The sequence below is a fragment of the Caulobacter sp. Root1472 genome, from assembly GCF_001426985.1.
GTDB classification, from domain to species: Bacteria; Pseudomonadota; Alphaproteobacteria; order Caulobacterales; family Caulobacteraceae; genus Caulobacter; species Caulobacter rhizosphaerae.
Genome location: NZ_LMFX01000008.1, coordinates 1 through 57,345, shown reverse-complemented (window position 1 = coordinate 57,345; position 57,345 = coordinate 1). Strand labels below are relative to the sequence as shown.

General features: G+C 68.9%; 49 protein-coding genes, 2 tRNA genes and 1 pseudogene (1 of these 52 only partly in view). 32 read left to right on the top strand and 20 right to left on the bottom strand.

All coding sequences use genetic code 11. The features are described from left to right. The 9 genes from ASD47_RS07490 to ASD47_RS07450 form a co-directional block, all read left to right on the top strand. A protein-coding gene (locus ASD47_RS07490) for a phage baseplate assembly protein V (protein WP_056753830.1) crosses the window boundary here: on the top strand, positions 1-1,435 show its 3' portion. Its footprint begins 80 nt before the window's first position; the window shows 1,435 of its 1,515 coding nt (coding positions 81-1,515); its start codon lies off the left edge, out of view; it ends in the stop codon at positions 1,433-1,435. 2 nt (positions 1,436-1,437) lie between these two features. Then, the gene (locus tag ASD47_RS07485) at positions 1,438-1,782 is read left to right on the top strand and encodes a hypothetical protein (RefSeq protein WP_056753826.1); all 345 of its coding nucleotides are present in this window, start codon (positions 1,438-1,440) and stop codon (positions 1,780-1,782) included. 2 nt (positions 1,783-1,784) lie between these two features. Next, positions 1,785-2,222, top strand: a complete 438-nt coding sequence (locus ASD47_RS07480) for a GPW/gp25 family protein (protein ID WP_082564513.1) — start codon at positions 1,785-1,787, stop codon at positions 2,220-2,222. Beyond that, positions 2,222-4,753, top strand: coding sequence for a baseplate J/gp47 family protein (locus tag ASD47_RS07475; RefSeq protein ID WP_056753824.1), 2,532 nt, complete (start codon positions 2,222-2,224; stop codon positions 4,751-4,753). The genes ASD47_RS07480 and ASD47_RS07475 overlap by 1 nt, the downstream gene beginning before the upstream one ends. Before the next feature lie 2 nt (positions 4,754-4,755). After that, a complete protein-coding gene (locus tag ASD47_RS07470; RefSeq protein WP_056753821.1) occupies positions 4,756-5,331 on the top strand; it encodes a hypothetical protein in 576 nt (191 codons plus the stop codon). Between the two features lie 24 nt (positions 5,332-5,355). Beyond that, the gene (locus ASD47_RS26040; protein ID WP_082564512.1) at positions 5,356-6,744 is read left to right on the top strand and encodes a PASTA domain-containing protein; all 1,389 of its coding nucleotides are present in this window, start codon (positions 5,356-5,358) and stop codon (positions 6,742-6,744) included. Positions 6,745-6,805: 61 nt separating this feature from the next. Beyond that, positions 6,806-7,882 carry a PASTA domain-containing protein gene (locus ASD47_RS07460; protein ID WP_056753818.1) on the top strand — a complete coding sequence of 359 codons (1,077 nt, stop codon included), beginning with the start codon at positions 6,806-6,808 and terminating at the stop codon, positions 7,880-7,882. A 52-nt stretch (positions 7,883-7,934) separates the two neighbouring features. Beyond that, positions 7,935-8,912 carry a hypothetical protein gene (locus tag ASD47_RS07455; RefSeq protein ID WP_056753815.1) on the top strand — a complete coding sequence of 326 codons (978 nt, stop codon included), beginning with the start codon at positions 7,935-7,937 and terminating at the stop codon, positions 8,910-8,912. A gap of 9 nt (positions 8,913-8,921) precedes the next feature. Further along, on the top strand, positions 8,922-9,539 hold the full coding sequence (locus ASD47_RS07450) for a hypothetical protein (protein WP_056753813.1): 618 nt from the start codon (positions 8,922-8,924) through the stop codon (positions 9,537-9,539). On the opposite strand, the gene ASD47_RS07445 is transcribed toward ASD47_RS07450, so the two are convergent. Continuing rightward, entirely contained in the window at positions 9,540-10,232 is a 693-nt protein-coding gene (locus ASD47_RS07445) for a hypothetical protein (protein ID WP_056753810.1), read from the bottom strand. 350 nt (positions 10,233-10,582) lie between these two features. Between ASD47_RS07445 and ASD47_RS07440 the strand changes: the two genes are divergently transcribed. The 12 genes from ASD47_RS07440 (at position 10,583) to egtB (ending at position 30,854) form a co-directional block, all read left to right on the top strand. Then, the gene (locus ASD47_RS07440) at positions 10,583-11,434 is read left to right on the top strand and encodes a VacJ family lipoprotein (RefSeq protein WP_369800264.1); all 852 of its coding nucleotides are present in this window, start codon (positions 10,583-10,585) and stop codon (positions 11,432-11,434) included. Beyond that, entirely contained in the window at positions 11,431-12,099 is a 669-nt protein-coding gene (locus ASD47_RS07435) for a phospholipid-binding protein MlaC (RefSeq protein ID WP_056753802.1), read from the top strand. The genes ASD47_RS07440 and ASD47_RS07435 overlap by 4 nt, the downstream gene beginning before the upstream one ends. Before the next feature lie 63 nt (positions 12,100-12,162). Next, complete coding sequence (gene mlaD / locus ASD47_RS07430; RefSeq protein WP_082564511.1) at positions 12,163-12,672, top strand: outer membrane lipid asymmetry maintenance protein MlaD; 510 nt, start codon at positions 12,163-12,165, stop codon at positions 12,670-12,672. A 1-nt stretch (position 12,673) separates the two neighbouring features. Further along, positions 12,674-13,480 (top strand): ABC transporter permease, encoded by an 807-nt coding sequence (locus ASD47_RS07425; protein ID WP_056753799.1) that lies wholly within the window; start codon positions 12,674-12,676, stop codon positions 13,478-13,480. Continuing rightward, the gene (locus ASD47_RS07420) at positions 13,477-14,241 is read left to right on the top strand and encodes an ABC transporter ATP-binding protein (RefSeq protein WP_056753795.1); all 765 of its coding nucleotides are present in this window, start codon (positions 13,477-13,479) and stop codon (positions 14,239-14,241) included. The genes ASD47_RS07425 and ASD47_RS07420 overlap by 4 nt, the downstream gene beginning before the upstream one ends. A gap of 2 nt (positions 14,242-14,243) precedes the next feature. Then, positions 14,244-14,702, top strand: coding sequence for a hypothetical protein (locus tag ASD47_RS07415; protein ID WP_056753792.1), 459 nt, complete (start codon positions 14,244-14,246; stop codon positions 14,700-14,702). Between the two features lie 199 nt (positions 14,703-14,901). Further along, positions 14,902-20,736: a HAMP domain-containing protein gene (locus tag ASD47_RS07410; protein WP_056753789.1), complete on the top strand. Its 5,835-nt coding sequence runs from the start codon at positions 14,902-14,904 to the stop codon at positions 20,734-20,736. Next, positions 20,733-22,772: a response regulator gene (locus ASD47_RS07405; RefSeq protein WP_056753785.1), complete on the top strand. Its 2,040-nt coding sequence runs from the start codon at positions 20,733-20,735 to the stop codon at positions 22,770-22,772. Before ASD47_RS07410 ends, ASD47_RS07405 begins: the two co-directional genes overlap by 4 nt. Before the next feature lie 105 nt (positions 22,773-22,877). Then, complete coding sequence (locus ASD47_RS07400; protein WP_056753782.1) at positions 22,878-23,582, top strand: glutathione S-transferase N-terminal domain-containing protein; 705 nt, start codon at positions 22,878-22,880, stop codon at positions 23,580-23,582. 145 nt (positions 23,583-23,727) lie between these two features. Continuing rightward, the gene (locus ASD47_RS07395; protein WP_056753779.1) at positions 23,728-28,077 is read left to right on the top strand and encodes a PAS domain S-box protein; all 4,350 of its coding nucleotides are present in this window, start codon (positions 23,728-23,730) and stop codon (positions 28,075-28,077) included. Position 28,078: 1 nt separating this feature from the next. Beyond that, complete coding sequence (locus ASD47_RS07390; RefSeq protein ID WP_056753776.1) at positions 28,079-28,537, top strand: response regulator transcription factor; 459 nt, start codon at positions 28,079-28,081, stop codon at positions 28,535-28,537. 145 nt (positions 28,538-28,682) lie between these two features. Then, on the top strand, positions 28,683-30,854 hold the full coding sequence (gene egtB, locus ASD47_RS07385; RefSeq protein ID WP_056753771.1) for an ergothioneine biosynthesis protein EgtB: 2,172 nt from the start codon (positions 28,683-28,685) through the stop codon (positions 30,852-30,854). 60 nt (positions 30,855-30,914) lie between these two features. Here egtB and ASD47_RS07380 read toward each other — a convergent pair whose 3' ends face one another. Next, the gene (locus tag ASD47_RS07380) at positions 30,915-31,124 is read right to left on the bottom strand and encodes a KGG domain-containing protein (RefSeq protein ID WP_056753767.1); all 210 of its coding nucleotides are present in this window, start codon (positions 31,122-31,124) and stop codon (positions 30,915-30,917) included. Positions 31,125-31,133: 9 nt separating this feature from the next. Then, positions 31,134-31,301: a hypothetical protein gene (locus ASD47_RS27120; RefSeq protein ID WP_163231767.1), complete on the bottom strand. Its 168-nt coding sequence runs from the start codon at positions 31,299-31,301 to the stop codon at positions 31,134-31,136. A gap of 114 nt (positions 31,302-31,415) precedes the next feature. On the opposite strand from ASD47_RS27120, the gene ASD47_RS07375 reads away from it, so the two are divergent. After that, on the top strand, positions 31,416-32,090 hold the full coding sequence (locus ASD47_RS07375; protein ID WP_056753922.1) for a DUF1345 domain-containing protein: 675 nt from the start codon (positions 31,416-31,418) through the stop codon (positions 32,088-32,090). On the opposite strand, the gene ASD47_RS07370 is transcribed toward ASD47_RS07375, so the two are convergent. The 3 genes from ASD47_RS07370 to ASD47_RS07360 form a co-directional block, all read right to left on the bottom strand. Continuing rightward, entirely contained in the window at positions 32,087-32,875 is a 789-nt protein-coding gene (locus ASD47_RS07370) for a hypothetical protein (RefSeq protein WP_056753764.1), read from the bottom strand. The two genes, ASD47_RS07375 and ASD47_RS07370, sit on opposite strands and share 4 nt — an antisense overlap. Before the next feature lie 106 nt (positions 32,876-32,981). Continuing rightward, positions 32,982-34,463, bottom strand: a complete 1,482-nt coding sequence (locus ASD47_RS07365) for an ATP-binding protein (protein WP_056753762.1) — start codon at positions 34,461-34,463, stop codon at positions 32,982-32,984. Next, positions 34,460-35,257, bottom strand: coding sequence for a response regulator (locus tag ASD47_RS07360; protein WP_082564510.1), 798 nt, complete (start codon positions 35,255-35,257; stop codon positions 34,460-34,462). The genes ASD47_RS07365 and ASD47_RS07360 overlap by 4 nt, the downstream gene beginning before the upstream one ends. Before the next feature lie 106 nt (positions 35,258-35,363). Here ASD47_RS07360 and ASD47_RS07355 point away from each other — a divergent pair, with 106 nt between their 5' ends. Beyond that, on the top strand, positions 35,364-35,792 hold the full coding sequence (locus tag ASD47_RS07355) for a dockerin type I domain-containing protein (RefSeq protein ID WP_056753759.1): 429 nt from the start codon (positions 35,364-35,366) through the stop codon (positions 35,790-35,792). A gap of 8 nt (positions 35,793-35,800) precedes the next feature. Here ASD47_RS07355 and ASD47_RS07350 read toward each other — a convergent pair whose 3' ends face one another. After that, on the bottom strand, positions 35,801-36,514 hold the full coding sequence (locus ASD47_RS07350; RefSeq protein WP_056753756.1) for an MBL fold metallo-hydrolase: 714 nt from the start codon (positions 36,512-36,514) through the stop codon (positions 35,801-35,803). Between the two features lie 91 nt (positions 36,515-36,605). Further along, complete coding sequence (locus ASD47_RS07345; protein ID WP_056753753.1) at positions 36,606-38,189, bottom strand: amino acid permease; 1,584 nt, start codon at positions 38,187-38,189, stop codon at positions 36,606-36,608. A 273-nt stretch (positions 38,190-38,462) separates the two neighbouring features. Here ASD47_RS07345 and hrpB point away from each other — a divergent pair, with 273 nt between their 5' ends. Together hrpB and ASD47_RS07335 are read left to right on the top strand one after the other, a co-directional pair. Beyond that, positions 38,463-40,919 carry an ATP-dependent helicase HrpB gene (gene hrpB, locus ASD47_RS07340; protein WP_056753748.1) on the top strand — a complete coding sequence of 819 codons (2,457 nt, stop codon included), beginning with the start codon at positions 38,463-38,465 and terminating at the stop codon, positions 40,917-40,919. Between the two features lie 84 nt (positions 40,920-41,003). Next, positions 41,004-41,477 carry a hypothetical protein gene (locus ASD47_RS07335; RefSeq protein ID WP_230983648.1) on the top strand — a complete coding sequence of 158 codons (474 nt, stop codon included), beginning with the start codon at positions 41,004-41,006 and terminating at the stop codon, positions 41,475-41,477. Between the two features lie 51 nt (positions 41,478-41,528). Here ASD47_RS07335 and ASD47_RS07330 read toward each other — a convergent pair whose 3' ends face one another. The 6 genes from ASD47_RS07330 to ASD47_RS07305 all read right to left on the bottom strand — a co-directional run bounded on the left by ASD47_RS07330 (position 41,529) and on the right by ASD47_RS07305 (position 47,339). After that, complete coding sequence (locus ASD47_RS07330) at positions 41,529-43,340, bottom strand: aminopeptidase P family protein (RefSeq protein ID WP_056753742.1); 1,812 nt, start codon at positions 43,338-43,340, stop codon at positions 41,529-41,531. Between the two features lie 57 nt (positions 43,341-43,397). Further along, positions 43,398-43,841: a hypothetical protein gene (locus tag ASD47_RS07325; protein WP_056753739.1), complete on the bottom strand. Its 444-nt coding sequence runs from the start codon at positions 43,839-43,841 to the stop codon at positions 43,398-43,400. 129 nt (positions 43,842-43,970) lie between these two features. Continuing rightward, positions 43,971-44,312, bottom strand: coding sequence for an endonuclease domain-containing protein (locus tag ASD47_RS07320; RefSeq protein WP_056753736.1), 342 nt, complete (start codon positions 44,310-44,312; stop codon positions 43,971-43,973). A 128-nt stretch (positions 44,313-44,440) separates the two neighbouring features. Further along, positions 44,441-45,307 (bottom strand): 50S ribosomal protein L11 methyltransferase, encoded by an 867-nt coding sequence (locus ASD47_RS07315; RefSeq protein WP_056753734.1) that lies wholly within the window; start codon positions 45,305-45,307, stop codon positions 44,441-44,443. 17 nt (positions 45,308-45,324) lie between these two features. After that, positions 45,325-46,743, bottom strand: a complete 1,419-nt coding sequence (locus tag ASD47_RS07310) for an O-antigen ligase (RefSeq protein ID WP_230983647.1) — start codon at positions 46,741-46,743, stop codon at positions 45,325-45,327. A gap of 107 nt (positions 46,744-46,850) precedes the next feature. Further along, on the bottom strand, positions 46,851-47,339 hold the full coding sequence (locus ASD47_RS07305) for a hypothetical protein (protein WP_056753730.1): 489 nt from the start codon (positions 47,337-47,339) through the stop codon (positions 46,851-46,853). Between the two features lie 133 nt (positions 47,340-47,472). Between ASD47_RS07305 and ASD47_RS07300 the strand changes: the two genes are divergently transcribed. Beyond that, positions 47,473-48,648, top strand: a complete 1,176-nt coding sequence (locus tag ASD47_RS07300) for a low temperature requirement protein A (protein WP_056753727.1) — start codon at positions 47,473-47,475, stop codon at positions 48,646-48,648. Here the strand turns inward: ASD47_RS07300 and pip are convergent. Beyond that, entirely contained in the window at positions 48,637-49,626 is a 990-nt protein-coding gene (pip, locus tag ASD47_RS07295) for a prolyl aminopeptidase (protein ID WP_056753724.1), read from the bottom strand. The two genes, ASD47_RS07300 and pip, sit on opposite strands and share 12 nt — an antisense overlap. A 145-nt stretch (positions 49,627-49,771) precedes the next feature. Between pip and ASD47_RS07290 the strand changes: the two genes are divergently transcribed. Next, a complete protein-coding gene (locus tag ASD47_RS07290; protein ID WP_056753721.1) occupies positions 49,772-50,026 on the top strand; it encodes a hypothetical protein in 255 nt (84 codons plus the stop codon). A 144-nt stretch (positions 50,027-50,170) separates the two neighbouring features. On the opposite strand, the gene ASD47_RS07285 is transcribed toward ASD47_RS07290, so the two are convergent. Next, positions 50,171-51,154 carry an alpha/beta fold hydrolase gene (locus ASD47_RS07285; RefSeq protein ID WP_056753718.1) on the bottom strand — a complete coding sequence of 328 codons (984 nt, stop codon included), beginning with the start codon at positions 51,152-51,154 and terminating at the stop codon, positions 50,171-50,173. 119 nt (positions 51,155-51,273) lie between these two features. Here ASD47_RS07285 and ASD47_RS07280 point away from each other — a divergent pair, with 119 nt between their 5' ends. Next, positions 51,274-52,500, top strand: a complete 1,227-nt coding sequence (locus ASD47_RS07280; RefSeq protein WP_056753716.1) for a multidrug effflux MFS transporter — start codon at positions 51,274-51,276, stop codon at positions 52,498-52,500. Here ASD47_RS07280 and ASD47_RS07275 read toward each other — a convergent pair. From ASD47_RS07275 to rlmB, 4 genes are all read right to left on the bottom strand, one after another. Further along, positions 52,497-52,889 carry a DUF423 domain-containing protein gene (locus ASD47_RS07275; RefSeq protein ID WP_056753713.1) on the bottom strand — a complete coding sequence of 131 codons (393 nt, stop codon included), beginning with the start codon at positions 52,887-52,889 and terminating at the stop codon, positions 52,497-52,499. The two genes, ASD47_RS07280 and ASD47_RS07275, sit on opposite strands and share 4 nt — an antisense overlap. After that, positions 52,889-53,632, bottom strand: coding sequence for a TerC family protein (locus tag ASD47_RS07270; RefSeq protein ID WP_056753710.1), 744 nt, complete (start codon positions 53,630-53,632; stop codon positions 52,889-52,891). Before ASD47_RS07270 ends, ASD47_RS07275 begins: the two co-directional genes overlap by 1 nt. A gap of 42 nt (positions 53,633-53,674) precedes the next feature. After that, on the bottom strand, positions 53,675-55,153 hold the full coding sequence (locus tag ASD47_RS07265) for a hypothetical protein (RefSeq protein WP_235525814.1): 1,479 nt from the start codon (positions 55,151-55,153) through the stop codon (positions 53,675-53,677). Between the two features lie 122 nt (positions 55,154-55,275). Next, positions 55,276-56,094, bottom strand: coding sequence for a 23S rRNA (guanosine(2251)-2'-O)-methyltransferase RlmB (gene rlmB / locus ASD47_RS07260; protein WP_056753703.1), 819 nt, complete (start codon positions 56,092-56,094; stop codon positions 55,276-55,278). A gap of 171 nt (positions 56,095-56,265) precedes the next feature. On the opposite strand from rlmB, the gene ASD47_RS07255 reads away from it, so the two are divergent. The 4 genes and pseudogenes from ASD47_RS07255 to ASD47_RS07245 all read left to right on the top strand — a co-directional run. After that, a tRNA-Tyr gene (locus tag ASD47_RS07255) sits at positions 56,266-56,351 on the top strand. A 76-nt stretch (positions 56,352-56,427) separates the two neighbouring features. Beyond that, a tRNA-Gly gene (locus ASD47_RS07250) sits at positions 56,428-56,501 on the top strand. Between the two features lie 54 nt (positions 56,502-56,555). Beyond that, a pseudogene (locus ASD47_RS27485) lies at positions 56,556-56,780 on the top strand (GTP-binding protein); the annotation flags it as partial. Position 56,781: 1 nt separating this feature from the next. Beyond that, a partial coding sequence (locus tag ASD47_RS07245; RefSeq protein ID WP_235525816.1) for an EF-Tu/IF-2/RF-3 family GTPase occupies positions 56,782-57,345 on the top strand: 564 nt, incomplete at both ends.

Below are 57,345 nucleotides of genomic sequence, written 5' to 3'. Positions count from 1 at the left end.
CGTCTCCGCGTTCGTGCGCCAGGCTCTCAACGCACCGGCGATGGCCGAGCTGGTCTTCGCCGACCCGCCGACGGAGACCCTGACGGGCCTGCGCCTCGGCGCTGGCCTGGCCTTTTCGGTGGATGGTTCCGGCGATCTGTTCGATGGCGAGGTCACGGCGGTCGAATACGAGCAGGACGCCGCCCAGGGGCGAGTGGTGCGCCTGCGGGCGCTCGACAAGCTGCACAGGGCGCGGCTGCGCCAGCGGGCCCGGGCCCTGGCCAGCACAACGGTCGCAGATCTGGCCGAGCAGATGGCGGGCGACCTTGGCCTGACGTTCAGTTGCGCCGAGCATCCGCCGACCCGCGCTTTGATCGTCCAGCACGACCAGAACGACTTCGATCTGGTGGTCGACCTGGCGCGCGACGCCGGCCTCTACCTGCAGCTGGAGGCCGACCGTCTGCGGCTGGTCAGCCTGGCCGGCGAAGGCGAGCCGATCCCACTGCGGATGCGCCACGAGATCATTCAGGTCCGCGCGACGGCCGGCGCCGACTCCCTGCGTCCCTGGACCGGCGCCCAGTCGTGGGACCCCGCCCGCGCCGTCGCGGCCAATGCGCGCGCCGGGCTCGCGCGCCAAGACGCCGAGGAGCTGCGAGACGGCGGGCTGACGGCCTTTCCAGACCTGGGCGGCCGGACCCTGTTCAACCGCCTGGCCGCCGACGCCGCCGAGGCCGAGAGCCTGGCTCAGGCCGATCTCGACCGGGCCGTGGCCCGCGCGGTTGTGCTGGAGGCGGTGGTCGAGGGCGACACCCGCCTGCGTCCCGGGCGGCCGGTGACTCTGGAAGGCGTCGGCGACCTGGTCGATGGACGCTGCGTGGTCACCCGCGCCCTGCACCGCTTCGAGGAGGCGCGCGGCTATGTCGTGGAGATCTCGACCGAGCCGCCGGCCCGGCCCGATCGCCCACGCATTCCGGCCTTTACTCTGGGCAAGGTAACCGACGCCGACGATCCCGACGGCCTGGCGCGGGTCCGGGCCCGCCTGCCGGTGCTGGGCGATGTCGAGACGGGCTGGATGTCGGTGTTGCTGCTGGGCGCCGGCGCCGAGAAGGGGGTGGCCATCCTGCCCGAGCCTGAGGACGACGTGCTGGTGCTGTTTCCCGACGGCGACCCGGCCCGAGGGGTGGTCCTGGGCGGCCTCTATGGCGAGCGCACCGCGCCAGGGCCGCGCGGCGCGGGCACGGCCGGCGCCCGAGCCTTCACGGTGCGGACGCCGGGCGGCCAGGTCCTGACCCTGGACAGCGTCGACGCCCTGGCGCGGCTGGAGACCCGCGCGGGCGGGATCTTCGAACTCGGCCCGAACGGCTCGCGCCTGCGCGCCAGCGGCGACCTCGTCATCGAGGCGCCGGGGCGCCGCTTGACGATCCGCGCCGCCGCCGTCGCCTTCGAGGAGGGGTGAGCATGCTGTGGTTGACCCAGGACGCGACGCTGGTCTGCGATCATGGGGGGCGGGTGGGCATCGCCCCGACCCAGACCCTGGTGCGGATCAAGAACCGACTGGCGCTGGTGAATCCCAATCCGCAGTCACGGCCGATCTCAGCCTGTCCGAACGCCAATCCGGTCATCGGCCTGCGGCCCTGCCTGACGACCCTCGTGGTCAAGCAGGGCTATTCGACCTTCGTCACCATCGGCGGTCGGGCTGTGTGCCTGGACACGGTGACGGGGCTTACGGACGGGTCGCCCCCCGGCACGGTCAACTACCGCGTGGTCGATCCCGGCCAGCGTCTCGTGGCGGCCGGGAGTTGAGCATGAAGACGGTTCGGGGCATCCGGTTCGAAGGCGCGGAGCTGGGCGGCGCCACGTCCGAGCTGCGGCGGCCGGCGGGGCTGATCCTGTCGCCCACAGGACGACTGGCCGAGGTCAGTGGTCACGACGCCGTGCGTCAGGCGATCGTCCTGCTGCTGACCACCATACCCGGCGAGCGGGTGATGCGGCCCAGCTATGGCTGCCCGCTGCATCGGCTGATGTTCGCGCCCAATGACGCTACGACCGCCGGCCTGGCCATTCATTACGTGCGCCAGTCGATCAAGCGCTGGGAGCCGAGGATCGAGATCGTGCGGTTGGACGCCGGCGTCGATCCCGCCGCGCCCAGCCAACTGACGGTCTCGCTGGACTACCGCGTGCGCAGCAGCAATCAGCCCGGCCAGTTGCAGTTCGGGCTCGACCTGCAGGGGGAAGCCGCCTGATGCCGCTGCCCACCCCCAAGTTGGATGACCGCTCCTTCAACGACCTCATGGCCGACGCCATCAAGGTCATCGACCGTTCGTGCCCGGAATGGACCGATCGCAATCCCAGCGATCCCGGCATCACCCTGTTGGAGGCCTTCGCCTACCTGACCGACACCATGCTGTACCGGCTCAATCGCGTGCCGGAGAAGCTGTATGTCAGTCTGCTGAACCTCGTCGGCGCGCAGGTCCGGCCGCCGGCCGCCGCGGCCGCCACCCTGACGTTCACGCGCACGACGGGCAATGCGCGGATCATCATTCCCGCCGGGGCGCGCATCGCCACCAGCGACGGCTCGGTGACCTTCGTCGTCACCCAGGCCGCGACCTTGGCGGCCGACCAGAAGAGCGTGGAGGCGCCGGCCCTGCACTGCGACACGACCGAGGCCGAGGCGGCCGGGGTTGGGACGGGCGCGCCGGGCCAGAGCGTGCAGATCAAGCGGCCGCCCATTATCGCGCCGTCCGGCGACGGGCTGGACCTGATCGTGGGCGTCGAGGCCGACAGCGCCGAGCTGGCCGAGGGCGCGGTGTCGCGCACCCTGGGCGACAAGAGCTACCGGATCTGGCGTGAGGTCGTCAGCTTCGCCGACGCTGCGCCGACGGATTGCGTCTACAGCGTGGATCGGGCCGCTGGGCGCATCCAGTTCGCCCCGGCCCTGGCGGGCGAAGGCTCCACGCCCCTGGCCAGCGTGCCCGCCCTGGGACGTGACATTCGGGTCTGGTACCGGGGCGGCGGCGGCCGGGCGGGCAACGTGGTTCCCGGCGCCCTGACGGTGTTCAAGACCCCGATTGCCGATCTGGCGGTCACCAATCTCGCGCAGGCCGCCGGCGGGGCCGACGCCGAGAGCGTGCAGGCGGCGATGAGGCGCGGGCCTCTGGAGCTGACTTCCATGCGCTGCGCCGTCACCGCCCGCGACTTCGAGCGGGTGGCCTTGGGCGTCGGCGCGGTGGCTCGGGCCAAGGCCTACGCCCAATCCCAGGTCTGGGCCCATGCCGCGCCAGGCGTGGTCGAGATCCTGCTGGTGCCGGCCGTCGATGCGGAGAAGCTGCCCGACGCGGGGGTCACCGCCCAGGCCGTGATCCAAAGCCGAAGTGAGGAGCTGCGGGCGCGCGTCCAAAAGGCGGTCGACCAGCGGCGGCCGCTCGGCGTCCAGACGGCGGTGGGCTGGGCCAGGGTGCGGCCGGTGTCGGTGGCGGCGCGGGTGGTGGTCAGCCGCGAGGAGGACGCGCCGGCCGTCGAGGCGCGACTCCGCACCCGGCTCAACAAGCTGTTTTCACCACTGCGCGACGAGCCGTTCGGCCAGGTTCTCCGGGCCTCCGACGTCTATGAAGCCATGCTGGCCGATCCCAGCGTTCGCTATGCCGACCAGCTTCGCCTGACCATCGGCGAGGCGCCGGACCGCGACGTGTCGGACCTGCTGCGCGATCCGCACCAGGCGCGCACCTGGTTCGCCGCCACCAACCAGGGTCTGCATCGCAGCCTGGACGACGGCGGCACGTGGTCGGTGGTGTTCAAGGCTGACGGCGACCGCCCGCTGTTCGTGCGCCGGCATCGCGACCGGCCCGGCCTGGTCGCCCTGGGGGTCGTGCGCAAGGCCGGCGGCGCCATCCACGTGTCGCGCGACTGCGGCGAGACCTGGAAGACCGAGGCGGCGGTATTCAACAGCGAGGTGTCCGACGCCGACTGGGTCGACCGGGAAGGTTCGCCCCTGCTGCTGATCGCTACGGCGGAAGGCCTGCGCCAGCTCAAGCCGTTCGGCGACGCTGGACCCGCGCCCGTGGTGGTCGACAAGGCCCGCGACACCAAGGGCTTCTACGCCGTGACGACCTCGGTGTCGTCGGCGGGTGTGGTCCAGGTGGCGGTGGCGGCCCGGGCCAAGGGCGGGGTCTACCTGTCGGCCGTGGGCGGGGTGTCGGACAGTTTTCACTCGGTGGGGCTGGTCGGCCAGGACATCCGCAGCCTGACAGTGCAACGTTTCAACGCCCGCGACTTCCTCTGGGCGGCCGCCGCGGCCGAGGCCGGCCAGCAGGGGTCCGGCGCCTTCCGCGTGGAGCTGCGTTCCGGCGGCGCCGACGATCCTGAGGGCTTCAAGCCGTTCAATGTCGGCTGGCAGGGTGGCTCCTGCGAAGGCCTGGCGTTCGCCGACCAGTGGGTGTTCGCGGGTTCGAACCGGGGCGGCGTGCTGGCCCTGGACACCACGGTCGCCGCGCCGGCCTGGCGCGCCGCGCCTTTGGACGCCGGCCTGCCGATCCGGGACACCGAACGGCTGCTGCACGTGGTCTCCTGCGTCGCCGCCGCGCCCGCGGCGGGCGGAGCCCCGATGGTGTTCGCCGGCGGCCCCATGGGCGTCTACCGCAGCCTCGACGGGGCCCTGCATTTCGCCACCGCCTCGGCCACGGTGTTCACCGACCGCATCCCGCTGCCCCCCAACTGGCTCTACTGCGCCGACCAGCACCACCTCTCCGTGGTGATTGACGACGATACGGGGGGCTGACCGTGGATCGCGCCCGCATCGCACGGCTCTTGCCGGAAACCTACCAGGCCGCCATTCCGCCGGAAAACCCCTCGGTTCCCGATGGCGCGACGCCGAAGAGGCCTCTGGCCGCGGTGCTGGAGGTGATGGAGGTGCTCCAAGCGCCGGCCGAGAACGCCTTGGCGACCCTCGACTCCCATATCGATCCGATGCGCGCGCCACCGAGCTTCGCCCTGATGCTGGCGCGCTGGCTGGACCTGGATCGTTATCTGGACTGGACCGGGGGACGCCCCGGCGAGGGCGCGCCGCGCTACGCCGCGGGCCTCGGCCGGTTGCGATTGCTGTGCCTGGAAGCGGCCGAGCTGGCGCGCTGGCGCGGCACCCGCAGGACTCTGGAGCGCATCCTGACCGTCGGCACGGGCCTGTCAGGCTTCACGGTGGAGGAAAATCCGCCGGGGCCGAAGGGCGTCGAGAGCAGCTTCCACCTGCGAGTCGTCGCTCCGGCGGCGGCCCGGCCTTTGGCTGACCTAGTGCGTCGCATCGTCGACGAAGAGCGTCCCGCCTACACGACTTACGACATCGAATTTCTTCCAGCCTGACCGCGAAAACGAGGACGAACACCCATGCCGAGTTTCGAGATCCCGGACGGCCCGACGAGCGTGGCCCTGAAGACGGAGGCCGGTTTCCACAAGGCCAACGCCGTGTTCGGCGTCACCAACAAGACGGGGGAGGGGCTGACCGCCCGCTTCAGCGTGCAGATCCAGGGCGGCGGAAAGGCGGAATGGTATTCGATCCAGGGCGAACCGGAGCGGCCCGTCGCGGCTGGCGAGACTCAGACGGTGACGGTGGTGGCGAAAATCCCCGCCGCGACGCCCCCAGGCCAGCATCGGATCAAGTTGCGGGCGACCAATGTCAACGATCCCGACAACGACAGCACCGACAGCGCCGTGGCGACCGTCACGATCCCGGCCGTCGCCAAGCCGCCGACCAAGAAGAAGCCGTTCCCGTGGTGGATTATCGCGGTGGCGGCTGGCGTCCTGGTCCTGGTGATCGGCGCGATCATCGCCGTCGTCTTGCTGACCGGCGGCCCCAAGGTCCCGAAGGTCATCGGGCTGGACTACCCCGCCGCCGTCGCCAAGCTGAAAGAGAAGGGCTACGCCGCCGCGCCGGAAATCAAGGAGCCGGCTCCCGACAAGCCCTTGGGCAAGGTTTTCAAGCAGGACCCCGAAGGCGGCGAGAAGGCCGATCCCAAGACGGTGCAGGTCAAGCTGACCGTCGCGGGGGTCCCCACCGTCGCGACGCCGAGCGTGATTGGGTTGGACTATCCGGCCGCCGTCGCCGTGTTCGAAAAGAGCGGCTTCAAGGTCGGTCCGGCCATCGAGGAGGTTTCGCCTGAAAACAGCCTGGGCCTCGTGTTCAAGCAGGAGCCCGCGGCCGACGCCCAGGCCGATCCGAAGACGGTCGAAGTGAAGTTGACCGTGGCTGTGGGCGAGACCGTGACGGTGCCCGTCGTCACGGGCAAGCCCTTCGTCGCGGCCCAAGCCCTGCTGGAGGATCGCGGGTTCAGCGTCGCGCCGGCCGTGGTGGGAAAAGCCTCTGGCCAGAAGCCCGACGTCGTTCTGACCCAGAACCCGGCGGGAGACGTAAAGGCCGCGAAGGGGGGCGTCGTGACGCTGACCGTCGATCCCGGCGTGGCCGTGCCCGATCTGCTCAGCCCTCCAGTCAACGGGATCGCCGGCATCCAGGCGCTGAAGAACGCCGGCCTCGACATCGGGACCATCAGCTCCAGCTGTCGCGGCGCGCCCAACATGGTCGTGGGGCAGAGCATCGCGGCGAAGACCAAGGTCGCCCTGGGTACGCGGGTGGACATCACGGTCGCCAGCGCGACGGCGAGCCCCACCGCCTTCAGGCTCTGCAACGCGGTCGTGGACCTCAGGACCCAGAACTTCGGCAACCAGGTGCGAGGCGTCAACGCGCTATCGCCCAATACGAGAGCCTTCCAGCCGAAGTGACGACTTATCGCGTCGCGAGCGTGGGGCTCGCGACGCCTGGCGAACACAAGGATCACGATATATGCCGAGTTTTGAGATCCCGGACGGGCCGACGGCCATCGCCCTGAAGAAGGAGGGCGCCTTTCACAAGGGCAGCGCCGTCTTCGGCGTGACCAACAAGACGGGGGAGGGGCTGACCGCGCGCTTCAGCGTTCAGGTCCAGGGCGACGGCAAGGCCGAGTGGTACCAGGTCCAGGGGGAAACGGAACGCACCGTCGCGGCTGGCGAGAACCAGACCGTGACCGTGGTCGGCAAAATCCCTGCCGCGACTCCGCCGGGTCAGCACCGGATCAAGTTGCGGGCGATCAATGTCAACGACCCCGACAACGACAGCACCGACAGCGCGGCGGCGACGGTCACCGTCCCTGCCGCCGAGACGGCTGCGCGGCCGATCAAGAAGCCGTTCCCCTGGTGGATCCTGGCGGTGGTCGGCGGCGTGCTGGTGCTGGTGATCGGCGCGATCATCGCCATCGTGGCGATGAGCGGCGGAGCCAAGGTCCCGAACGTCGTCGGCCAACCCTATGCCGAGGCGGTCAAGGCGCTGGAAAAGGCAGGCTATAAGACGGTCAAGCGGACCGACAAGGCGACGGGCGAGAAACCGCCCGAGGTCGTGCTCGACCAGACGCCGGCCGCGGAGGCCAAGGCCAAGAAGACCGAGGCGGTCCTGCTGACGGTCGCTGTGCCCATGCCGGTGGTCGCGCCGGACGAGCCCAAGGACGAGCCGCCGATCGAGCAGCCGGCCGAGGCCAATTGCGACCCGGCGGTCGGCGCCTGCATAGAGGGCTTCGTTTGGCGCGCCGCTAGTCCCGACGACCGAGTCTGCGTCACCCCCGAGTCGCGTTACCTGGCCAGCCTTGAAAACGGTCAGGCCGGCGCGCGTCGCAATCCGAACGGCGGCCCTTACGGTCCGGACACCTGCCTCCAAGGCTATGTCTGGCGCGATGGCTTCGCCAACGACCACGTCTGCGTGACCGTCGAGCGGCGCACGGTTGTGGCCCAGGAGAACGCGGCAGGATCGTCGCGCTATCGGGCCTGCCGGCCGAAGATCGCCATTCCGCGCCCTACCACCCGTCCGAAGATCACACTGCCTTCGCGTTGAACTCCACCTCGAACAGGCCTGCCGGCTTGGCGGGCTGCAAGGAGACTGAGATATGGAGCGGATTTTCTCTCTGGAGGCCATCCTCGGGTCGCTGGCTTTCGGCGTCCTGGGGGCGGTGCTGGCCCTGATCGTCCGGCTGGCGAAGGGCGACGGCGCCGCGTCGCTCTGGCGAGCGCTTGAGACCTTCCTGACCGCGACGTTCGGGGCCTTCCTGGCGCGAACCTTCATCAGCATCATGCTGAGCGTCGGGGGCGACTCCGACGCGGCCGTGACGGTGACCAGCCTGCTGTTCTTCATCTGGCCGGGCGTGGTGAACCTCGTCTCGCTGGGGTTCGGCCATCCCGTGATCGGCGTCGAGGCCCTGCTGTGGATCGCTCTGGTCGTCGGGGGGCTGGTGGGTCTGTTTGACGGCCTCTGGGCCACCCACAAGTGGGCGGGGCTGGGCGTTCCGGCGTTCCTGCTCGACGTCACCTGGGGGTTGGGCGGCAACACCAACGGCGTGCTGATGCACCTGATCAATTTCGCCTGGGGCGACCATGGCGACGGCCCGACCGAGAACCGCCACGACGCCCACCGCTATGTGAAAGGCTTCGCCGTTCGCTCGGGCTTCGCCTTCACCCAGGGCGCGGTGATGAGCAACACCGACACTTGGACGCCGACCTCCGACCTGTTCAAGCACGAAACGATCCACATCTGGCAGAACCGGGTGCTGGGACCGTTCTTCTGGTTCTCGTATGTGGGCTGGATGGCGCTGACCATCATCCCCGCCCTGATCGCCGGCCTGATCGATTCCGGTCGCCGGATTGGCGACGCCATCACCTGGTGGACGTATTTCGACAATCCCTGGGAGGTGATGGCCTACGGCATCGCCAATCCGTCGGATCGGACGGGGCAGGTATTCATGAGCGGCGGTGGAACAGTGACCGGCTGGGTCTGCTGGCCCTGGCCCCTGGCCATCGTCCTTTCGGCGGTCGGGGTGGTGGGTCTCGGCGCGGCCTTCGTGGCGATCCTGGTGGCCGGCTATGGCTGAGCCGCGTCGATGAAGGCCGTCATCATCATCCTGGTCCTGGTCGTGATCGGCTTCGTCGTGGCGATCGGCGTCGCCGTCTATCGTGCGACCACGCCGCCCGCGCCCCCGGCGGCGCACGGACCGCCGACGACGAGCAACGGCGAGATCGACGAGGACGCGCTCGAAACCTGGGGGCCGCCCCCTATGGCCGAGCTCCTGGGCAAGCTGTCACGGCCGTTCGCGCCGAAGCTGCTGAAGAAGACCGTCGAGATTTCGGGTCAGCCCGGCTCGGGTCTGGCCGGCGACAAGCCCGGCGAACTGCCGATCGCCGCGTCCGACAGGAAAATGCGCGTCGCCCGTCTTCGCCTGGTCGAGGGGCGCGGCGCGGTCGCGACCTACCTGTGCGCGCCCGCGGGGAAGGGGGAGACCTGCGATCAGGTCGTGTGCCTATGCCATGAGAACACCGTGCTGGAGGACGACCAGGTCGAGGCCTGCACGGAGTCCTGGCGAAAAGCCCGGGCGATCGGCGACGACAAGTTCAGCTGTAAGAGGAATGACGACGACGTCTCGGCCGTCATCTATGGACGGGGCGGGGTGATCCAGGTGACGCCGATGGGGGAAAGCGCCGCCACGGTGTCGATCCGGTGATCACACCCTGACGGTGCGGACCGCCGAGATCATCGCCAGCAGCGATCCGATCAGCAAGATCAGCAGCCAGATCGCGCCGACGATGGCGATGATCAGCGCGCCGATGGCGTCGGTGATGCTGGCCAGGAATCCCGGAGGAAAGTCGATCAGGAACGCCAACAGCAGGGTGGCGCCGACCGAGACCGCGCTGAGGATGACGATGCCCTTGTTCTGCAGGAACCGCTCGTGGGCCAGGATCAGCAGGATGCAGAAGGCGATTTTCAGGATCAGGATCAGACCCAGAGTGGCCGTCGCCGCCCCGGTCGGAAAATCGGCGAAGGCGACGAAATAGGCGATGGTGCCGAACGGCACGGCCACCAGCAGGGTGATCATCAGGATCAACAGGCCCAGCGCCGCCAGGGCCATCACGATCGCGCCCAGCAGGCCGAAGAAGGCGATCACCAGGGTGACGATCCCCTGCACCCGCCCGATCACGCTGCGCGACAGCAAGATGCCCAGGCCCATCAGCAGGACGGTATAGAGCAGCAGGCCGTCCAGCACCGGCAGGTAGCGAATGCCCAGCCCTGGCGTCGAAGCCTCGAGGCCGGCCTGATGAACGGCGTCCAGAACGAAGGCCGAGGCGCACTCCACGAGCAGGGCCACCAGCAGGACAAAGCCGGCCAGCCAGAAGAACGGTGCGCGCAAACGGTCCATGGGAGGCACCCCGCGTTAATGCGCAACCTTGCCCGATCTCTACCTGGGCGACAAGAAGTGTTGATTTTGCCCGAAAGGTTGTGCGCTCATGAGCGCCTGGGTTGTTGTTTTTTCTGAGCGGTGAAGCCGCGCTCGCTTGACGCCAACCGACTTCCAAAGCCCCAGTCCCCTGGGCTTGACGGAAAACGCCTAGCCTTGAACGGAGAGGGCGCTTCCGTACGCGGATGACATCCAATAGGTGTGTCAGACCTTGCTTAGCTTTTGCAGGCGCCTACATGCCTGACGCCGGGACCCGGCAGGAGGCTGGAATGAACGGCGCGCCAAACAGAACTTTGACGAAGACACCGCGCGTGCGTACGCGGACCCTGGCGCTGATCGCCGCCGGCGGTCTGGCGGTGAGCGCGGCGAGCGCTCACGCCCAGAACGCCGGCGGCGAGCCGCCGTTGGTGGCCGCGCCGGCCGCAAGCAGCGATTCGGTCGATACGGCCTATGATCCGCTGCAAGGCTTCAATCGCGGCAGCTACGGCCTCAGCATGGCCCTGGACCATGCCGTACTTCGCCCCGTCGCCCACGGCTACATGGCCGTGACGCCCAGCCCGCTGCGCCGCCGCGTCAGCGCCGTGGTCTACAATCTGGGCGAGCCCAGCACGACGGTGAACGACATCCTGCAGGGCAAGCCCAAGCGGGCCGGCCGTTCTTCGGCGCGGTTCCTGATCAATTCCACGATCGGCGTCCTGGGCATCTGGGACGTGGCCACGGGCATGGGGCTGAAGGCCCATGACGCCGATTTCGGCCAGACCTTCGGCCGCTATGGCGTCCGGCCCGGCCCCTATCTCTACGTGCCGGTGATCGGTCCGTCGAACTTCCGCGACGGCGTCGGCCGGGTGCTGGACTTCTTTACCGACCCGGTCGGCATCGTCGGCGGCGGCTACACGACCACCTTCGGCGCCACCCGCCTGGGCGTGCAGACGGTCGACACCCGCGCACGGGCCGACACCGCCTTCCGTGCGCTGGACGACGCCACCGATCCCTATGTGACCGCCCGGTCGGCCTACGGCCAGTATCGCGAGGCCTTCATCCGGGAAGCCACCGGGGAGGTGCAGACCTTGCCGGACTTCGACAACGACTACCCGGCCGACCCCGCCGCCGAGCCTGCGTCCGCGCCGCCCGAGGCGACGACCGCTCCGAGCACAACGCAATGACTTCACCGGAAACGACCATGATTGACGCTCGTCCCACCCGCCGTTTCGCACAGCTGGCCCTGGTCGCCCTGATTGGCCTGGGCGCTTTGAGCCAAGCCCGTCCCGCCTTGGCCCAGGCGGCGCGTGATCCCCAGGCCGAGCAGTTCGTGCAGAGCCGCGCCCAGCGGGTGATCACCGTCCTGGCCGACAAGAACCAGAGCATCGCCCAGAAGAAGGCGACCTTCCACCAGGCGATCGATCAGTTGGCCGACGTGCCGAAGATCACCAATTTCGTGCTCGGCAAGTACGCCCGCACCGTTACGCCCGACCAACGCCAGCGGTTCGCGGCCGCGTTCCGCGTCTACGCCGAAAGCGTGTACCAGAATCGGATCAGCGACTATCACGGCGAAGTTCTGAAGGTGACGGGATCGACGGTTCGCAAGCCGGGCGACGTCATCGTCAACACCACGATTTCGGGCGGCCAGATTGGTCAGCCGCTGCCGGTGGCGTGGCGGGTGCTGGGCGGCGGGACCTCGTGGAAGGTTGTCGACATCCAGTTCAAGGGCGTGTGGCTGGCGATCACCCAGCAACAGGACTTCGTTTCGACCATCGATAACGCCGGCGGCAATATCGACGTGTTGATCAGCCAATTGCAGCGAGACGCCCAGCGTCCCGCCTCGCGGTAACACAAAAGGACGAGGCGGCCGTTCGGGCGGCGCGCCTCGCAGGGCTTCGAAAGGATAAAGGGCTTGCGCGAACAATGGGCCGAGACCCTGATGGGGTTCCTCGTTCTCGTCCTGGCGGCGGGTTTCCTGGTCTATTCGCTGACCGTTGGCGGCGTCGGCGGCCAGCCCGGCGGCTATGAGGTGACGGCCAAGTTCGGGCAGGTCGGCTCCCTGGCGCCGGGCGCGGCGGTCAGCGTCGCGGGCGTGAAGGTGGGCACTGTTTCGGACATCAGGCTGGATCCCAAGACCTACCTGGCGATCACCAAGCTCAACCTCGACCCGGACGTCAAGCTGCCCTCCGACTCCACCGCCAAGATCACCAGCGACAGCCTGTTGGGCGGGGTCCACGTGGCGATCGCGCCGGGCGGCGCGGCCGACGACATCAAGCCGGGCGGCGAGATCGACAACACCCAGGGCGCGGTCGACCTGTTCGGCCTGATCGGCTCGGTGATGCGGCCGCAAGGCGACGCCGCGCCGGCGGCCGGCGCCGCGCCTGCGGCGAACCCGGCCGCCACGGCTCCGGACAGCTACTGAGATGGCCGCGGCCGACGCGGCGCCGCCCGCGATATTCAAGCCGGTGCGCGCCATCGGTCGTTCCACCCTGGGCGCCTTGCGCATGGTCGGCGGGGTCGGGATGTTCGCCCTGCGCGGCGTGATCTCGGTGTTCAGCCCCCCGTGGTTTCCCATCCAGCTGCTTCGCCAGCTGGTCGCCATCGGCTTCTTCTCGCTGCCGGTCGTCGGGCTGACGGCGATCTTCACCGGCGCGGCCCTGGGGTTGAACATCTATACCGGCGGCGGGCGGTTCAACGCCGAGCAGGTGATGCCGCAGATCGTCGCCCTGGGCATCACCCGGGAGCTGGGCCCGGTGCTGGCGGCCCTGATGCTGGCGGGGCGGGTCTCGGCCGCCATCGCCGCCGAGATCGGCGCCATGCGCGCCACCGAGCAGATCGACGCCATGCGCACGCTGTCGACCGACCCGTTCCGCTACCTGGTCGCGCCGCGCCTGCTGGCCGCGACCCTGGTGCTGCCGCTGCTAACCCTGGTGGCCGACATCATCGGCGTGGCCGGCGGCTGGCTGGTGGCGGTGCGGATCCTGGACTTCAATTCGACGATCTATGTCCGCAACACCATGAACTTCATCCAGGGGTGGGACGTCGGCTCCGGGCTGATCAAGGCGGGGGTGTTCGGCTTCATCGTCGCGCTGATGGGCTGCTACCATGGCTACAACGCCAAGGGCGGGGCGCGCGGCGTGGGCCGGGCGACGACGCACGCGGTGGTGTCCTCGGCGATCCTGATCTTCGCGTCCGACTATTTCCTCACAACGCTGTTCACGCACGCATGACCGACATCCCGAAACTCGAGTGGAAGGGCGTCAGCAAGCGCTTCGACGGACCGGTCCTGGACGGGCTGGATCTCAGCGTCGCGGCGGGACGGTCGCTGGTCATTATCGGCGGGTCCGGCCAGGGCAAGTCGGTGACCATCAAGGTGGCCATGGGCCTGGTGCGCCCCGACGCCGGCCAGGTGCTGGTCGACGGCGAGGATCTGGTCGGCGTCAGCGGCGCGTCGCGTCGCAAGCTGTTCGAACGCATCGGCGTGCTGTTCCAGGGCGCCGCGCTGTTCGACAGCCTCAGCGTCTGGGAGAACGTCGCCTTCCGCCTGATCAACGCCGACGGCGTGCCGCGCAAGGAGGCCAAGGCGCGGGCGGTCGAGGCCCTCGGTCGCGTCCACCTGGGCGCCCATGTCGCTGATTCCTATCCGTCCGAGCTGTCGGGCGGCATGCAGAAGCGGGTCGGTCTGGCCCGCGCGGTGGTCGCCAATCCGGAGATCATCTTCTTCGACGAGCCGACCACCGGACTGGACCCGATCACCTCGGCGGCGATCAACGAACTGATTGTCGACCAGGTGAAAGGGCTGGGCTGCACCGCCGTGTCGATCACCCACGACCTGGCGTCCGCCCGGACGATCGGCGACGAGATCGCCATGCTGCACGCTGGCAAGATCGTCTGGCGCGGAGCCCCTGCGGAGCTTGATCGCACCGACAATCCCTATGTGCGCCAGTTCGTCGATGGGCGGGCGGACGGCCCGATGGCCAGCACGGTCTAGGCATGAAGGCGGAAAGGGCGAGAACGGCGCTGCTGGCGCTGGCGCTGGGTTGCGGCCTGGCCGGGGCGGTCCAGGCGCAGGATTACGTCCGCGCCGACTGTCGGGCTCAACTCGACCCAAGCTCGCTGCGGTTCGACACGTCGCTGCACCAGCGCTGGTACAGGCGGTTCTGGACCGGCGATTGCGATCACCTGCCGCTCTGCATTCCCGGCTCGCCGAACTGGAACAGCATCGTCGGCAAGCTGCTGGTTCGCGGCGGTCCGGCCGAGCAGGCCGCTCTGTTGCCCAAGGCCTGCCGGCTGGGACAGATGATCGGGCTGGAATGGGCGCGCGACAAGAAAGTCCGCCGCATCGACACCCGGGACCTGCACGCCTTCAAGGGCCAACTGGAGGCCTCGGGCGACGCTCTGCGCGGCGTCGAGCAGGTCGAGGCGTCAGCCCGCGCGAAAATGGCGCGATAGCGACCGTAGACCGCGTTCGGTGAAGAGCTTCACCGTGTAAGCGGAACCAAAGAATTTTCCCTGCGTTGGACCGTTTCGGGGAGGGCATGGGGATTTCGGTGCGGGTCGTCGAAGCGGGAAAGCGCTTCCAAACGCCGCGACCGGCTTTCCCAACAGCGCCGCCCACGTAGATCGAACGATTTCGACGTGGAGTATTTCTATGCCGGCGGCACAGTCCAAGGCGCAGCAGCGCGGGCTCGACAACCACCAGCTTCTGGCCGCCTTGCGAGCCTTCCGGCGCGGGGACTTCTCGGTGCGCTTGCCGACGGACCTATCCGGCCTGGATGGTGAACTGGCCGAGGCGTTCAACGATGCCGTCAATCTTAACGATCAAATGTCGAAAGAGTTCGAGCGTCTCGGCGACGTCGTCGGCAAACAGGGCAAGATCAACCATCGCGCTCGCCTGCCGGGGGCCACCGGCTCGTGGGCCGCCAGCGTCGACGCCGTCAACAACCTGATCACAGACATGGTTCACCCGACCGCCGAAATGGCCCGGGTGATCGGAGCCACCGCCAAGGGCGACCTTTCCCAGACCATGGACCTGGAGAACGAGGAGCGCCCGCTGCGCGGCGAGTTCCTGCGCATCGGCAAGGTGGTCAACACCATGGTGGGCCAGCTGGGGTCGTTCGCCTCGGAAGTGACCCGGGTGGCGCGGGAAGTCGGCACCGAGGGCAAGCTGGGCGGCCAGGCTCAGGTGAAGGGCGTGGCCGGAACCTGGAAGGACCTGACCGACAACGTCAACCTGATGGCCGCCAACCTGACCGGTCAGGTCCGTAACATCGCCGAAGTCACCACGGCCGTCGCGAACGGCGACCTCTCGCGCAAGATCACCGTCGATGTGAAGGGCGAGGTGCTGGAGCTGAAGAACACCATCAACACCATGGTGGACCAGCTCAACAGCTTCGCCTCGGAAGTGACCCGGGTGGCGCGGGAAGTCGGCACGGAAGGCAAGCTGGGCGGCCAAGCCAACGTGAAGGGCGTCGCCGGCACCTGGAAGGAGCTGACCGACAACGTCAACCTGATGGCCGGCAATCTGACCGGCCAGGTCCGCAACATCGCCGAGGTCACCACCGCCGTGGCCCGCGGCGACCTCTCGCGCAAGATCACCGTCGACGTGAAGGGCGAGGTGCTGGAGCTGAAGAACACCATCAACACCATGGTGGACCAGCTCAACAGCTTCGCCTCGGAAGTCACGCGGGTGGCGCGGGAAGTCGGCACCGAGGGCAAGCTGGGCGGCCAGGCTCGGGTGGAAGGCGTGGCCGGCACTTGGAAGGACCTGACCGACAACGTCAACCTGATGGCCGGCAACCTGACCGGCCAGGTCCGCAACATCGCCGAGGTGACCACCGCCGTCGCCATGGGCGATCTCAGCAAGAAGATCACCGTCGACGTGAAGGGCGAGGTGCTGGAGCTGAAGAACACCATCAACGTCATGGTGGACCAGCTGAACGCCTTCGCCTCGGAAGTGACCCGGGTGGCGCGGGAAGTCGGCACGGAAGGCAAGCTGGGCGGCCAGGCGAACGTCACCGGCGTCGGCGGCACCTGGAAGGAGCTGACCGACAACGTCAACCTGATGGCGGGCAACCTGACCGGCCAGGTCCGCAACATCGCCGAGGTGACCACCGCCGTCGCCATGGGCGATCTCAGCAAGAAGATCACCGTCGACGTGCGCGGCGAAATCCTGGAGCTGAAGAACACCATCAACACCATGGTGGACCAGCTGAACTCGTTCTCGTCCGAAGTGACCCGGGTGGCGCGGGAAGTGGGCACCGAAGGCAAGCTGGGCGGCCAGGCCCAGGTGAAGGGCGTGGCGGGCACCTGGAAGGACCTGACCGACAACGTCAACTTCATGGCCGGCAATCTGACCGGCCAGGTCCGCAACATCGCCGAGGTCACCACCGCCGTCGCCAACGGCGACCTTTCCAAGAAGATCACCGTGGACGTGCGCGGCGAGATCCTGGAGCTGAAGAACACCATCAACGTCATGGTGGACCAACTGAACGGTTTCGCCTCGGAAGTGACCCGGGTGGCGCGGGAAGTCGGCACCGAGGGCAAGCTGGGCGGCCAGGCCCAGGTGAAGGGCGTGGCCGGGACCTGGAAGGACCTGACCGACAACGTCAACCTGATGGCCGCCAACCTGACCGGTCAGGTCCGCAACATCGCCGAGGTCACCACCGCGGTGGCGATGGGCGATCTCAGCAAGAAGATCACCGTGGACGTGCGCGGCGAGATCCTGGAGCTGAAGAACACCATCAACGTCATGGTCGATCAGCTGAACTCGTTCAGCTCGGAAGTGACGCGGGTGGCGCGGGAAGTGGGCACCGAGGGCAAGCTGGGCGGCCAGGCCCAGGTGAAGGGCGTCGCCGGCACCTGGAAGGACCTCACCGACAACGTCAACTTCATGGCCGCCAACCTGACCGGCCAGGTCCGAAACATCGCCGACGTGACCACCGCCGTCGCTAAGGGCGACCTCTCCAAGAAGATCACCGTCGACGTGAAGGGCGAGATCCTGGAACTGAAGTCGACCATCAACGTCATGGTGGACCAACTGAACGGTTTCGCCTCGGAAGTGACGCGGGTGGCGCGGGAAGTGGGCACCGAGGGCAAGCTGGGCGGCCAGGCCCAGGTGCCCGGCGTGGCCGGCACCTGGAAGGACCTGACCGACAACGTCAACATGATGGCCGCCAACCTGACCGGTCAGGTGCGGAACATCGCCGATGTCGTCACCGCCGTGGCCCAGGGCAACCTCAAGCGCAAGCTGACCCTGGACGCCAAGGGCGAGATCGCTTCGCTGGCCGACACCATCAACGGCATGATCGAGACCCTGGCCACTTTCGCCGACCAGGTGACCAACGTGGCCCGCGAAGTGGGTTCGGAAGGCAAGCTGGGCGGCCAGGCCCGGGTGCCTGGCGCCGCGGGTCTCTGGCGCGACCTGACTGACAACGTCAACGAACTGGCCGCCAACCTGACCACCCAGGTCCGCGCCATCGCCGAGGTGTCCACCGCCGTGACCAAGGGCGATCTGACGCGGTCGATCACCGTCGAAGCGTCGGGGGAAGTCGCGGCCCTGAAGGACAACATCAACGAGATGATCCGCAACTTGAAGGATCAGACGTTGAAGAACACCGAGCAGGACTGGCTGAAGACCAACCTGGCCCGGTTCAGCCGCATGTTGCAGGGCGAGCGCGACCTGTCGACCGTGTCGAACCTGGTGCTGTCGGAACTGGCGCCGCTGATCAACGCCCAGCACGGGGTGTTCTACGTTTCCGACCACGACGTGAACGGCGAACCGGTGCTGAACCTCGCCGCCAGCTACGCCGCCAATCCGGGCGACCGGCCGCCGGCGCGGCTGCGCCAGCGCGAAGGCCTGATCGGCCAGTGCGCGGCCGAGCGCCAGCGGATCCTGCTGACCAATGTTCCGTCCGAGTACATCAAGATCAGCTCGGGCCTGGGCGAGGCCGCGCCGCAGAACATCATCGTCCTGCCCGCCCTGTTCGAAGGCGAGCTGAAGGCGGTGATCGAGCTGGCCACCTTTGGGACCTTCAACGAGACCCAGCAGGCCTTCCTCGACCAGCTGATGGAATCCATCGGCATCGTGCTGTCGACCATCGCCGCCAACATGCGGACCGAAGGCCTGCTCGAGCAGTCGCAGCTGTTGACCGCCGAACTCCAGGCCCAGCAGGAAGAACTGAAGAAGACCAACGACCGCCTCGAGCAGCAGGCCGCGTCGCTGCGGCAATCTGAGGAGCTGCTGCGGTCCAAGCAGGACGAACTGCAGCAGACCAACGCCGAGCTGGAGGACAAGGCGGTCCTGCTGTCGGCCCAGAACAAGCAGGTGGAGGCCAAGAACACCGAGGTCGAGCAGGCCAAGGCGGCGCTGGAGGAAAAGGCCGAGCAGCTGGCCTTGACCTCCAAGTACAAGTCCGAGTTCCTGGCCAATATGAGCCACGAGCTGCGGACGCCGCTCAACAGCCTGCTGATCCTGTCCAAGATGCTCAGCGAGAACGCGCAAGGGAACCTGAGCGCTAAACAGGTGGAGTTCGCCCGCAACATCCACAGCGCCGGCGCCGACCTGCTGGGGCTGATCAACGACATCCTGGACCTGTCGAAGATCGAGAGCGGCACGGTCACACTCGACATCGGCGAGATGTCGTTCGCGTCGCTGCGCGACCAGACCGACCGCACCTTCTCCCAGCTGGCCCAGGACAAGAAGCTGGACTTCTTCATCAACATCGATCCGGCGCTGCCCCGCTCGATGTACACCGACGACAAGCGCCTGCAGCAGGTGATCAAGAACCTGCTGTCCAACGCCTTCAAGTTCACCCAGACGGGTTCGGTGCGCCTGACCATCGCGCGGGCGGAAGACGGCTGGGCCAGCGGCAACGATCACCTGAACAAGGCCGGCCAGGTGCTGGCCTTCTCGGTCGAGGACACCGGCATCGGCATTCCCGAGGACAAGCAGCGGATCATTTTCGAGGCCTTCCAACAGGCCGACGGCACCACTAGCCGCAAGTACGGCGGCACGGGCTTGGGCCTGTCGATCAGCCGTGAGATCACCCGCCTGCTGGGCGGCGAGCTGCGGGTCGTCTCGACGCCGGGGCAGGGCAGCACCTTCACCCTCTATCTGCCGCTGAACTTCAGTCCGGCCGCCCAACCGCAGATGACCCAGCCGCTTCGTCCCGCCACCTCGCCGGTCCAGACCTTCCGCCTCTCGACGACCGAGGCCGGATCGGTCGAACCGGCCGAGACCGTCGTCGACGACCGCGAGCAGATCGAGCCCGGCGACGCCGTGGTGCTGATCGTCGAGGACGACACCCGCTTCGCCTCGATCCTGCTGTCTCTGGTGCGCGACAGCGGTTTCAAGGGCGTCGTCACCGGGGAGGGCTCAGCCGTGCCGTCGCTGGCTCGCCGGTTCAGCCCCGACGCGATCATGCTGGACATCGGCCTGCCCGACATGGACGGCCTGGCCCTGCTGGACCTGCTCAAGCGCACGCCGGACACCCGGCATATACCGGTCCAGGTGATCTCAGCCGACGACCACGGTGGGCTGGGCCTGTCGATGGGCGCCTTCGGTTTTACCAGCAAGCCGGTGGAACGCGAGGCGGTCGCCTCGACGCTGGAGAAGGTCAAGAAGCTGGTCGCCGAGACCGGTCGCGCCCCGATCCTGGTCGGCGGAGCAGGCCAGGCGGCCGACACGCTGCGTCACGCCATCGGCGCGGTGAAGGTGGTGGCCACGCTGTCGGAGTTGCCCGACGAGGCCTTCACCGACGAGGGGGATTGCCTGGTGATCGATGTGGGGGCGGGCCCGGTCGGGCCGTTCATCGACACCCTCAAGCAGCGCGGCGCGACTTCGGGCGTGGCGGTGCTCTACGCCCCCGAGGAGCTGGATCCCGAGGAGGATCGCCGGCTGCGGCTTGCGGTGTTCTCCGGACTTGCGCGCCTGGCCCGTACGCCCGAGCAACTGATCGACCACGTCACCATGTCGCTGCACGCGCCGCTGGATCGCCTGTCGACGCCGGCCAAGGCGATGATCGCCCACAGTCGCCACGCCGACGCCGTCCTGACCGGCCTGACCGCGGTGGTGATCGACGACGACATCCGCAACATCTTCTCGCTGGCCAGCGCGCTGGAGGAGTACGGCATCGAGCTGCGCTACGCCGAAAGCGGCCGTGAAGGGCTGGAGCTGCTCGACAGCCTGCCCGAGGTGGATATGGTGCTGGTCGACATCATGATGCCCGACATGGACGGTTACGAGACCATGCGCGAGATCCGGGCCCGGCCACGCTTCTCCGACCTGCCGGTGATCGCCGTCACCGCCAAGGCGATGAAGGGCGACCGCCAGAAGTGCATCCAGGCGGGCGCGTCGGACTATGTGTCCAAGCCGGTCGACATCGACCAACTGATCTCGGTGCTGCGTGTCTCGGTTCAGCGCACCGACGCCCAGCGCCTGGCCGGCGACAATATCGTCACCATCCATAGCGCCGCAGCGCAATGAGCGTACCCGCGGTCAAGCATCAGGCGGTCGCGCCGCCCGAAGACCGGCTCAGGACCCGGATTCTCATCGTCGACGACGATGAGCGCAATGCTTTCGCCGCCATACAGGCGCTGGAAACCTTGGGCCAGGAGCTGGTGGTCGCCCGTTCGGGCGAGGAGGCTTTGCGTCATCTGCTGACCGACGACTTCGCGGTGATCCTGCTGGACCTGCACATGCCCGGCATGGACGGCTACGAGACGGCTGAGCTGATCCGTCAGCGCCGCCGCAACCGCGACGTGCCCATCGTCTTCCTGACGGCGGTGTTCCGGGACGAGGCCCACATCTTCAAGGCCTATTCCGCCGGGGCTGTCGACGTGGTGTTCAAGCCGGTGGACCCGTTCATCCTGCGCTCCAAGGTGCAGGTGCTGGTGGACCTGCACATCAAGACGCTTGAACTCGAGCAACAGTCGGAGAGCCGGCGCCTGTTGATCGAGGAGAACGCCCGCATCCATGCCGAGAAGCTGGCGGCGGAACGGGCCCTTCGCCGCACCCAGGAGCGCCAGGAGGCGATCCTTCGGGCGTTGCCGGTGGTCTTCCACTCGCGCACCGCCGACGCGCCCTACGAGCCGCTGTTCGTCGGCGGCAATGTCATGGAACTGACCGGCTTTTCGGCGGAGGACTTCCTGGCCACCGCCGACTTCGGCATCAGCCGGGTCCATCCCGACGACGTCGATATCGTGGCCCGGGCCCAGGCCGAGGCTCGCAAGTCCGGCGCCTATGCCTGCGAATACCGTTGGCGGTGCGCCGACGGCTCGTACCGTTCGCTGATCGACCAGGGCGTTCTGGCCCAGGACGAGGAGAGCGGGCGTGCGGTGGTGTTCGGCACTTTGCTCGACAACACCGAACGCCGAGGGCTGGAGGAGCAACTGAGCCATGCCCGCAAGATGGAGGCGGTCGGCCAGCTGACGGGCGGCGTCGCCCACGACTTCAACAACCTGCTGACCGTGGTGCTAGGCAATATCGAGCTGATCAAGCGGCGAACCGGCGAGCAGCACGAACTCGCCCGTCAGATCGAGGCGGTGCGGCTGGCGGCCGAGAAGGGCGGGGCCCTGACCCGTCAGCTGCTGGCCTTCTCGCGCCGCCAGCGCCTGAATCCTCTGACCGTCGATCTCAACGGGTTGATCGCCGACTTCGCGCCGCTGCTGCGGCAGGCGGTCGGCGAGGCGGTGAGCATCGACCTGAATCTGGCCACCGAACCGCTTCCAGCTCACCTCGACCCAGCCCAGTTCGAGAGCGCCCTGCTGAATCTGGCGGTTAACGCCCGCGACGCCATGGAGGGCGGCGGCGTGTTGTCCATCGCCACCAGAACCGTCGACGGGGACGCCCCCAGGATCCTGGTGACCGTCCGCGACACGGGCCAGGGCATGGACGCCGATGTCGCCTCGCGCATCTTCGAGCCCTTCTTCACGACCAAGGAGATCGGCAAGGGCTCGGGGTTGGGTCTGTCGCAGGTCTACGGTTTCGTGCGGCAGTCGGGCGGCGAGGTTTCGGTAAGAAGCTCGCCGGGCCAGGGCGCGATTTTTGAAATCTCTCTGCCCCGGAGCCTGTCGGCGCCCGGTCCGCGCGGTGTCGGCGGGGAGCCTGGGGAGGCCGTGGGCGGCTCCGAGCGGGTGCTGGTGGTCGAGGACGACCCGGCGGTGCTGGCCATGGCGGTCGAGACGCTGGAAGGCCTGGGCTACCAAGTCACCACGGCGGATACGGCCGCGGCCGCCCTGAAGCGCCTGAAGGGGCGCAAGACCTTCGACCTGCTATTCTCCGACGTGGTCATGCCTGGCGGCGTCAACGGCGTCCAGCTGGCCCACCTGGCGCTGCAGGAACGGCCTGGGCTCAAGGTCTTGCTGACCTCCGGCTATGTGGGGGACGAGGCTGCGTCCTGGGCCAACGAATTTCCGATGATCGACAAGCCCTATCTGGGCCCGGCCCTGGCGGCCAAGATCCGCGCCGTGCTGGACGCCGACGCCCTCGCCACCGAAGAGCCCAAGCTAAGGCAGGGCTAGGAGAGACGATTTCTGTCGAAGCGCGCCTTGTCGCCGCGCCGACCGGCGCCATCTGACAAGCTGGGCCGCGCCGGCGGGGGCGGCCTCCTACTTTCGGAGCCGTCCATGACCGATCTTTCAGCCTTCCCGATCACCCGGCGCTGGCCCGCCCAGCACCCCGACCGGCTGCAGTTGTACAGCCTGCCGACCCCCAACGGGGTCAAGGTGTCGATCATGCTCGAGGAGATCGGCCTGGCTTACGAGCCGCACATGATCGACATCGGCCAGAACGAGACCTGGACGCCGGAGTTCCTGTCGCTGAACCCCAACGGCAAGATCCCCGCGATCATCGATCCCGACGGTCCGGACGGGAAGCCGTTCGGCCTGTTCGAGTCCGGCGCGATCCTGGTCTACCTGGCCGAGAAGACCGGCAAGTTCCTGCCCAAGGATCCGGCCCGACGCTACGAGACCCTAGCCTGGGTGTTCTTCCAGATGGCCGCGGTCGGGCCGATGTTCGGCCAGGTGGGGTTCTTCCACAAGTTCGCCGGCCGCGAGTACGAGGACAAGCGCCCGCGCGATCGCTATGTCGCTGAATCCAAGCGCTTGCTGGGCGTGCTGGAGAGCCGACTGGCGGACCGCGACTGGATCATGGGCGAAGACTATACGATCGCCGACATCGCCACCCTGGGCTGGGTGCGGAACTTGGTCGGCTTTTACGGCGCCGGCGATCTGGTCGACTACGCCAGCCTCAAGCACGTGCCGGCCTGGCTGGAGCGTGGCCTGGCCCGCCCGGCGGTGCAGCGTGGCCTGGAGATTCCCAAGCGCCCTTGAAGCCGCGCTCCGCCGCCCACGCCGGGTCCCGACCCGCTTTGTCGGTCCGCTCGGGCGGCGCAGGTCTACCCGCGCGCGATTGTCGCGGCCCGCCTTAACCCGTTTTGCGGACCTTGCGGCCTATGCTGGCGGCTTGGAGGTCCAGATGAACGACAGCGAAGTGAGGCGAATTCGGGCGTTGCGGGCCTACGGCGTCCTCGACACCTCGCCGGACGCCGCGTTCGATCGGGTGACCCAATTGGCCGCCGATCTGTTCGATGCGCCTGTCGCCCTGGTGTCGTTGATCGACGAGACCCGGCAGTGGTTCAAGTCGCGCCAGGGCCTGGACCTCTGCTCGACGGCGCGGGAAGACGCGTTCTGCAGCCATGCAATCGAGCTGGGTCCCGACGCGGTGATGGTCGTCGAGGACGCGACCCTCGATCCCAGGTTCGTCGCCAATCCGCTGGTGATCGGCGAGCAGGGAATCCGCTTCTACGCCGGCGCGGTCCTGACTTCGCCGGAGGGGCACAATCTCGGCACGCTCTGCGTCATCGACACCCAGCCTCGCGCCTGTCCGACGGATCGCGAGCTGAACCGCCTCCGCGCCCTGGCGCGCATCGTCCTGGACGAACTGGAGCGGACGCGGCTCGACCGCGTGCGCTGGGAACAGGCCCGCCTGTTGAAGTTGGCCGAGACCATGTCAGGCGTGGCGCACTGGCGCTACGACGTCGTAACGGGCCATGTCTACTGGTCGGACCTGCTCTACGAGATCTGGGGCGCCGATCGTCGAACCCATGTTCCGACCTATCGAGCGGGGCTCGAGTCCTTCCACCCTGACGACCGCGACGGAATTTCCAGCCTGATGGATCAGGCGATCGCGATGAAGACGACGATCAGCTTCCAGGCGCGGATGGTCCGGTCTGATGGCGAGCTCCGGGTGGTCCAATCAAAGGCCGGTTGCGAGCTGGACGAGCGTGGCGAGGTGGTCGCCCTGATCGGCCTGTTCCAGGACGTCACCGATCAGGTCCGCAGTTTCGAGAACCTGAGCGCCAGCGAGGCCCGCTATCGCCTGCTGGCCGAAAACACGTCCGACGTCATCGTCCGCTGCGGGCTCGACGGGACGCTGCTCTACGTGTCACCCGCCTGCCGGGCGATGGGCTACGAGCCCGAGGACTTGGTCGGCACCCGAGCCGATCGCCTGGTTCATCCGGACGATCGCGAGCGTTTCGTCGCCAATAGCGCCCAACTCTATGCCGGCCAAACGCCCGATCCGGCCGCCAATCGGCAGCATCGTTATCGCACCGGCGACGGACGCTGGGTCTGGTTCGAGGGCAATCCCCAGCTCGTCCGCGACGCCGAGGGGAGGGCGACCGAGATCGTCAACGTCTTTCGGGACGTCACCGAGCGGCGGGAGTTGCAGGAGCGCGCCGAGCGCATGGCCCGCATGACCGCCCTGGCCGAGGAGGTCGCGGGCATCGGCTACTGGCGGGTCGACGTGCGGACGGGGGAAACGACCTGGTCGCCGCACGTCGCTGTTCTGTACGGCCTGGACCCCGGCCTCGACCTTCGACTGGAGCAGTTCGTCGACGCCGTTCACCCCGATGATCAATCGGCTCTGCGCGCGCGGCTGGAAGCGGCGCGGCACGACGGGCTCGATTGGAAGCTGGCCGTCACCCGGATCATCTTGCCGGACGGGCAGCTGCGCTATCTCGAAGGTCACGGCAATTGCGAACGCGACGAGGCCGGCCAGGTGGTCGCGCTGTTCGGCACGGTAATGGACGTCACGGCCCAGGTCCTGGCCGAGGCTTCGCGCGCGGAGGACGAAGCACGCTATCGGACCATGTCCGAGCGCGTGCTCCTGGCCACTCAGGCCGGCCAGATCGCCGTCTGGGAATGGAACGTCCAGACCGGCGCCCTGGCTTGGGACGACCGAATGTACGCTCTCTATGGCCTAGTCCCCGGCGAAGCCCTGACCGCCGATCGGTTCTATGCCTGCGTTCACCCCGACGACCGCGCGGAGGAGCAGGCCCAGGCCCGGACCACCTTGTCCGGCGACAAGCGTTACGACACCGAGTTCAGGATCGTGCGCCCCGATGGGACCGTGCGGCACGTTCGCGCCCAGGCGACGGTGGTGCGCGACGTCGCGGGCGCGCCGATGCGGATGGTGGGCGTCAACTGGGACGTCACCGAGGTGCGCAATCTCGAACAGTCGCTGCGGGCCAGCGAGGACCGGGCGCGCAAACTGATCGCCAATGCGCACCAAGCCATCGTCACCGCCGATGAGGCCGGCCGGATCACCGGCTGGAATCGCCACGCCGAGCTGACCTTCGGCTGGACGGCTGACGAGACGATCGGCGCTCCTCTGGCGATGATCCTGCCCTCGGGTAAGGCCGGCGTGTCGGCGTTCCTGGGCGGGGGCTTCGGTGACGAGATCGACCAGCGCATCGAGACCACCGCCCGACGCAAGGACGGAGTCGAGATCCCGATCGAACTGGCGGTCAGCGCGGTGCGCGATGCGGCCGGCTGGGAATTGACCGCGCTGATGCAGGACATCAGCAAGCGCAAGGAACAGCAGGAGCTGTTCGAGACCGCTTTTGCCCACGCGCCGATCGGCAAGTGCCTGGTCGGACTCGACGGGGCGTTCCTGAAGGTCAATCCCACGCTCTGCAGGATGGTCGGCTACAGCCACGAGGAACTTCTGGGCCTGAACTTCCAGGCCATCACCCATCCCGACGACCTGGACGCCGACCTGGGCCTGCTGGCCGATCTCTACAATGGCCGGATCTCGACCTACCGGATGGACAAGCGATATATCCGCAAGGATGGCTCGATCGTCTGGAGCCAGCTGGCGGTGTCGCGGGTCGACAATCCCGACGGCTCGCCGCGCTATTTCATCTCGCAGATCGAGGACCTGACCGCCCGGCGGGCGGCCGAAACCGCACTGAAGGACAGCGAGGCCCGCTATCGGCTGATGGCCGAAAACACCACCGACATGATCCTGACCGCCGACCTGGGCGGAAAGGTCACGTTCTGCGCCGCGTCGTCCCGCGCCTTGCTGGGCTACACGCCGGACGAGATCATGGGCCGCAGCGCGCTGGAGCTGGCCTATCCCGAGGATCGCCTGAGGGTCAGGCGGGTTTATCGCAACCTGACCAAGGGCAAGCGGCCCGAACGGGTGCGCTGGCGTGTGCCGCATAGGTCGGGCAAGCGCGACGTCTGGCTGGAATCCAACCCGTCCCTGCTGCGCGACCCGGCGACCGAGGCCGCGGTCGGGTTCCTCGACGTGATCCGCGACGTGACCGCCCAGGTCAGTCAGGAGGAGGCCCTGGCGGCCGCTCGCGCCGAAGCCGAGGCGGCGGCGGCGGTCAAGGGCGAGTTCATGGCCAATATGAGCCACGAGATCCGCACCCCGCTGACGGCGGTGATCGGCTTTTCGGGACTGCTGGCCCAGCGTCCCGAGCTGGACGAGATTTCGCAGCGCTACGTCCAGCGGGTGTCGAGCGCGGGTCAGGCGCTGCTGGCGATCGTCAATGACGTGCTGGACTTCTCCAAGCTCGAGGCCGGCCAGGTCGAGATCGCGCCGCGCGCCGTCTCGCCCCTGGCCGTGGCCCAGGACGCCCTGGCTCTGTTCGCGCCCCAGGCCGACGCCAAGGGATTGTGGCTGGAGTGCCAGGCCGACGGCGAGCTGCCCGAACGGGTCATGATCGATCCGGATCGCGTCCGGCAAGTGCTGCTCAATCTGGTGGGCAATGCGATCAAGTTCACCGAGCGGGGCGCGGTGCGGCTGTTCGTCGGCTACGATCCTGAGGCGGCGAGGCTGCGCATGCGGGTCGAGGATACGGGCGCGGGCATGAGCGCCGAGCAGCAGACCAAGCTGTTCCAGCGCTTCTCGCAGGTCGACGCCTCGTCGACGCGCAAGCATGGCGGAACCGGCCTGGGCCTGGCGATCTGCAAGGGCCTGACCGAAGCCATGGACGGCGGCATCGCGGTGAGCAGCGTTCCTGGCCAGGGCACGGTGTTCAGCTTTCATATCGCGGCCAAGGTCGCTGTCGGTTCGAACGACGAGCTGGCCGCCGTGGCCCCTGAAACCGCCGGCCGAAACCTGGATGGGGTTCGAGTGCTGGTGGTCGACGACAATCCCGTCAACCGCGAACTGGCGCGCACCGTGCTGGAACAGATGGGCGCCGAAGTCGCCGAGGCCGGCGGTGGCCGTGCGGCGATCGAGAGCGCCGCCGTCACGCCGTTCGACTGCATCCTGATGGACCTGCGCATGCCCGGCGTTTCTGGCGTCGACGCCCTGGGCGAGATCCGGAATCGGTCGGGTCCCAACCAGGACGTGCCGGTTCTGGCGTTCACCGCGGATTCGGACCTGGGGCTGCTTGGCGTCGACCATGGGTTCGACGGCCTGGTCTCCAAGCCGATCAGGGCGGCGGATCTTGTCGACGCCGTGGATCGCTGCACGCGCTGGGACGGCGCCGTCGACGACGGCGATCCTCTCGACCGCGCGGAAGCGTAAGGTGGGGCGGACGCGCGTCCTGGTCGTCGAGGACGACCAGATCATCCTCGACCTGATCACCACCCGTCTCGATATCGCCGGCTACGACACCTATTTCGCCCGCGACGGCTTCGAAGGCCTCAAGCGCCTGCACGAACTGCGGCCATCGGCCCTGGTGTTGGACCTCAACATGCCGCGCCTCGACGGCTTCGGCCTGCTGCGCAAGATGCGTCAGGAGGGACTGAACGTTCCGACCATGGTGCTGACGGCCCGCAACCAGCCCGACGATGTCAGGCAAGCCATCACTTTGGGCGCGCGCGACTTCCTGGCCAAGCCGTTTCGGGACGACCAACTGCTGCAGAGAGTCGGCCGACTCTTGCGCCGCGCGCCGAGCCGGCCCGCCAAGGCTCCGGCGCCGGCCGAAGCCCCGCCGCCTGTCCCGCCCCCCATCGACGATGGGCCTCAGCCGTTCCTGCTCTGAAGGTAACGGCGGCGATAGTCTCCGCGCCACGTTCACTTTTTATTCTCGACGCCGCTTGAACCTGGCGGGGGGAACACTCAAGTTGCTTATTCGTTGAGCTCATCGGGCGGCGGCAAGCTCCCGACGCAGGGCGGCAGGAGAGCGCATGAGTCCCGACGACACCCCCTCGCGCGAGGCCTCAGAGGCCCGCGCCATCGCCCTCGCCGATCGCTATCTGGCGGTCCGGCGACGGACCGAGTCTCTGGCCAGGCCGCTCTCGCCCGAGGACCAGGGCGCGCAGTCGATGCCGGACGCCAGTCCCGTCAAATGGCACAGGGCCCATACCGCCTGGTTTTTCGAGACCTTTCTGCTGACGCCCTTCCTGCCAGGCTATCGGGTGTTCGACCCGGCGTTCGCCTATCTGTTCAACTCCTATTACGAGGCGGTCGGACCTCGCCAGCCGCGGCCCTTGCGCGGCCTGATCACCCGCCCGTCGGCCGAAGAGGTCGGCGCCTATCGGACCCACGTCGACGCGGCCATGGTCCGCTTGCTGACCACCTCGCCGACCGCCGAGGTCATCGAGCGCCTGGACCTCGGCCTGGCCCACGAGGAGCAGCATCAGGAGCTGATCCTGATGGACCTGCTTCACCTGTTCGCTCAGTCGCCGCTGGAGCCGGCCTATCGCGAGACCTCTCCGCCGGATCGTTCGGCCGCGACTGGCCTCCGTTACCTCGCTTTCGAGGGGGGCCTGATCGAGATCGGCGACGACGGTCCCGGATTCGCCTTCGACAACGAGCGCCCGCGTCACAAGGTCTATCTAGAGCCCTATCGTCTGGCTGATCGCCTGGTCACCAACGGCGAATGGCTGGCCTTCATCGAGGACGGCGGCTACCGCCGGCCGGACCTCTGGCTTTCCGACGGCTGGGCCGCCGTCAACGAGCAGGGTTGGGATGCGCCGCTCTACTGGCGGCGGGAAGAGAACGGCGCCTGGACGGTTATGACCCTGTCGGGCCGGCGTCCCGTCGATCCCCACGCGCCGGTGGGCCATGTCAGCTATTACGAGGCCGCGGCCTTCGCCGCCTGGTCGGGCCGCCGGCTGCCGACCGAGGCGGAGTGGGAGGCCGCGGTCAGGGCTCCGGAAGGGCAGGGGCTGCGCCAGACGTCCGACGAGGCCTGGCAATGGACCGCCAGCCCGTATGGCGCCTATCCGGGCTTCAAGCCGGGGGCGGGCGCGCTGGGCGAGTACAACGGCAAGTTCATGGTCAACCAAATGGTCCTGCGGGGCGGGGCGGCCGAGACGCCGCCCGGCCACACGCGACCGTCCTATCGCAACTTCTTCCACCCAGCCCAGCGCTGGGCTTTCATGGGGGTCCGCTTGGCCGACGACATGAGCGCGCTGGATCGCGAGACGGCGACGCCCGCCGCGACCTTCCTCGAGGACGCCCTGGCGGGCCTGACCGCGGATCGCAAGACCCTGCCGGCCAAGTACTTCTACGACGCGGAAGGCTCTCGCCTGTTCGAGGCGATCTGCGATCTGCCCGAATATTATCCCACCCGCACCGAGACGGCGTTGTTGCGACGGATCGCGCCGGAGATCGCCGCCCGGGTGATGGAGGGCGCGGCCCTCGTCGAGTTCGGCAGCGGAGCCAGCACCAAGACCCGGATCCTGCTCGACGCCATGCCGCAGCTGGCGGTCTATGTTCCGATCGACATCAGCCGATCGGCGCTGGATGAGGCCAGCGAGGCGCTACGGCGAGACTATCCCGGCCTGGTCGTCGCCCCGCTGGTTGACGACTTCACGCGCGCGGTCCGGTTGCCGGCGGCGGCGCGGGGACGGCCCGTGACCGGCTTCTTCCCCGGCTCGACGATCGGCAATTTCGCGCCAGCCGAGGCCGAGGACTTCCTGCATGGTGCGCATGGCCTGCTGGGCGATGGCGCGATGTTCGTGGTCGGGGTCGACATCGCCAAGAGTCCGGACGTGCTGGTGCCGGCCTATGACGACGCTCAGGGTGTGACGGCGGCGTTCAACAGGAACGTTCTGGTGCGCATCAACAGCGAACTGGGCGGCGACTTCGACCTGGACGCTTTCGATCACCGCGCGGTCTGGAACGCCGAGGAAAGCCGCATGGAAATGCACTTGGTCAGCCGCGTCGACCAGACGGCGCATCTGGCCGGGCGGGAAATCCGCTTCAACGCCGGCGAGACGATCCACACCGAGAATTCGTACAAGTACGCGCCGGAGATGTTCGTGGAACTGGCCCGCCGTGCAGGCTGGAAGGTCGCGGCGCGCTGGGTCAGCGACAGCCCGAGCTTCGGCGTCTTCGCCCTGGCCGGCTGAGGCGGGCGATCCTCGTCATGGCCGAAACGCGCGCCGCCCCGGGGGACGGCGCGCGTCAGGTCACGCGTCGCGGCCCGGGATCCGCCCGCCGCCGCGCGACGAGGAGCCGCCCTTGCGGCCCGCATTGGCCGCGAGGTCGCGGTCCTTGGCGAAGCTGCGCTTTTCACTGGGAACACTGGCCCCCCCTTTACGCGCAATCTCGCGGCGGCGTTCGGGGTCCATGGCGGCGAAGCCTCGGCGGCCGCGCGGCCGTTCGGTGTCGAGGTCCATAGGTTGCTCCTAATCGGGACTGGTCACGGGGGGGAACGGCGTGGCGGAGCGGTCATAAGGCCTGTCGTCGCCCGGTTGCACCGGCGGCTGGCGCATCGGCTCCTCGTCGGGCACGGAGCCCGGGTCGTAGTCGGGTTGCGTCGGCTCGATCGGCGGCGGGGCGTCGGGGTCGGTCATGGCGTCTTTCACGAGTTCCGGTGAAGTAACCAGTGAAGTCGCGTTCGGTTCACCCGACAGGCGAGACAAAATTGCAGAGTTTGGTGTTAACCCTGCTGGAGCAAGGTGAACGACATGACCAAAGCTCGCATGAAAAAACCTGAAAGCGCAGCAATATCACGACATTGGCGGCTGGTGGCCGCCGGCGTGGCCGGGCTTCTGGGATGGCTGGCGGCCCGTCATTTAAATGCGCCGGTCAGCAGCCATATCCTGATCGGCTGGGACGCCTGCGCCCTTGTTTACGTTGTCACGACCTGGCGCCTCTTCCTGACGGCGGACGAGGCCGAAGTGCGTCGCCGGGCGGCGGCGGAGGATGAAAAGCCGTCGGGAATCCTGCTGCTGGTGCTGGCGGCCATCCTGTCCAGCCTCGTGGCGGTGGTGGTCGCGATGCTGAACGCGCGAACGGCCGGGCCGGAGATCAAGGCCGTCACCGCCGCCTGCGCGGGCGTCACCCTGGTGCTGTCCTGGGTGGTTCTGCATTCTGTGTTCACGTTGCACTACGCCCATCGCCACTTCGGCGACGGAACGGACAAGCCCGGCTTTCTGTTCCCGGGCGAGCCCGCCAGCACCTATCTGGACTTCGTCTATCTGGCCTTCAGCATCGGGGCGACGTTCCAGGTGTCGGACAACAATGTCCTGACGACCAAGCTGCGCAACCTCGTCACCGCCCAGGCGGTCTGCGCCTATTTCTACAACACCGCAGTCCTGGCGTTGGGGATCAATATCATCGCCAGCCTGGTGGGCAGCTAGCGGCGGTCCGCGCGCGGGCCTTCCAGGCGGGCCTGCAGCGGGGTCTGGGGCAGCTCGGCCAGGCGCAGCTTGCCGTCGCCGTCCTTGTCGAGCAGGCCGAAGCGGGCCTTGGCGGCCTTGGTCGCTTCGGCCCGGGTGATGCGACGGTCGAAGTCGCCGTCGGACGCCATGACCGGCTCCGGCTCGGCCAGCAGGCTGTAGGGCGTCGCGCCCTGCAGCATGCCGCCCATCAGGCCGCCGCCGCCGCGTGGGCCGCCACCACCGCCGCCGGGAGGATCGCCACCGCGATGTCGCCCGCCGCGGTGGCCGCCACCCTCGCCACGCGGGCCGCCCCGGCCCTGTGCGCTCGGACCCTCTCCGCCGCCCTGGAAACCTTGCAGGATCTCGGGCGCGACCTGGGTCTCGTAGGTCGAGACCTCGAAGCCGTCGATGACGCCGTTATGGTCGCCGTCGATCCTGTCGAAGAACCGCAGGGAGTCGGCGACGAACTCGTCACGGGTCAGGGCGCCGTCGTGATCGGCGTCGGCGCCGGCGAACCAGACGGCGACGGGGTAGGGCGCGCCGGGCTCGGCGCGGAACGGCTCGCCCGCCGGGCTGATGAACAGGCTGCGGCGCGGCTGGCGTGGCGGTCCGCCCGGCTCGCCTTCGCCGGACACGCGCGGACGCGGCGCCTTGCCCCAGTCGCCGCGCGGGCCGTCCTGCGGCGGGCCGGAAGCACAGGCGCCCAGGCACAGGGCGGCGAACATCAGAATGCAGGTGGCGCGGAGGCGGCTGAAGGTTTGCATGCCTTGATCAAACCCGCGGACATGTCGTGCGTATGGCGCAGCTTTTGCGGACCCGCAACAAACAGGCGACTTGCTTGTCCATAGCGTATCCGAGATCTAGCTGGCGCTAGAACGGCAGCTCGACCCGGGCGCGCAACCCACCTTCCGGGCGATTGTGCAGGGTGGCGTCGCCGCCGTGGGCGCGGGCCACCGAGCGGACGACAGCCAGGCCCAGCCCGATCCCGCCCGTCTCGCGGTTGCGCGACGGCTCGCTGCGGAAGAACGGCTCGAAAACGCGGTCCAGCTCGGCTGGGACGATGCCGGGGCCGTTGTCGTCGATCTCGATCACCGCGAGACGGCCCTCGGCGCGGACCCGCGCCTGCACGGCGCCGCCATACTTCAGGCCGTTCTCGACCAGGTTGGTCAGCAGGCGGCGAAGTGCGACCGGGTCCCCGTCGATGACGATCTTCTCGCCCAATTCCACCGAAGCCTGGCCACCGGTCTCGGCCGCCTCGTCGATGATGCTTTCCAGCAGCGAGGCCAGTTCCAGTCGGGTCCGTTCGGCCGGGCGAGTGGTGTCGCGCACGAAGGCCATGGTGGCGGCGATCATCGCCTCCATCTGGTCGATGTCGGAGGCCAGCTTGGCGCGGACATCGTCCGGCACGGCCTCGATCCGGAAGCGCAGGCGGGTCAGCGGCGTGCGCAGGTCGTGCGCCACCGCGCCGATCATCGCGGTGCGGTCCTCGACGTAGCGGCGCAGGCGCTCCTGCATCATGTTGAAGGCGTTGGCGGCGGCGATCACCTCGGCTGAGCCCTTCAGCTCCAGCGGCGCGGCGCGGGGATCGCGACCCAGCCGCTCGGCGGCGCCGGCGAAGGCGCTGATCGGACCTGACAGGCGGCGGGCGAACAGCCAGGCCAGGGGCGAAACGCACAGCATCGACAGGACCAGGATCAGCAGGATCCGCTGCTGCCAGCTGTCGAAGCGAATGGCGGGCTTGGGTTCGACGACCGTCCAGCGTCCATTGTCCTGGTGAATGGCCAGCTTGAAGTCGCCGACGATGAATGGCTCGTCGCGCGGACCGTCGGGCCGCTGCGCGCGGGGCGGGCCGCCGAAGCCGTCGGGGGGACCACCGGGGCCGCCGGGGCGGCCTGGATCGTTGTCGCCGCGCGGACCGCCGGGTCCGCCCAGTCCGTCCCGTGGCCGGCGCTCCCGCGGCAGATCCTGGACGAAGGTGCGCTTCTGGGCGCGGACGAAGAAACGGGGGCCGGTGTCGATGTCCATCTCGATCCGCGCCGGATCGACCCCCAGCTCGCGGGCCAGAGCGGTCTTGAACTCGGCGCGGCGGCGGTTGTCGACCAGACCCCGGATGGGGCCGGCGTGGCGACGGATCAGCAGGGCGCGACCATCGCGCGGCTGGACCGTGGCGCCGCCCTTGACGACGCGGACGATCTCGCTCAGCCGGTAGACCTCGGGCGGGGGCGGCGGCAGGTTGAAGACCACGGCGATGGCGATCAGCTGCGCCGCCACCAAGGTCGCGATGACCAGGCCCAGGGCCTGGACGAACAGCGGCGCGCTGCCTGGACCCTTCACCCGCGCGGGTTCGGTCATGGCGTGCGGGTCACCTTCGAGGTGAACATGTAGCCTTCGCTGCGGATGGTGCGGATCAGCTCGCCGCCGCCGCCGTCGTCGAGCTTGCGGCGCAGGCGGCTGATCTGGACGTCGATGGCGCGGTCGTAGGCGTCGCTTTCGCGGCCCCGAGCCAGGTCCAGCAGCTGGTCGCGGGTGAGCACCCGCTGCGGCCGCTCGACGAAGGCGCGCAGCAGCGAGAATTCGCCGCTGGACAGGTTGACGACCACCGACTGTGGGGAGCGCAGTTCGCGGCGCACCAGGTCCAGGCGCCAGCCGGCGAACTCGCAGGCCGCGCCCATGCCGTCGTCGACCGTGCGGGGCTCCTGTCGGCGGCGCAGCACGGCCCGGATGCGGGCCAGCAGTTCGCGCGGATTGCACGGCTTGGGCAGGTAGTCGTCGGCCCCCAGCTCAAGGCCGACGATGCGGTCGGTTTCCTCGCCCATGGCCGAAAGCATGATGATGGCCGGGCCGTCGGCGGCCGACAGGCGGCGGCAGATGGCCAGGCCGTCCTCGCCCGGCAGCATGACGTCCAGAACCACCAGGTCGACCGGGCCGCGGGCCAGGGCCTGCTCCATGGTCCGCGAGTCCGACGCGGTGTCGATGGTGTAGCCGTGTCGGCCCAGGAAGTCGGCCACGACGTCGCGGATGCCCGGATCGTCGTCGACGATCAGGACGCGGGCGCCGCGCGCTGGATCGGTGTTTTGGCCATGCGCGTTCTGGCCGGCCGGGGAGGCGGCGACCGAGGTCGTCGCGGGATCTTGCGAACTTTCCATGACTTGCTCTTTCCACGCCCCTGTCTCCAGCAGATTTCACGCCTGCAACAGGGACGCAACCCGGCCATGCGACCAATCTTCCCGAATTGTCGCCTGGAGACAGCCCATGCCCCGCCTATCGCCGACGGCCCTGGCCGGCCTTTCCTTCATCGCCGCCGCGAGTCTGGCCCACGCCCAGGGACCGCGTGGCGGTCAGGACGCCAATGGCGACGGCGTGGTCAGCGCCCAGGAGTTCGAGGACGCCGCCAAGGCGCGGTTCCAGCGCCTGGACGCCAACCATGACGGCGTGATCGACGCACAGGAGCTGGCCGCGATCCAGCAGCGGATGGAGGCGCGTCGCGCCGAGCATCCGGAGGCGGGCAAGGGCGGCGGCGGGAGCGCCGCCTTGAGCGCCATGGACGCCGACCACGACGGCAAGATCACCGAGGCCGAGGCCCTGGCCGCCGCCAAGGCCCGCTTCGCCGCGCTCGACGCCGACAAGAATGGCGAGCTCAGCCAAGCCGAGCTGCCCGCCCGGCGCGGACCGCCGAACTAGCGATCGCGCTAGCCCGGCGAGCGGTTGACCGGCGTCTCGTAGGCCTTGCCCTGGAGGGCCATCGCCTCGATCGCCCGGTCTCCGACAAACGGGTTAGACCGCCGCTCGGCCCCGAAGGTCGACATCGGGCCATGGCCCGGCACGAACTGGACGTCGTCGCCCAGCGGCCAAAGCTTGCCGGTGATGGCGTCCAACAGGTCCTGATGGTTGCCGCGCGGGAAGTCGGTGCGGCCGATCGAGCCCTTGAACAGCACGTCCCCCACCTGGGCGAAGCGCGCCTGGCGGTGGAAGAAGATCACGTGACCGGGCGTATGCCCGGGGCAGTGCAACACCTCGAACTGGGTCTCGCCCAGGGTGACCACGTCGCCGTCGTCAAGCCAGCGGTCGGTGACGAAGATCCGCGCCTCGGGGATCCCATACATCTCGCCGCTCTCCTGGATGCGGTCGATCCAGAACTGGTCGTCCTTGTGCGGACCCTCGATCGGAACGCCGGTCAGGCGCTTGAGCTCGGCCGCGCCGCCGGCGTGGTCCATGTGGCCGTGGGTGATCCAGATCTTCTCCAAGGTCAGGCCCTGGTCCTCGATGGCCTTCATCAGGCGCGGGATCTCGCCGCCGGGATCGATCACCGCGGCCTTCAGGGTCTTGGCGCACCAGACGATCGTGCAGTTCTGCTGCAGCGGCGTGACCGGCGCGATGACGGCGCGGATCGGCATGTCGGCCATTGCGGGACGGCTCCAAACGAAAACGGGCGGAGACCCGAGGGTCTCCGCCCGTCCGAACTAAGCGTTATGGACGCCTGTTCAAGTCCTAATCTCAGTCCACGCCGGGCACGCCGGTCGGCGGCGCGTCGGGGTCCAACTCGTGGACCTCGTCGGTGATGCCGCGACCGACGTGGCTCTTGCGATAGCCGTAGGCGAAATAGACCACCAGGCCCAGGGCGCCCCAGATCGGCAGCACCAGCATCGATTCCAGCGGCAGGTTGAAGTAGAGGCCCGCGCAACCGACCATGGCCACCGGGGCCACGATCCAGACGGCCGGCGTCTTGAAAGGACGCGGACGGTTCGGATCCTTCACCCGCAGCACCATCACCGCGATCGCCACCATGAAGAAGGCGAACAGGGTGCCGGAGTTGGAGATGTCAGCCAGTTGGCCCACCGGGAAGAAGGCGGCGGCGATCGCGACGCAGACGCCGGTGAAGATCGTCACGATGTACGGCGTCTTCCACTTCGGGTGGATGTTGGCCAGGCTTTGCGGCAGCAGGCCGTCGCGGGCCATGACGAAGAAGATGCGGGTCTGGCCGTAGATCATCATCAGGATGACCGAGGGCAGGGCCAGGTTGGCCGCCAGGCCCAGCAGGTTGCCGACGACGGGCCAGTTGATCTCGCGCAGCACGTGGGCGAGGGCCTCGTTGGAGCAGACCAGGCGGTCGGCGTTGGCGGCGGTGGCGCAGGCGGCCTGGAAGGCGGCCGAGCCGGGCTGGACGACGGAGCCGTCGAGGGCCAGCACGGGTTGGGCGCCGATCGCGCCGACCGCGCCGGCGGCGACCAGCAGGTAGAAGATGGTGCAGATCCCCAGGCTGCCGATCAGGCCGATTGGCACATTGCGCTGCGGGTTCTTGGTTTCCTCCGCCGCGGTGGAGACCGCGTCGAAGCCGACATAGGCGAAGAAGATCGAGGCGGCCGCGCCGACCACGCCCATGCCCGTCGTCCCGTGCGGGCCGAACCAGCCGTTGGGGGTGAAGGGCGAGAAGTTGCCGGTCTTGATCACCGGCAGGGTCAGGATGACGAAGGCGGTCAGGGCCGTCACCTTGATCACCACCAGGATGGCGTTGACGCGGGCGCTCTCGGTCGTGCCGCGAACCAGCAGGGCGGTCACGGTCAGGGCCACCAGGATGGCCGGGATGTTGACGACGCCGGCGCTGAAGTCGGCCACCGGGATGAAGCCGTTCATCGACCAGGCGGGGCCGGATCGCAACGCGTCGGGCCAGTGGAAGTGGAGGGCGTTCTCGATCAATCCGAGGAAATAGCCGGACCATCCGACCGAGACGGCGCTGGCGGCGACCGCATATTCCAGGATCAGCGCCCAGCCGACCATCCAGGCCAGCAGTTCGCCCATCACGGCGTAGGTATAGGTGTAGGCCGAGCCCGAGACGGGCAGCATCGACGCCAGTTCCGAGTAGCAGAGCGCGGCGATGGCGCAGACGGCGCCGGCGATCACGAAGCTCCACATCATGCCCGGGCCGGCCTTCTGGGCGGCGGCGGCGGTCAGCACGAAGATCCCCGTGCCGATGATCGCGCCCACGCCCAGCAGGGTCAGCTGAATGGGGCCGAGCGAGCGATGCAGCGACTTCTTCTTGGCCGTTGCTAAAATCGCATCCAGTGACTTAACGCGCCACATATTTCCTCCAGAGACCCGCGGCCACCCCCGGGGGCCGCGTAGATAAATTTTGCGGACCGTGGCCCGGTTAGCGGGACGCGGTCAAGGTAAAGCGGAGGGCGTGCGTAATTGTTCGCCCCGCTGTGCGCAATATGAGCCATGCTCTGCCGAGGCGATGTTGCGTTGCAGCACGCTTCTTGGCCTGGGTTGCCTTCGGGTTGGGCGATCGGAGAAAGACCAGGGCGCGGCGACCGGTGCTTGGTGATTTCAGCCCGCGCCCTTAAACCACGCCGCGTGACCCTTCCCATCCACGAAGCCTTGCCGGCCTTGAAATCCGCGCTTGCCGGGCGCGAAGCCGCCGTGCTGGTCGCGCCGCCCGGTGCGGGCAAGACCACGGTCGTGCCGCTGGCCCTGTTGGACGAGCCTTGGGTCGCCGGCGGCAAGATCGTCATGCTGGAGCCGCGCCGCCTGGCCGCCCGCGCCGCCGCCTCCCGTATGGCCCAGAGCCTGGGCGAAGGCGTTGGCGAGACCGTGGGGTTCCGCGTCCGGCTGCAGTCCAAGGTCTCCGCCCGGACCCGGGTCGAGGTGGTGACCGAGGGCGTCTTCACCCGGATGATTCTCGACGATCCGGGCCTTGAGGGCGTGGCGGCGGTGATCTTCGACGAGTTCCACGAGCGCAGCCTCGACGCCGACCTCGGCCTGGCGCTGGCCCGTGACGCGCAAGGCCTGATGCGCGAGGACCTGAAGATCCTGGTGATGTCGGCCACCCTGGATGGCGCCCGGATCTCGGCCCTGCTGGGCGACGCGCCGATCGTCGAGAGCCAGGGACGGATGTTTCCGGTCGACACCCGCTATCTGGGCCGCGACGAGCGCCCCCAAGCAACAGGAATGCGCCTGGAGGAGCGGGTGGTTCGCGCCGTCGAACGCGCCTTGGCGGAGGAGGGCGGCGGCCTGCTGGTCTTCCTGCCCGGCCAGGGCGAAATTCGCCGGACCGAGACCCTGCTGCGCGAGCGGTTGCGGCGGCCGGACGTCGATGTCGCGCCGCTCTATGGCGCGCTCGATCCGGCCGAACAGGACCGCGCCGTCGCCCCCGCCGCGGCGGGCCGGCGCAAGGTGGTGCTGGCCACTTCGATCGCCGAGACCAGCCTGACCATCGAGGGCGTGCGGGTGGTGATCGATTGCGGCCTGGCCCGCGTGCCGCGCTTCGATCCGTCCAGCGGCCTGACCCGGCTGGAGACCGTGCGCGTCAGCCGCGCCGCCGCGGACCAGCGCCGGGGCCGCGCCGGCCGCACCGAGCCGGGCGTCTGCTATCGCCTGTGGGACGAGCCGGAGACCCGGGCCCTGCCGGCCTTCGCCCGCCCGGAAATCCTCGAGGCCGACCTGTCGAACCTGGCCCTGAACCTGGCCCGTTGGGGGGCGCGGGACGTGGGCGACCTGGCCTTCCTCGACAAGCCGCCGGCCGCCGCGTTCAACGAGGCGCGGATCTTGCTCAACCGCCTGCAAGCCCTGGACGGGCAGGGCGGCCTGACCGCCCACGGCCGGGCCCTGGCCGACATGCCGCTGGCCCCGCGCCTGGCCCACATGGTCGTGCGCGCCGCCGCCTCCGGCCAAGCCGAGCGGGGGGCCAAGGTCGCCGCCGTACTCAGCGAGCAGGGCCTGGGCGGCCGAGACGTCGACCTGCGCCACCGGCTGGAAAGCTTCGATCGCGACCGTTCGCCCAGGGCCCGCGACGCCCGGATCTTGTCGGAACGCTGGGCCCGCTCGGCCGGCCGAGCCTCGGGCGCCGCGACGCTGGACGACGCCCTGATGCTGGCCGAGGCCTATCCGGAACGGGTGGCCCGAGCCCGCGGCAAGCCAGGGGAATACCAGCTGGCCGGCGGGCGCGGGGTCTATCTGGAGGCCACCGACGCCCTGGCCCGCGAGACCTGGCTGGCCGTCGGCGAACTGGGCGGCGGCGAGGCCCGCGACCGCATCCTGCTGGCCGCGCCGCTGGACGAGGCCAGCCTGCGCGAGGCCTTCGCCGACCGGCTGGTGGCCGAGGACAGGCTGGAGCCGGACGCCAAGGGCAAGGTCCGTGCCCGCCGCCTGCTGCGCCTGGGAAAGCTGGTGGTCGAGGAGCGGCTGCTGGACAAGGTCGATCCGGGCTTGGTCGCCAAGGCGCTGCTGGACCAGGTCGCGCGCGAGGGACTGTCCGCCGTGCCGCTGGGCGAGGGCGCTCAGGCCCTGCGTCGCCGCGTGGCCTTCCTGCGCGAACGCGACGCCGAGACCTGGCCGGATCTGTCGGACACGGCCTTGCTTGGGCGGCTGGACGAATGGCTGGAGCCGCTGCTGGCCGGTCGCTCGGCCCTGAGCCAGCTGGGCGACGGGGCCTTGGCCGACGCCATCCGGACCCTGGTCCCCTGGGACCTGCACCGCCGGCTCGACGCCGACGCTCCAGCCCGGTTCACGGCGCCGACCGGCTCCAGCTTCGCCATCGACTACGCCGCCGACGGCGGCCCGCGCGTCGACGTGCGGGTGCAGGAGCTGTTCGGCCTGACGGCCCATCCGACCGTCGGCGGCGCGCCCCTGGTGCTGGCCCTGCTGTCGCCGGGCCACAAGCCGATCCAGATCACCAAGGACCTGCCGGGGTTCTGGAAGGGCTCTTGGCGCGAGGTGAAGACGGAGATGAAGGGCCGCTATCCGCGCCACGTCTGGCCGGACGACCCGGCGACGACGGCGCCGACGACGCGGGCCAAGCCTCGGGGCACTTAAGGTCGGCGATAAAGCTTGTCCATGGCCGGGGAAGTTGCATCACTGCGCCTGCGGCAGAGTCGCCGCCTTTTCGGGGGACTACCATTGCGTCGATTGATCACTAGCGCCGCCCTGGCGGGCGCGCTCCTTGCGCCGGGCATGGCTTGCGCCGGCGTCTATGCCGACGACATGTCCAAATGCCTGGTGCGCTCGACCACCGATGCCGACCAGGCCCAGCTGGTGGGTTGGCTCTTCGCGGCGATCAGCTCGCACCCGTCGGTGAAGCCGATGACCAACCTGACCGACGCCCAGCGCGACGCCGCCGTCCAGAAGGCGGGCGCCCTGATGCAGCGCCTGATGCTGGTCGACTGCCGCAAGGAGACCGTCGATGCGCTGAAGTACGAGGGTACGGGCTCCATCGGCCAGGCGTTCGGCGTGCTCGGCCAAGCGGCCATGCGTGGTCTGATGAGCGATCCCAAGGTGACCGAAGGCATGGCTGGACTGGGCAAATCCATGGACGAAAAAAAGTTCGAGGAAATGCTCAAGGAGGCGGGGATCAGCTCGTCCTCCGCCAAATAGCGACGACCGTCGCCGACCCCGCTCCAGCGAAGGGCGGGGTCGGCGAGGCGGTCAGAGCGGCGCGCAGACCGCTTCCAGCCAGGCGCGAATCTCGCCGTCCACCAGCGGACCGATCTCGCGCACGACCCGCGCGTGATAGGCGTCGAACTGGGCGATCTCCTCGGGACTCAGCAAGCTCTTGTCCACCAGGCGCCGGTCGATCGGGGCCAGGGTCAGGGCGTGGAACCGGTGCATCGGGCGGTCGCCTGTCCCGACGGCTTCCGCCGGCATCACCACTTCGAGGTTCTCGATGCGGATGCCGTATTCGCCGTCCTTGTAATAGCCCGGCTCGTTGGAAACGATCATGCCTGGCTGCAGGGCGATGGTGTTGGGCGCCTTGCTGATCCGCTGCGGGCCTTCATGCACGCCCAGATAGACGCCGACCCCGTGGCCGGTGCCGTGGTCGTAGTCCAGGCCGTGGCTCCACAAGGCCGCGCGGGCGAAGGCGTCGATGGCCGAGCCCGTGGTGCCGGCCGGGAAACGAAGGCGGGCGATGGCCAGGTGACCCTTGAGGACCAGGGTGTTGCGGGTGACCATCTCGGCGGTCGGTTCGCCGATGGCGACCGTGCGGGTGACGTCGGTGGTGCCGTCCAGGTACTGGCCGCCGCTGTCGACCAGCAGCAACGAGCCCATGGCCGCCCGTTCGTTGCTGCGCTCGGTCGGGCGGTAGTGGGGCAGGGCGCCGTGGCCGTTGGCTGCGCCGATGGTGTCGAAGCTGAGGTCCTTCAGCACGCCCGTCGCCTCGCGGAACGCCTCCAGCTTGGCCACGGCCTCCTTCTCGTCCGGCGGACTGACCTGGCCCTCGGTGGCCAGCCAGTGCAGGAACCGGGTCAGGGCCGCGCCGTCCCGCTTGTGGGCCTCGATCGTGCCGGCGATCTCGACCGCGTTCTTGCAGGCCCGGGGTAGGGTGCAGGGATCCATGGCGCGGATCACCGCAGCGCCGGCGGCGGCCAGGGTGTCGAAATACCAGGCCGACGATTGAGCCGGGTCGACGAGCACCTTCTGGCCCGCCAGGTCGGCCAGAGCGGCGTCGAGCGCTTCGGGCGCTTCCAGCGACACCTGGTTGCCCAGCCAGGCCGGCAGGTCGTCGGTGACCTTGGCGGGGTCGAGGAACAGCCGCGCCGTGCCGTCGGCGCGCAGCACCGCCTGGGACAGCGGCAGGGGCGAGCGGATGACGTCGCCGCCGCGGATGTTGAACAGCCAGGCGATCGAGGCGGGGGCGGTGATCACGGCGGCGTCCGCGCCCAGGGCCGCGACGGCCGAGCCGACGCGGGCGCGCTTGGAGGCGGACTCCTCGCCGGCGTACTGCACCGGATGCGGCACGACCGGCGCGGCGGGCTGGGAGGGACGCTCGGCGCCCCAGGCCTCGTCGATCGGGTTGACGGCCACGGGCCTTAGCGCCGCGCCGGCCCGGGCGGCCGCCGCCTTCAGGCCGTCCAGCGCCTGGGGGCTGTGCAGGCGGGCGTCATAGCCGATCACCGCGCCCTTCGGCGCGGTCTCCAGATAGGCGGGCACGCCGCCCTCGACCAAGTCGCGGATCTCGAACACGCCTTGGTCGACCTGGTCGCGCACCTGCAGGGTGTAGCGGCCATCGACGAACACGGCGGCCCGGTCCTTGAGGATTACCCCGGCCCCGGTCGAACCGGTGAAGCCGCTGGCCCAGGCTAGGCGGTCGTTGGCGGCGGGCAGGTACTCGTTTTGGTGCTCGTCCTCGTGCGGCACGAGGAAGCCGTCCAGGCCCTGGCGGGCCATGGCGGCGCGGATCAGGGGAACGTGGCGGGGACCGAAGCCCGGATCGGTGGATTCATCGAAGGTCTGGCGCATGCCTCCGATTTAGTCCCGCCCCTCCGCGCTGGGAAGGGGCGGGTTGCGATCGGCAGTCTAGTTCACCGGCTGCGATTGCTGGGCCGGCGGGGCTTGGACGTTCGGGTCGGCCGACGGGGCCAGGGTGTCGTCGCGCGACGAGGCGGCGCGGGCGGCGGCGTCGTGGGCGGCCTGGGCGGCGTTGGCGGCCGTGTTCTCGGTCGAGCGGCGAGCGCTGTCGGCGGCGGCGCTCGCGTCGCGGGCCGCTTGCTGGGCGACGATCGTGGCCTGTGCGGCCCCGGTCTGGGCGTTTTCGGCCACGGCGGCGGCGCGGCCCTGGTCCTGGGCCTGGGCGATCTGGTCGTCGCTGGGCGTACGCGCCCCGACCGTCAGCATGAAGGCGATGGCGACCACCGCGACGATGGCCACGGCCCCGGCCACGAACCAGCCGGTGGCGCCGCCCTCGCGGCGGACATGCACGACGCGTTCGGGCGGCGGGGCTTGGGGATCGACATAGGTCATGACGTTGCTCCTGGAGCGAGAGTGTCCCGCCTGGAGAAACGTGGGTGGAGGCGGAGGTGTTCCGCATTCGAAAACCCTCTCCCTTGGGAGAGGGAGGGACCCATGGCGCAGCCATGGGAGGGAGAGGGTTTAGGGCCTCGCCGTTCTGAGCGCCGCCAGGATCGCATCGGCGACGCCGCCGGGATCGCTCAGGACCTGCTCGTTCGGAAACCGCATGACGAGAAACCCGCAGCCTTCCAGCACTTCGGTTCGCTCGAGGTCGTAGAGTTCGCGCCCCTCGTGCGCCTTGCCATCGAGTTCGATGACAAGACGCCTTTCGCTACACAGGAAATCGACGAAGTATCGATCGATCGGAACCTGGCGCTTGAACTTGAAGCCTTGGAGGCGGCCAGCGCGGACGATGGCCCAGAGCTTGGCTTCCGCCATGGTCTGGTTGCTGCGTAGCCGACGCGCGTTGGCGGTCCGATCCATGGCGGCAGCTTGGCCGTCTGGCGTCGAGGCGCAAGGGAAGTAACCGCCATTTCTGGCGGCGTAATCCCTCTCCCTCCCACGCTCTTCGAGCGCGGGCCCCTCCCTCTCCCAAGGGAGAGGGTGTTATTCTACGGTCGCTGCAGCACCAGCGCCGCCCAGGCGTCGCGGTGGATGCGATTGACCACCTTGAAGCCGCGCGAGACGTAGGCGGCCTTGACCATGCGCTCCTGGGTGCGCAGCAGGCCCGACAGGATCACCGTGCCGCCGGGGACCAGGGCGGTCTTGATGTCCTGGGCCAGGCTGACCAACGGCCGGGCCAGGATGTTGGCGAACACCAGGTCGTAGGGGGCGTTGTCGGCCACCAGGCGGTTGGACAACCCCGAGGCGTGGACGAAGCGGGCGTTCGCCCGGTTGACCTTGGCGTTCTCCTTGGAGATCCGCACGCTGGGCTTGTCGATGTCGGTGCCGACGGCGATCTTCGATCCCGTCCGCGCGGCGGCGATGGCGAGGAGCCCGGTGCCGGCCCCGACGTCGAGCACCTTGTTGAACTTGCGCGCCTTGATCAGCCGGTCATAGGCCAGCAGGCAGCCGACGGTGGTGCCGTGGTGGCCTGTGCCGAAGGCCGCGCCGGCCTCGATGCGCAGGTTGACCGTGCTGGCCGGCAGGCGGCCGCGGTCGTGCATGCCGTAGACGAAGAACCGGCCGGCGCGCACCGGCGGCAGGCCCGACAGCGCCATGGCCAGCCAGTCGGCGTCGGCCAGCTGCTCGCGCAGCACCTTCAGCGGATAGCCGGCCAGGACCTCCAGCAGGCCCGCGTCTTCCTCGTCGGTGGTCGGGAAGGCGTCGATGCGCCAGACGCCCTTGTCCTCGTCCTCTTCCAGGATCGAATAGGTCGCGCCCTCGAGGCCTGGATGGTTGTCGATGGCGTCGGCGGCGGCTTCGGCGTCGGCGCGCGCGCCGCGGGCGACGATCTGCTGGGGCGTGTAGTCGGTCATGGCGCTCCAGTAGCGGGCTAAGCGCCGAAAGGCGAGACCGCGCGCTTGCCAAATATCGGCGCGGGGTCTGGACGGCGCGCCAGCGCGGGCGTCCAGATCTCGGGCTCAGGCTGGGGCGCAGGCTCCAGCTGGGCCAGGCTCCAGGCCAGGGCCGGAGCGGCGTCCAGCGGAGGCATGTCCGGCGTCCGGCGCCTGGGATCGGCCCATACAGGTCCCAGCAGGCGGGTCACCGCCGCGCAGGCCAGGGACCAGACGATGCCGTTGCGCTCCAGGATGAAGCTCTCGGAGAAGGTGGTCATCAGGAAGATGGCCAGGAACAGGGTGGCCCAGTAGCCGTCCTGCACCTGGCGAAACCGGAACAGGGCGACCAGCAGCGGCCCGCCCAGCACCAGGGCGCACAGGCCCACCCCGATCCAGCCCAGTTGGGCCAGGATGTCCAGCCAGCCGTTGTGGGCGCTGGGCACCAGCCAGCCGGTCTCCTTGCGGATCCAGTTGGCGGGGACGGAGTCCAGGGTCCAGAACACCCCGTAGCCAAAGCCGGTCAGCGGATGCTTGGCCGACTGCCGAAGCAGGGCGGCCCAGATGTCGGTGCGGCCGGTCAGGGACGGATCCTTGCCCAGGGCCTTGAACAGCAGTTCGGGGGCCAGCCACATGACCATGGCGGCGGTCACGGCGACCGTGACGCCCAGCCAGACGACGATCACCGCCGTGGCCGGACCGCGTCGCATGGCCGCCAGCAGCATCGAGCCGCACAGGCCGATCATCAGGGCCAGCAGCGAGGTCTTGGACTTGCTCATCAGCAGCATCGCCGCGCACAGCACGATGGTGAAGACCATCTGCTTGCGCCGGGGCGAGCCGGCCAGCAGCGCGGCCATGGCGGCCAGGGCGCCATAGACCATCATTGCCCCCATCTGGTTCTTCTCGTACCAGAGGCCGCGCCAGTCGCCGGCGTTGATGTCGTGCTGCACCCCCATTTTCGGATAGGCGACGGCGGCCAGGAGACCGGCGGCGGCCAGCAGCAGGAAGGTGTCGGCGATGATCTCGGCCATCCGCCGACCGTCGAAGCTGGCGGCGAAATAGAAGCCGAACAGGGTGGTGAACGCCGCCGCCATCGCTCGGCGGTTGGTCGTCCCGGGGTTCAGCGACCACGACGCCGAGGCGTACACCCAGAAGACCAGCAGGCTCAGCAGCACGGCGGGCAGCCAGAACCGCATCAGGCGCGGCGCGCGCCAGGCGGCCAGGCCCAGGGTCAGGGCGTAGACCGGCAGCCACATCAGCCGCAGGACGGGAATGTTCTCGCCGCCCGCCTGCAGCGGATCCAGCAACGGACCGATCAGGGCGTTGGACAGCATGAACAGCACGAAGCCGCAGGCCAGCGCTTCCAGCTTGCGCCAGAGGTCGGGCGGTTGGTCGTGCTGCTGTTGCGTGTCCGCCATTTCGATCCAGGTCCTGGCGCGAAATGGGACAAGCGCCGTGGGTTGGAGCGATTGGCAGCAAGGGCGGGGCCGAGCTTGACCTTGGGTCCGGCTCGGGCGGTCCGGGACTAATAGGCCGCCGCGACCGCCAGCGGCGCGGTGGGAGCTTCCGGCGCGGCGATCGCCGGCGGAGGTTCGGGCGCCTGCGGGGCGTCCTCGGGCAGGCGGGTGTCCAGGATGTCGCCGGCGGTCGACGGCCAGCTTCGGGTGGCGGGCTCCGTGGGCCGGACAGGCTGGGCTTCGATCTGGCTCTCCGGCTCGGACCAGGCGGCCGGGACGTATTCGGGGACTTCGTACGAGGCGACGACCACGGGCGGCTGTTCCGGTTGCCGGCCAGGGAGGAAATCGGTGCCGACCACATAGTCGGGGACCTTGCCGCTGGGCCAGGTGATCGGCTGGACCGCGTCGCCGGCGGGCCCGGATATGAAAGCGGCCTCGATCTGCGGCGCCGTCTGGGAACCCGTCCGCAGGATCAGGCCGCCCGTCAGCCCGATCGTCAGGGCGACGGCGGCGCCGGTCAGGGCGGCGCGGTGGGGGAGGAGAACCGAAGCATCCATGCCGACAAAAGCGCACCGGACGACAAAACGTTCGATCGCGACCGTGCGAAGAGCGCCCGGGATGCTTGACGAAACCGGCCTGTCCTTTCGGCTGTCACGCTCTAGGCTCGCGACTCACCAGAGGAAAACCGCCATGTCCCGCCGTCACATGCTCCGCGACCGCGCCTCGGGCGGCCATGCGCGGGTCACCTATGTCGAGCTGTTCTTCGACCTGGTGTTTGTGTTCGCGGTCACCCAGCTGTCGCACGGGCTGATGGCCCATCCCACCCTGCTGGGCGTGGTCGAGACCGGCCTGTTGCTGATGGCCGTCTGGTGGGCCTGGATCTTCACCGCCTGGGTCACCAACTGGCTGGACCCCGAGCGGGCGCCCGTGCGGATCATGCTGTTCGTGGCCATGGTGGTGGGCATGGTCATGACCATGTCGATCCCCAAGGCGTTCGGCGATCGCGGCCTGGTCTTCGCCCTGGCCTTCGTGGCGATCCAACTGGGCCGCAGCCTGTTCACCGCCTGGGCGATGCGGGATCATCCTTTCCAGAGCCGCAACTTCATCCGGATCTCCGTCTGGTTCGCGACCTCGGGCGTGCTGTGGATCACCGGCGGCCTGGCAGAGGGCGGGGCGCGGCTGGCCCTCTGGGGCGGGGCGCTGGCCCTGGAATACGTCTCGCCGGCCCTGGGGTTCTGGGCCCCCGGCCTGGGCCGGGCCCGCGCCGAGGAGTGGGACGTCGAGGGCGGCCACCTGGCCGAGCGCTGCGCCCTGTTCACGATCATCGCCCTGGGCGAGTCGATCCTGGTCATGGGCGCGACCACCGCGACCCTGGCCTGGACGCCGCTGGTGATGGCCGCCTTCCTGGCCGCGTTCGCCGGCAGCCTGGCCATGTGGTGGATCTATTTCTCGTTCACGGCCGAGGCCGCCAGCGAGGCGATCAGCCACGCCAAGGACCCCGGCCGGGTGGCGCGCGAGGCCTATACCTACATCCACCTGCTGCCGATCGCCGGCGTCATCGTCACCGCCGTGGGCGACGAGTGGACGATCCACCATCCGCTGGGCCACACGGACCTGAAGACAGCGCTGGCGGTGATCGGCGGACCGTTCCTGTTCCTGCTGGGCGGGGTGCTGTTCAAGCGCGCTATGTTCCGCTCCTGGCCGAGGGCCCAGGTGGTGGGTCTAGCGGCGCTGGCGGCCCTGGCGCCGCTCAGCCTGGCGGTCGGACCGCTGGTCCTGTCGATCGCCACGACGGCGGTGCTGCTGGGCGTGTCGGTGCGCGAGGGGCTGGTCCGGCGCTCGAACGCTCGGCGCCTAGACGTTTAGCGCCGCATTCGTGGCCCGCACCAGGCCGTCGATGACGCCCGGCTCGGTCGAGGCGTGGCCCGCGTCCCAGACGATCTCGAAACGGGCTTCCGGCCAGGCGCGGTGCACGGACCAGGCGCTGTCCAGCGGCGTGACCACGTCGAAGCGGCCCTGGACGATCCAGGCCGGGATGTGCCGGATCCGGTCGATGTTCTTCAGGATCCAGCCGTCTTCCTCGAAGAACCCGCCATTGGCGAAGAAGTGGCACTCGATCCGGGCGAAGGCGATGGCGAAGTCCTCTTCATTGAACTTCGGGGGCCGCGCCTCGGGGCCGCGCAGCGAGATCGTGTCGCCCTCCCATTGGCTCCAGGCGCCGGCCGCCTGGGCCTGGACGCGGCGGTCGGCATGGGTCAGGCGCTTGTGGTAGGCGGTGATCAGGTCGCCGCGCTCCTCGACCGGGATTGGGGCCAGGAACCGCTCCCAGGCGTCGGGGAAAAGCATCGAGGCGCCGTCCTGGTAGAACCAGCGCAGTTCCTTCTGGGTCAGCAGGAAGATGCCGCGTAGCACCAGGGCCTCGACCCGTTCGGGATGGGTGATGGCGTAGGCCAGGGCCAGGGTCGAGCCCCACGAGCCGCCGAACACGGTCCACTTCTCGATCCCCAGGTGCACGCGCAGCCGCTCGATGTCGGCGATCAGGCTCCAGGTGGTGTTGTCCTCGAGGCTGGCGTTGGGGCGCGAGCGGCCGCAGCCGCGCTGGTCGAACAGGGCCATGCGCCACCGAGTGGGGTCGAAGAACCGCCGCATGGTCGGATTGACCGCCCCGCCGGGGCCGCCGTGCAGGATCACCGCCGGCTTGCCGTGCGGGGCGCCGCATTCCTCATAGTAGATTTCATGGGGAGCGTCGGCGCCCAGCCAACCGAACGAGAAGGGTTCGATATCGCGAAACAGGCCGCGGCGACCGTTGACGGACATGGGCGAGGCGGAAGCGTTACGATCCATGGCGCAACCCTAAACCGGTTTCGGGCCGGGAGGGAACGCGCGACGGGCTCATTTGCCCACGCCGGTCGTGCGCCCGGCGTCGCCGCCCAACAAACCGGGCCCGGACCGTCGCAACCCGCGCCGCTTTTCCGTATTCTCCCGAGTCATGAACAACCCCGAAGACCTCAGCGACGACGAACTGCTGGAGATGCTGACTCCGCGCCAGCTGGCCGAGCTGGACCGTGCGATCGCCGAGATGATGGGCCCCGAGGGCCTGGACAAGGTCATCTCGCTGCAGGTGATGGCCCAGCTCTACACCGTGCGCGCCGCCGAGCGCGATGAGACCTCGGCCCTGGCCATGTTGCAGATGGCCGCGGCGATGCGACGGCGCGCGGAGATCCTGGCGGCGGCGAAGGGGTAGGGGGCCCAGGCAAACGGCCCAGCCTCGCGGCGAATACCGAGAAACGCCCTCATCCTTCGACAGACTCAGGACGAGGATTTCTTCCGCTGTCGTTCAAGGTCGGCGAACTGAAGGCTCGAACAGGTCGGGGTGCGGCCACCACGGTCAGTTCGGAAATCGTCGCCCCAGCCAGTCGATCAGGATGGCGTTCACCTCGTCGGGCTTTTCCTGCTGGGTCCAGTGGCCGCTGCCTTCGACCAGCACCTTCTCCAGGTCCGAGATCTGGTCGCCCATGCGGTCGGCCAGGGACGGCGGCAGCACCACGTCGTGCTCCGCCATGATCATCAGGCAGGGGATCCCGTCGATCCGGGTGGGCAGGTGTTCGGCCCGCTCCCAGTTGCGCACGAAGTTTCGGTACCAGTTGATCCCGCCGGTGAAGCCGGTGCGCTGGAAGGTCTCGACGAACACCTTCAGCTCCTCGGGCGCCAGCAGTTGGCTGGAGTCGTCGGCGACGTCGTAGCGGGCCAGACCGTCCTGCAGGGCCAAGGACCGGCCGCTGGTCTCGCCGCTGGTGAAGGCGGCCTGCACGCCCGTCGGCTTGCGCATGAAATAGCGCATGGTCCTGTCGACGTCGGCGGCCAGCTGGGCGTCGGCCACGCCGGGCTTCTGGAAGTGGACGATGTACATGTCCTCGCCGAACGCGTGGCGGAACATGGTGATCGGGTCGATAGGCAGGCGTGGCAGGAACGGGGTGTTGAGGCCGACGATCCCGGCCACGCGGTCCGGATGCATCAGCGGCAGCTGCCAGACCACCAGACCGCCCCAGTCGTGACCGCAGAACACCGCCTTCTCGACGCCCAGGTGCTCCAGCAGCCCGACCAGGTCGCCGGTCAGGTGGGCCATGTCGTAGTCCTCGACCGCCTCGGGACGATCAGTCAGGCCGTAGCCGCGCTGGTCGGGAACGATCACCCAGCGTCCCGCCGCCGCCAGGGCCGCGATCTGCCAGCGCCAGGAATAGGAGAACTCCGGGAAGCCGTGACATAGGACGATGGGGACGCCCGTCCGCGGCCCGGCCTCATAATAGGCCATGCGGATCCCGTTGATCTGCGCGAACGAAGGTTCGGGCATCGGCGGCGCGAGCTGGGCCATGGCGTTTCCTGCTGTATGTTATTGTTGATCACTTTGCCGGCGGGCGTCGCGCCGGGCAAGGCCGCGATTCCTACGGTCAAGGACTTACCCCTGGGGAAAACAAGCGTAAAAGCGCCTCCATGACCGACAACGCACCGCCCGCGCCCGCCGCCACCCCCTGGCGGCTCGTCCTGATGCTGGGCGCCCTGACGGCCTTCGCGCCGATGTCGATCGACATGTACCTGTCCAGCATGCCTGACATCGGCCGGACCCTGCACGCGGGGGCCGAGGACGTTCAGGCCACCCTGGCGGCGTTCTTCGCCGGCATGGCGATCGGCCAGTTCCTCTACGGACCCGCCTCGGACCGGTTCGGACGCCGCCTGCCGTTGTTGCTGGGGATCGGCATCTTCATCGCCGCCTCGGTGGTCTGCGCCACCGCGCCCTCGATCCAGGTGCTGATCGCCGCGCGCTTCGTCCAGGCTCTGGGCGGCTGCGCGGGCGCGGTGATCGCCCGGGCGGTGGTGCGCGACAAGTTCAATCACGCCGACACGGCGCGGGTGCTGTCGCTGATGACCCTGATCATGGGCCTGGCCCCGGTTCTGGCCCCGCAGTTCGGCGGCGTCGTCCAGTTCTTTGCCGGATGGCGCGGCGTGTTCTGGACGCTGGTGGCCTTCGGCCTGCTGATCGGCCTGTGGATCAGCCTGAGCCTCGGGGAGTCGCGGTCCGAGGCCACGGCCGTGCAGGCGCGCTCGGAGAACCCTTTCCGCGCCTACCTGGCCCTGCTGCGGCAGAGGCGGCTGGTCGGTTACTGCCTCGCGGGGGCCCTGAACGGCGCCACCCTGTTCACCTACATCTCGACCGCGCCGGACCTGGTGATGGGGACCTACGGCCACACCCCGCTGGTGTTCAACATCATCTTCGCCCTCAACGCGGTCGGCATCATCGGCGCCAGCCAGGTCAACCGCCTGCTGCTGCGCCGCTCGACGCCCGACCGGGTGCTGGTGCGGGCCAGCATCGCCTCGATCGTCGCCGCCCTGCTGCTGGCGGCTGCGGCCTGGAGCGGCCTGGGCGGACAGTTCACGGTTCTGCCATTGCTGTTCGCGGCGCTGTCGACCTACGGCCTGATGAGCGGCAACACCATGGCCGGGGCGCTGAGCGTCGATCCCAGCCGGGCGGGCTCGACCTCGGCCCTGATGGGGGGCATCTCGTTCGGGGCCGGAGCCCTGGCCTCGTGGGCGGGCGGCCTGCTGCACGACGGCACGCCCAAGCCCGTGGCGGCGGTGATGTTCGCCTGCCTGGTGGGTTCCAGCCTGGCGATCTTCGGCCTGGCGGTCCCCAAGGACCGGCGCGGCAAGATGGCGGCCTAAGCCTTTCGATCCCCGATCGTACCCGCTCGCCAGGCCAGCAGCAGCCAGCCGGCCAGGAAGCACAGGCCGCCGAACGGCGTGACCATGCCCAGAGCGCGCGGCGCGCCGAAAGCCAGGGCGTACAGCGATCCCGAGAACAGCACGGTTCCGGCCAGGAACAGCGAGGGGACCTCGACGCCGACCTTGCCGCCGGCCCCATCCTGGCCGGCTTGGCGCACCGCCAGCCAGCCGAGCACCGCCAGGGCGTGGGTCATCTGGTACAGCGATCCGGTGTGCAGCAGCTCGGCCGCCCGGGCGTCCTTGGCGCCGTGGGCCGCGAAGGTCCCGAACACCACGGCCAGGAAGCCGCTGAGAGCGGCCAGGCGGACGACGAGGGCCGGGCCCCGCATCACTTCTTGTGCTTGTTGTGCGCGGCCAGCTCGTCCGGCTTGATGTCGAGGAACGCGGGGGCGGCGGCGTTGTAGGCCTCGGTCTTGTGCAGGTCGATGACCACGCTGCGGTGGCCTTCCCAGATCATGTGCACGGCGACGTACAGCACAATGGCCAGGCCGATGAAGCCGATCCAGCGGTGCTTGTGCAGCAGGTTGGCGATGGCGGTGGCGGCCACGCCCATCAGGATGATCGACAGCAGCAGGCCGAACACCAGGATGGCCGGATGCTCCCGGGCCGCGCCGGCCACGGCCAGCACGTTGTCCAGCGACATCGAGACGTCGGCGATCAGCACCTGCAGGAAGGCCTGCTTGAAGCTCTTGGCCGGTTTGGCTCGTGGTTCGGTGGCCGGATTGTTGTCCAGGATGGCGCGGGCGTCCTCCTGGTCGTGGGTGATCTGCTCGCGCAGCTCGCGCCACATCTTCCAGCAGACCCACAGCAAGAGCACGCCGCCGGCCAGCAGCAGGCCGATCACGCCCAGCAGCCAGGTGGTGATCAGGGCGAAGCTGATGCGCAGCACCACGGCCGCGCCCAAGCCGTAGAGAATGACCTTCTTGCGGTCCTTGGCCGGCAGGCCGCCGGCGGCCAGGCCCACGGCCACGGCGTTGTCGCCAGCCAGGACGAGGTCGATCATCAGGACGGACAGGAAAGCCGCGAACGGACCGTTCAGTCCGCCCACCTGGGCGAGGAGCGCGTCAAACATGCGGCCTCAATGCGTCAGGCGGGCGGGTCTGGCAAGCGTCCGTTAGTCCACCGACTCGAGTTCCTTGCGCGCGGCGCCGTCGCGGCCGGGCGCATCGGACGCGGGGGTCTCGAACGGGTTATGCTCCGGTCGGCCTGGACCGCCGTGCGGGGGCGGCGTCGCCGGGCTCCTCGGGGTGTCGAACACCATGTGGTCCTGGCCGTAGTCGGTCTGGGTGCGGACCCTGCGCCGGCGTTCGGCCTGGGCCCTGGCCTGGGCCGCGGCGGCGTTGCGCGAGATCACCACCAGGATCAGCAGGGCCAGCAGCACCAGGGCGCCGCCCAGCAGCGACTTGCCCGGGATCTTGCCCACGCCCGGCACGTCCACCGTCGCGTAGCGGCTCAGATCGGGCAAGGCGCCCTTGAGGCGCCCGGCCTTGTCCTTCACCGCATCCTGGATCGGCGCCACCTGCCTGGCGATCGAGCCCAGGGTGAGATCCTGGGCCGGCTTGGCGCCGCTCAGGTTCACGCCGAACTCGGCCTTCAGTGGGCCCTGGGCGGCGGCGGTCGGCTTGACCTGCCAGGCGAAGGTGGCCGGCTGGCCGGGCTTGACCACGGCGGTCTGGCGGCCGCTCGGCGCGATGTCGTAGCCCTGGCCCTGCAGATCGGCATGGGCGCTGATCTTCCGAGCCGTCTGGGCCAAGCCCAGCCTGGCGGCCTCCGCCTTGATCCGGTCGCCCAGGTTGGCGGGCAGGGACAGGGTGACCTGGCCTTCCTGGCCTGAGGTCAGGCTTTGCGCCACGGCCAGGGTCGCGGCCCGGGCGGTTTCGGGCCCGACGGCCGCCTGCAGCGCCTGCAGCGGGGCTTGCGGCTTGCCGGTTGGCGCGGCCGGGGTGACCGGCGCGACCACCGGCGCCGGCGCCGGGACCTTGGCCGGCTGGACGGCGGCTATCGGCTTCAACGGAGCCGGGGCGGGGGCCACGGCCACCGGCCTGGGCGCGGGCGCGGCGACCGGCGCCGGTTTGGACGCAGGGCGGGCTACGGCGCGGGCGACCGGGGGGGCGGCCCGGACAGGCGCGGCCCGGACAGGCGTGACGGGCGCCGACGCCACATGGGCGTGGCGGGCAGGCGCGACCGGCGCGGACCGCTCATGGCGGACGCGGACGCGGGCGTGAGCGGCCGCGCGGACATGGGGGCGCACGGGCCCGCGGACGGAGGACGGCGAGTCCTCCGGATCGGCGATCGGCTCCATGGCCGTGACCAGGGTTCCGTCGGGACGCCGCCAGGTCCTCAGGGGGGACTCGGTCGCGGCGACGGGAACCTGGGAGTCCGCGGCGCTGGGCGGGCCGCCCAGCAGGCCGTCGGCCGGCGTATCCCTCGGGTCGGTGGCCTGCGGGGTGTCGTAACCGAACTCCGTCGGGGCGGCGGGCGGGGCCTCGACCGGCGCGCGCGCGCCGCAGCCGGCGATCATCAGGAGGCTTGCGGCGCAGCCGGCCAGAAACGCCGAACGGAGCGCCGCCGAACGAACTGTGTTAGGCGCCATCGGCTCCCTCGATTTGCTGTCTGATGTCTGCGCCAAGCCGAGCCTCGCGTCCCCGCTTGAGAAAACCATGTCGTGGCCCTGAAATCAAAACGGTTAACGGCGATTCACGAACCGGTTTCTTCTCAGGCGCGAACTTTGGACGCCTCGTAGAGCGCTACTGCCGCGGCGGCGGACACATTCAGGCTTTCGAAGCCGCCTGGCATGGCGATCTTGCCCATTACGTCGCAGTGCTCGGCGACGAGCCTGCGTACGCCCTCGCCCTCGGATCCCAGCACCAGCACAGTGGGACGATCGTCCAGCACCTGGTCCAGCGTGCCCTCGGCCTCGCCGGCCAGCCCCACGGCGCGCCAGCCCAGGTCGGCCAGTTCCTCCAGGGCCCGCGAGAGATTGACCACGCGCGCGTGGGCGATCTTGTCCACCGCCCCGACGGCGGTCTTCGCCAGCACGCCGGTCAGGGCGGGGGCGTGGCGGTCCTGGAGAATCACCCCCTTGGCCCCGAAGGCGGCGGCCGAGCGGAAGATCGCGCCGATGTTTTGCGGGTCGGTGATCTGGTCCAGCATCACCAGCAGGCCCTGGGCCGGGGTCCCCAGGTCGTGGACGCTGAGCATCTCCGGCTCGTCGATCTTCAGAGCCAGGCCCTGGTGCACCGCGCCGGCCGGCAGCTGGCGGGCGATGTCGGCGCCCTCCATGATCTGCAGGAAGGGCGCGCGGCTGAGCGCCGGAGCGAGTCGCTTGGCCCGATCGGGGGTGGCCAGAAGGCGTTTTGGAACCGGCCTGGCGGGGTTGGAAAGCGCGGCCTCGACGGCGTGAATCCCCCAGATCCAGTCCTTGGCGTCGCCCTGGCCTTTAGAAAACTTGTTGTTTTCCCGAGGGTTGGAACGAAAATCACGTCCGGGCGAAGAAGGCTTTTTCCGGTCGTTGCGTTCGGAATGAGAGGACACTATAAGACGCGCTCCGATTTGGGGCCCTGAGGGTTTCCAAGAGCCAGGGCGGCGCTGCTTTAGCACCGTCTCACCGGTCTCGAGGAAGCTTTTGTTCCTTTTTCGTGACGGGCGGTCCGCCGCCGGTTTCGAGGAGGGGAGGGCCGCTTTGAAGGAACTCTGTCGCGCGCTGGGGGAATGTCCCGAGTGGCAAAGGGGGGGGACTGTAAATCCCCTGGCGTACGCCTTCGTAGGTTCGAGTCCTACTTCCCCCACCACGCGCGACGAGAGCTCCAACGAGGCCTGGACCCCAAAGAAGCCAGACCGGGAGCCGATCGCGACCCCGCTAGCTTGGCGGGTATAGCACAATGGTAGTGCAGCAGCCTTCCAAGCTGAGGATGCGGGTTCGATTCCCGCTACCCGCTCCAGCTCCCAATACTGAAATTCCCTGAAACAAGCCCGCCGGCGCGAAGGTAGAGACGATGGCCAAGGAAAAGTTCGAACGCACTAAGCCGCACTGCAACATCGGCACGATCGGTCACGTTGACCACGGCAAGACGACGTTGACGGCTGCGATCACCATCACGCTGGCCAAGTCCGGCGGCGCGACGGCGAAGAACTACGCCGACATCGACGCCGCGCCGGAAGAAAAGGCCCGCGGCATCACCATCAACACCGCGCACGTGGAATATGAGACGGCCAACCGTNCGGCCGCCGACGGCCCGATGCCCCAGACCCGCGAGCACATCCTGCTGGCCCGTCAGGTCGGCGTGCCGGCCCTGGTGGTCTACATGAACAAGGTCGACCTGGTCGACGACGCCGAGCTGCTGGAACTGGTCGAGATGGAAGTGCGCGAGCTGCTTTCGTCGTACGACTTCCCCGGCGACGACATCCCGATCACCAAGGGCTCGGCCAAGGTCGCCATCGACGGCGGCGACGCCACGATCGGCGAAGGCTCGATCCTCGAGCTGATGAAGACGGTCGACGCCTACATCCCGCAGCCTGACCGTCCGGTCGACCTGCCCTTCCTGATGCCGGTCGAAGACGTGTTCTCGATCTCGGGCCGCGGCACCGTGGTCACCGGTCGCGTCGAGCGCGGCATCGTCAAGGTCGGCGAGGAAGTCGAGATCGTCGGCATCCGTCCGGTCCAGAAGACCACCTGCACGGGCGTCGAAATGTTCCGCAAGCTGCTGGACCAAGGTCAGGCGGGCGACAACGTCGGCGTGCTGCTGCGCGGCACCAAGCGCGAAGACGTCGAGCGCGGCCAGGTGC

Bases quoted from the DNA above. Each gene is read 5' to 3' on its own strand.
- ASD47_RS07485 (WP_056753826.1), top strand. From the start codon at position 1,438: ATGCTGTGGTTGACCCAGGACGCGACGCTGGTCTGCGATCATGGGGGG.
- ASD47_RS07480 (WP_082564513.1), top strand. From the start codon at position 1,785: ATGAAGACGGTTCGGGGCATCCGGTTCGAAGGCGCGGAGCTGGGCGGC.
- ASD47_RS07475 (WP_056753824.1), top strand. From the start codon at position 2,222: ATGCCGCTGCCCACCCCCAAGTTGGATGACCGCTCCTTCAACGACCTC.
- ASD47_RS26040 (WP_082564512.1), top strand. From the start codon at position 5,356: ATGCCGAGTTTCGAGATCCCGGACGGCCCGACGAGCGTGGCCCTGAAG.
- ASD47_RS07460 (WP_056753818.1), top strand. From the start codon at position 6,806: ATGCCGAGTTTTGAGATCCCGGACGGGCCGACGGCCATCGCCCTGAAG.
- ASD47_RS07455 (WP_056753815.1), top strand. From the start codon at position 7,935: ATGGAGCGGATTTTCTCTCTGGAGGCCATCCTCGGGTCGCTGGCTTTC.
- ASD47_RS07450 (WP_056753813.1), top strand. From the start codon at position 8,922: ATGAAGGCCGTCATCATCATCCTGGTCCTGGTCGTGATCGGCTTCGTC.
- ASD47_RS07445 (WP_056753810.1), bottom strand. From the start codon at position 10,232: ATGGACCGTTTGCGCGCACCGTTCTTCTGGCTGGCCGGCTTTGTCCTG.
- ASD47_RS07435 (WP_056753802.1), top strand. From the start codon at position 11,431: ATGACTTCACCGGAAACGACCATGATTGACGCTCGTCCCACCCGCCGT.
- ASD47_RS07425 (WP_056753799.1), top strand. From the start codon at position 12,674: ATGGCCGCGGCCGACGCGGCGCCGCCCGCGATATTCAAGCCGGTGCGC.
- ASD47_RS07420 (WP_056753795.1), top strand. From the start codon at position 13,477: ATGACCGACATCCCGAAACTCGAGTGGAAGGGCGTCAGCAAGCGCTTC.
- ASD47_RS07415 (WP_056753792.1), top strand. From the start codon at position 14,244: ATGAAGGCGGAAAGGGCGAGAACGGCGCTGCTGGCGCTGGCGCTGGGT.
- ASD47_RS07410 (WP_056753789.1), top strand. From the start codon at position 14,902: ATGCCGGCGGCACAGTCCAAGGCGCAGCAGCGCGGGCTCGACAACCAC.
- ASD47_RS07405 (WP_056753785.1), top strand. From the start codon at position 20,733: ATGAGCGTACCCGCGGTCAAGCATCAGGCGGTCGCGCCGCCCGAAGAC.
- ASD47_RS07400 (WP_056753782.1), top strand. From the start codon at position 22,878: ATGACCGATCTTTCAGCCTTCCCGATCACCCGGCGCTGGCCCGCCCAG.
- ASD47_RS07395 (WP_056753779.1), top strand. From the start codon at position 23,728: ATGAACGACAGCGAAGTGAGGCGAATTCGGGCGTTGCGGGCCTACGGC.
- egtB (WP_056753771.1), top strand. From the start codon at position 28,683: ATGAGTCCCGACGACACCCCCTCGCGCGAGGCCTCAGAGGCCCGCGCC.
- ASD47_RS07380 (WP_056753767.1), bottom strand. From the start codon at position 31,124: ATGGACCTCGACACCGAACGGCCGCGCGGCCGCCGAGGCTTCGCCGCC.
- ASD47_RS27120 (WP_163231767.1), bottom strand. From the start codon at position 31,301: ATGACCGACCCCGACGCCCCGCCGCCGATCGAGCCGACGCAACCCGAC.
- ASD47_RS07375 (WP_056753922.1), top strand. From the start codon at position 31,416: ATGACCAAAGCTCGCATGAAAAAACCTGAAAGCGCAGCAATATCACGA.
- ASD47_RS07370 (WP_056753764.1), bottom strand. From the start codon at position 32,875: ATGCAAACCTTCAGCCGCCTCCGCGCCACCTGCATTCTGATGTTCGCC.
- ASD47_RS07365 (WP_056753762.1), bottom strand. From the start codon at position 34,463: ATGACCGAACCCGCGCGGGTGAAGGGTCCAGGCAGCGCGCCGCTGTTC.
- ASD47_RS07360 (WP_082564510.1), bottom strand. From the start codon at position 35,257: ATGGAAAGTTCGCAAGATCCCGCGACGACCTCGGTCGCCGCCTCCCCG.
- ASD47_RS07355 (WP_056753759.1), top strand. From the start codon at position 35,364: ATGCCCCGCCTATCGCCGACGGCCCTGGCCGGCCTTTCCTTCATCGCC.
- ASD47_RS07350 (WP_056753756.1), bottom strand. From the start codon at position 36,514: ATGGCCGACATGCCGATCCGCGCCGTCATCGCGCCGGTCACGCCGCTG.
- ASD47_RS07345 (WP_056753753.1), bottom strand. From the start codon at position 38,189: ATGTGGCGCGTTAAGTCACTGGATGCGATTTTAGCAACGGCCAAGAAG.
- ASD47_RS07330 (WP_056753742.1), bottom strand. From the start codon at position 43,340: ATGCGCCAGACCTTCGATGAATCCACCGATCCGGGCTTCGGTCCCCGC.
- ASD47_RS07325 (WP_056753739.1), bottom strand. From the start codon at position 43,841: ATGACCTATGTCGATCCCCAAGCCCCGCCGCCCGAACGCGTCGTGCAT.
- ASD47_RS07320 (WP_056753736.1), bottom strand. From the start codon at position 44,312: ATGGATCGGACCGCCAACGCGCGTCGGCTACGCAGCAACCAGACCATG.
- ASD47_RS07315 (WP_056753734.1), bottom strand. From the start codon at position 45,307: ATGACCGACTACACGCCCCAGCAGATCGTCGCCCGCGGCGCGCGCGCC.
- ASD47_RS07310 (WP_230983647.1), bottom strand. From the start codon at position 46,743: ATGGCGGACACGCAACAGCAGCACGACCAACCGCCCGACCTCTGGCGC.
- ASD47_RS07305 (WP_056753730.1), bottom strand. From the start codon at position 47,339: ATGGATGCTTCGGTTCTCCTCCCCCACCGCGCCGCCCTGACCGGCGCC.
- ASD47_RS07300 (WP_056753727.1), top strand. From the start codon at position 47,473: ATGTCCCGCCGTCACATGCTCCGCGACCGCGCCTCGGGCGGCCATGCG.
- pip (WP_056753724.1), bottom strand. From the start codon at position 49,626: ATGGATCGTAACGCTTCCGCCTCGCCCATGTCCGTCAACGGTCGCCGC.
- ASD47_RS07290 (WP_056753721.1), top strand. From the start codon at position 49,772: ATGAACAACCCCGAAGACCTCAGCGACGACGAACTGCTGGAGATGCTG.
- ASD47_RS07285 (WP_056753718.1), bottom strand. From the start codon at position 51,154: ATGGCCCAGCTCGCGCCGCCGATGCCCGAACCTTCGTTCGCGCAGATC.
- ASD47_RS07280 (WP_056753716.1), top strand. From the start codon at position 51,274: ATGACCGACAACGCACCGCCCGCGCCCGCCGCCACCCCCTGGCGGCTC.
- ASD47_RS07275 (WP_056753713.1), bottom strand. From the start codon at position 52,889: ATGCGGGGCCCGGCCCTCGTCGTCCGCCTGGCCGCTCTCAGCGGCTTC.
- ASD47_RS07270 (WP_056753710.1), bottom strand. From the start codon at position 53,632: ATGTTTGACGCGCTCCTCGCCCAGGTGGGCGGACTGAACGGTCCGTTC.
- ASD47_RS07265 (WP_235525814.1), bottom strand. From the start codon at position 55,153: ATGGCGCCTAACACAGTTCGTTCGGCGGCGCTCCGTTCGGCGTTTCTG.